The sequence below is a fragment of the Candidatus Sphingomonas phytovorans genome, assembly GCA_029202385.1.
GTDB classification, from domain to species: domain Bacteria; phylum Pseudomonadota; class Alphaproteobacteria; order Sphingomonadales; family Sphingomonadaceae; genus Sphingomonas; species Sphingomonas phytovorans.
In genome coordinates this window covers 2577249-2634919 of sequence record CP119314.1, presented here as the reverse complement: position 1 = coordinate 2634919, position 57671 = coordinate 2577249, and the positions used below count along the sequence as shown (strand labels likewise).

Here is a 57671-nt window from a genome sequence, read left to right as displayed (position 1 = left end):
GCCCGTGGCGGCGGCCAGGCCGGCCGCGGTTCCGGCTGCCGCCCGGCACTATGACTGCTCCAAGGCGGGCAATGCCACCAAGGCGGCCTGCCGCGGCGCAACCCCCGTCGCCCCCGTCGTAGCGGCCCGTCCGGCACCGGCCGCTGCGCCGCGCCCGATGCCGGTCTCCCATCCGCAGCCTGTCGCGCGGCCCGCTGCACCCGCGCAGCCGACTGGCCGGATCGTCGCCTGGACGACCAAGACTGGCAAGGTCGTCCATTACGACTGCTCGAAGGCCGGGAATCTCAACAAACAGGCGTGCAAGCAATAACAAGGGAGCCCGGGCCCGTTATCGGGTCCGGGCTTCAGCTTCTACGCATGCCCTGCAAAGGGATAGACAAGCGCTTTCAGCCCGTTCCGCTCGAATGGCCGCCAGTCGTTCTCGGCCTGGGCAAGCCGATCGGCGATTGCGTAGAGTACCGCCGGGTTTACCCCGAGCCCGCAATGGCTGCCATGTACCTCGATATTGTCGGTCTCGGGCCCGCGCGGCTCGATGCAGTTCTGCCACGCGACCACCCCGTCTTCGCGCGAATAGATCGCGGTTGAGGGCACCGGCGGCGGCGCCGCACTTTCGCGGAGCTGGCTGCGCACGTCCGGATCGTCGATCTTCTGCCCGGTCAGCACCTCATAGGCGCGCCAGACATTGGTCGCGCGCGGGGTGCCGGTGAAGGGCGATCCGAGCGAGATGACCTGCCGCACCGCCTCGGGCGCCCGGCGTGAAAGCTGGCGCGCCATCACGCCGCCCAGGCTCCAGCCAACCAGGCTCACCTTCTGGCCGGTCGCCTCGTGGATATCGCACAGCCGCTCGACCAGCTTCTCTCCCTCATAGCCGATCGCCTTGGGGCCAAGGTTGCGGCCGAGGCCCCATTCATGCGCATCATAGCCGAGTGAACCCAGGAAGCGCCGCAGCACCGTGGTCGACCGGTCGCTGGTGACGAAACCCGGCAGGACCATCACCGGATGCCCGTCGCCGCGCGGCGCGGTGGCAAGGATCGGCGCCGCCAGGCCAAGCGAGCCGAATTCGGCAAGCGCGCGCGGCAGCTCGGTAAAGGCGAGAAGCGCTGACGGCGGCCGTATCTCTTCGGCGCTGGGTGCTGTCATTCGGTCATCCTTCCTGTACATGCAGTCTGAACGTGCTGCATTGCGATATGGTTCATTCGTCGATCCCGAACGCCCGGTGCTGCGCTGTAACCCGCGCGACGTCATGGGCCAGGATCGCCAGGTCGTGCGGCCTGCCGTCGCGGTCGCGGACATGGTCCTTCAGCAACGCCTCCGCGCGGAAACCCAGGCTCTCGAACAGCATCACCGATCCGATCTGGTCGGGGGTCATCTGTGCCGTCAGCTTCTCGAGCCCGCGCTCCATCGCGACGGTATAGATCGCCTCGAGCAGGTCGCGGCCGATCCCGCTGCCGCGCTTGCCCGGCGCGACGAGCAGCCGGATCTCGCCGACATGCGCGCTCCAGCCCAGCGGATCGCGTACCAGCGCCGCGGTGCCGACGAATTTTCCTCCATCCTCGGCGACCAGACTGTCGATCCAGCCCTCCTCGATCGCCGACTGCCACGCCTCGACGACGCGGGGATGCTTCAGGTCGCGGCCCAGAAACAGCAGGTCATGCTCGGGCAGGGTGTTGGCGAAGGCGAGCATCGCGTCGCGGTCGCCCGGCGCGAACCGCCTGATGTGATGGCTCATGTCGACCTTTCCCCCAACCACTCGACCAGCCTCGGCCATAGCCGCTTGATCGCGTTGCCCCCGGCGACGAGGCTGACATGGCCGCCCTTCAATGTCACCTGTTCCTTGTCGGCCGATCCGATCTTCTCGATCAGCGGCGCGGACGCAGCGGACGGTACGATGTGATCGTGCTCGGCGGTGACGTGAAGGAAGGGCGCGGTGATCCCGCCCAGGTCGACCGGCCGTCCGCCGACTTCCATCGTGCCGTCGTTAAGCTGATTGTCCCACATCAGCTTCTTGGTCGTCTCGCGGAAATATTCGCCCGCCAGCGGCAGCGTGTCACTCGCCCAGCGATCGAACATGCGGAAGGATTTGACGTACTCGTCGTTCCAGAGATTATCGATCAGCCTGATATTCCCCGCAATCCGCGCGCCGGGGCGCAGCATGTCGAACGCGGTGTAGAGATAATCCGCCGGGCAATTGCCGAACGTATCGACCAGCCGGTCGACATCGAAGAAACGCTTGTCGGCCCAGGCCTGGAACATCTCCATCTTCGAGAAATCGACCGGCGTGGTGAAGGTGACGAGGTTCTTCATCGGCGCGCCCGGGTGCAGCGCCGCCCAGAGCAGGGAGAGCACCCCGCCGAAACAATATCCGACGACGGTGAACTCCTCCTCGCCGGTCTCCCGCTGTACCCGTTCGATCGCCGAGGGGATGAAATCCAGCACATAGTCGTCGAGCTTCAGGCCCTTCTCGTCGGCGCGGGGCGGGCTCCAGTCGAGCATGAACACGTCGAACCCGGCCTTGAGCAGATATTCGACCAGGCTCTGCCCCGGCACCATGTCGAAGATATAGCCGCGATTGGTCGTCGCCATCACCAGCAGCAACGGCACCCGGTAAACCTCGTCGGTCATCGGGCGATAATGGTACAGGTTCATCGTGCCGCGCTGGATCAGCAGATCCTTGGGGCTGGCGCCGAGCACCGGCGCCGGCGAGGCGAAATAATCGAGCCCCTTGAAATTGCGCTGCAACGCGCGGTCGAACGCCGTGCTGGCCTGGGTGAACAGGTCGGGGGCGTTCCGGTCGGCCATGGTCAGCGCCGCGACTCGCTCAAGCCGGCTTCTCCGGCGGCTTGCGGGTGCGCTTCGGCCTTGGCCGCTCCGACGGCGCGATGCCTTGCGTAACGCCTGGGGCTTGGGCCATCAGCAGCGCCTCGATCCGACCGACCGACTCCTCGATCCGCCTGACGCGGGCCGACAGGTCCTCGACCTCGCTGCGGCTCGGCATGTTGGCGGCGGCCAGCGCCTTGTCCATCATCTGGTGCGCGGCTGCCTGGGCGGTCATCGTCGCGCTGCTGGCGCCCTGCATCACGCGGGAGAATTCGCCCGACTTCATCACCTGGCCGCCGAACTGGTTGGCCATCTGCTCCCACTGGCCGAGCATTTCGCGGAAGAACGCGCCGGGGTCGGGTGGGGTCGTCATGCAACCGCCATCCTTTACCGGCTTTAAGCATCCGTCAAGCGAGCCTGCTGCGGAACAGGCCGCAGCATCGCCGCAGCAATCAGTCGGTGGCGCCGCCGCCTGCCGGCTCCGGCCCGGCCGCCGTAGCGTCCAGCGTGGAATCCCCGCCCAGCGCGCGATAGAGCGTGACGAGATTGGTCGCCGCGATGAGCTGGGTCGAGACAAGCTGCCGCCGCGCGGAATAGAGCGATCGCTGCGAATCCAGATTCTGCAGGAAGGTGTCGATGCCGCCACGATACCGCGCATCGGACAAGCGGTAATTGTCGGCCGCGGCGCTGGCCAGCGCCTCGGTCGCGCGCATCTGCTCGGTGATCGTGCCGCGCCGTGCCAGCGCATCGGATACTTCGCGGAACGCGGTCTGGATCGCCTTTTCATAGCCGGCGAGCGCTGCATCGCGCTGCGCCTCGGTCTGGCGCACATTCGCCCGGCCCGCGCCGGCGTTGAAGATCGTGTAGCTGGCATTGGCGCCGGCCGAATAGTTGAACGATCCCCCCTCGAAGAGATTGCCGAGCGAACCGCTCGCCAGCCCGAGTACCGTCGTCAGCGAGATGCGGGGGAACAATGCCGCCCGTGCCGCGCCGATCTGCGCATTGGCGCCGCGAAGCTGATATTCGGCCTGCACCACGTCGGGACGGCGCAGCAATATGCCTGAATCGATCCCCGCCGGCAGCTCGGCGACTGTCTTGCCGGCTTCCTCGATCGATCCGGGCAGCAGGCCGGGATCGATCGGCGCGCCGACCAGCAATTGCAGCGCGTTGATATCCTGCGCGACCCTTGTCGTCTGCTGCGCGAGGTCGGATTGCGCGGTGGCCAGCACCGTTTCCGCCTGGCGCAGGTCGGTGCGCGGCGCGATACCGCCTTCCAGCCGGGCCCGGGTCAGCGTGACGCTCTTCTCGGCACTCGCGGCGGTGTCCTGCGCGATCGCCTGCAGGCTCCTGTCCGTGCCATAGGTCAGCCAGGCGGTGGCGATATCGCCGACCAATGTCAGGCGCGTCGCCCGCGCCGCCGCTTCGGTCGCGAAATAGCTGTTCTGCGCCGCGGTGCTGAGCGACCGGATACGGCCGAACAGGTCGAGCTCGAACGCGGTGATGCCGCCATCGACCGAGAAATTGCTGCGCTCGCCATTGCCGTTCCCAGTGTCGGCATGGGTCGCTCCCGCCGATACGCCGAGTGCCGGGAACAGTGCCGAGCGCTGGATGCGATATTGCGCCCGTGCGGCGGCGATGTTTGCCGCGGCGACGCGCAGGTCGCGATTGTTGGTCAGCGCCTGCTCGATGAGCGCCTGCAGCCGCGTGTCGCGGAAGATGTCGCGATAGGTGACGGCGGGCAGCGCCGCCTCGCTTTGCTTCAGATAGGCATCGCCGGCCGGCCAGGACGTCGGCACCGGCACGTCGGGGCGGACATATTTGGGCGCCATCGAACAGGCGCCGAGCGATGTCGCTGCGAGCAATAGGGTCAGGTGGCGCATCACGCGATCCCCTCTTCGGCCTGCACCGGCTGGGCAGGGGGCGAGGGATGCTCGTGGTGCAAATGCGCCAGCACGTTGCGGGTGCCCCGGCGAACCAGCACGAAGAACAGCGGGATGTAGAAGATCGCGAGGATCGTCGCGGTCAGCATCCCGCCGATCACCGCCGTACCGATCGCGACTCGGCTGTTCGCGCCCGCGCCGGTCGACACGGCGAGCGGCAGCACGCCGAAGATGAAGGCGAAGCTGGTCATCAGGATCGGGCGGAGACGGATTCGGGCCGCCTCCAGCGCCGCCTCGATCACGCGCTTGCCCTGCTTCTCGGCCTGTTCGGCGAACTCGATCATCAGGATCGCGTTCTTCGCGGCCAGCCCCATCGTCGTCAGCAGGCCGATCTGGAGGTACACGTCGTTCTCCAGCCCGCGTAACGTCACCGCGAAGATCGCGCCGACCAGCCCGAGCGGGATGACGAGCAGCACCGCGATCGGGATCGACCAGCTCTCGTACAGCGCGGCGAGGCACAGGAACACGACGAGCAGCGACAGCGCATAGAGATACGGGGCCTGGCCCGAGGAGAGGCGCTCCTGGAAGGACAGGCCGGCCCAGGCGACGCTGGTGCCGGGATATTGCGCGGCGAGCTGCTCCATCCGGTTCATCGCCTCGCCCGAGCTGACGCCCGGCGCGGCCTGGCCCTGCAGCTCATAGGCCGAGAAGCCGCCGAACCGGCTGAGCGACGAGGGCGCCGTGCCCCAGGAAACGTTGGCGAAGGACGAGAAAGGCGCCATGTCGCCGGTCGATCCGCGGACGAACCAGGAGCCGATATCGTCCGGCGCTGCGCGGAACGGCGCATCGCCCTGGACATAGACACGCTTCACGCGGCCGCGATCGTTGAAGTCGTTGACGTACCGGCCGCCCCAGGCGGTCGACAGCGTCGCATTCACGTCGGCCTGGTTCAGGCCGAGCGTGCTAAGCTTCTGCGCATCGACATCGACCTTAAGCGTCGGCTGGTCCTGCAGGTCGGTCGGGCGCACCGCCTGGAGTGTCGGGTCGGCACGCGCCGCGGCGAGCAGCTTGTCACGCGCTACCTTGAACTCCTCGCGGCTCAGCCCGCCGGTATTCTGGAATTCCATCTGGAAGCCGGCGGACTGGCCGAGCCCGCGCACGGCCGACGGCACGGTCGAATAGAATTCGACGTCGCGCAGGCCGCCCAGCGCGGCGGTCGCCCGCCGCGCGATCGCGTCGGCGCCGTTCTTCTCGCCCTTGCGTTCCGACCAGTCCTTCAGCGCGACGAAGCCGCGGCCGGTATTCTGGCCGCCGCCGCCGCCGCCCGCGACCGTCATGATCGCGTCGGTATCCTTGCCCTCGGTCTTGAGGAAATATTTCTCGATCTCGCGCTGCGCCTGCTGGGTCTTGCCGATCGTCGCGCCGGGGGCGAGGTTGAACTGGATGCTGGTCGTGCCCTGGTCCTCGGTCGGCAGGAAGCCGGTCGGCAGCCTGACGAACAGGATCACCAGGATCGCGACGGTGATGGCATAGATGATCAGGAACAGGGCCTTGCGATCGACCACCTTGGAGACGGTGTTGGTATAGCGCTCGACCATGCGTTCGAAGCTGGTGTTGAACCAGGTCTTGGCCCCTTCCATCCGGTGCTGGATCCACCGGATCGATTCATGCCTGCTCTCGCTTTCCTCTTCCTTGCGCCTGAGCATGGTCGCGGTCAGCGCCGGTGTAAGCACCAGCGCGACCACCACCGACAGCACCATCGCCGAGACGATCGTGATGGAGAATTGCCGGTAGATCACGCCGGTAGATCCGCCGAAGAACGCCATCGGCAGGAACACCGCCGACAACACCAGGGCGATGGCGATCAGCGCGACGGTGATCTCGTTCATCGACTCGATCGTCGCGTCGCGCGGGCTCATGCCCGGATTCTCTTCCATCAGGCGCTCGACATTCTCGACGACGACGATGGCGTCGTCGACGAGCAGGCCGATCGCCAGCACCAGGCCGAACATGGTCAGCGTGTTGATGGTGAAGCCGGCCACCGCGAAGATGGCGAAGGTGCCGAGCAGCACGACAGGCACCGCGATCGTGGGGATCAGGGTCGCCCGCCAGTTCTGCAGGAAGATGAACATGACGATGACGACCAGGATGATCGCCTCGATCAGCGTCCACACCACTTCCTCGACCGACAGCTTGATGAAGCCGGTCACGTCCTGCGGATAGTCGTAGGCGAAGCCCTTGGGGAATTTCTTCGCCTGTGCCTCGATCTCGGCCTTGACCAGCTCGGCGGTCTTCAGCGCGTCGGCATTGGGCGCCAGGCTGATGGCGATGCCCGCGCCGGGATGGCCGTTGATCCGGCTGACGACGCCGTAATTCTCCGCGCCCAGCTCGACCCGCGCGACATCGGAGAGATGGACGGTCGATCCGTCGCGCTGGGTCTTCACCACGATGTTGGCGAATTGCGCCGGCGTCGACAACCGGCTCTGCGCCGTCACCGTCGCGTTCAGCGCCTGGTCTGGGCTGTTGGGCACGCCGCCCACTTCGCCCGCCGCGACTTCGGCGTTCTGCGCCTGGATCGCGGTGATGATGTCGCTCGGCATCAGGCTGAAGCTCGCCAGCCGGTCGGGGTTGAGCCACACGCGCATCGCATATTGCGATCCGAACACGTTGACGTCGCCCACGCCCTCCAGGCGGCCGATCGGCTCCTGCAGGGTGGAGACCATATAGTCCGACACGTCCTGGTTGGTGCGCGTGTCGGTCGTGTCGTAGATCGCCGCGACCATCAGGAAGTCCGGGTTGGACTTGGTGACGGTCAGGCCCTGCTGCTGTACCTGGGCGGGCAGGCGGGGCAGCGCCTGCTGCACCCGGTTCTGCACCTGCACCTGCGCGATGTCGGGGTCGATGCCCTTGGCGAAGGTCGCGCTGATGTTCACGCCGCCGCGCGAGTTGGAATTGGAACTGAAATAGAGCAGCCCGTCGATTCCGGTAAGCTGCTGTTCGATCACCTGGGTCACGCTGTTTTCCAGCGTTTCCGACGACGCGCCGGGATAATTGGCGCGGATGTTGACGTTCGGCGGCGCCACGTCGGGAAACTGCTCGATCGGCAGTGTCAGGATCGCGCCGGCGCCGGCCAGCATGATGATGATGGCGACGACCCAGGCAAAGATCGGCCGGTCGATGAAGATGCGCGAAATCACCGGCCGGTCAACCGGGCTTCTTGCCGGTCGGGGTGCCCTGGCCCGTGCCCCGACTCTCACCCTTGCCCTGCGGCGCGCCGATATGCTCGGGCTGGCCCGCCGGCACCGGCCGCACGACCTGGTTCGGGATCGTCTTGCCCACGCCCTGGACGATCACCTTGTCCCCGGCGTTCAGGCCGGCGGTGACGACCCAGTTCGTGCCGATCGCCTGTGTCGCGGTCACCTTGCGCTGGATCGCCTTGTTGTCGGGGCCGACGACGAACACGGTCGCATTGCCCTTCGGGTCGCGCGACACGGCTGGCTGCGGGATCAGGAAGGCATTGTTGCTGATCGACTGGGCGAAGCTTGCCCGCACGAACATGCCCGGCAGCAACAGCCCCTGCGGATTGGGGAAGCGCGCCCGGATCGTGACGGTGCCGGTCGTCTGGCTTGCGACGACCTCGGAGAATTCGACCGTGCCGGTATAGCCATAGTCGCTGCCGTCCTCGAGCTTCAGGCGCACATCGGCATTGGCCGGGGTCTGGCCCCCCGTGGCGAGCTCGCGGCGCAGCGCAAGCAACTCGGCGGTCGATCGCTGGATGTCGACATATATCGGGTCGAGCCGCTGGATCGTCGCCAATGGATCGACCTGATTGATCGTGACCAGCGCGCCAACGGTATAGAGCGAACGGCCGATCCGGCCGGTGATCGGCGCGGGGACGGTGGTGAAGCGCAGGTTGATCCGGGCGGTATCGAGCGCGGCGCGGTTCTGCGCGACGGCGGCCTGGGTCTGGCGTGCCTGCGCCGCCGCGTCGGTATAGTCCTGCTTGGCGACTGCCTCGATATCGGCGAGCGGCTTGTAGCGTTCGGCCCTGATACGGCTGGCTTCGGCCGTGGCCACGGCGCTGGCCAGATTGGCCTGCGCCTGGTTGGCGGCGGCCCGATAGAGGCTTGGATCGATCTGGTAGAGCGGCTGGCCCTGCTTCACGAGCGAACCTTCAGTGAAGAAACGGCGATGGATCACGCCGGAAACCTGCGGGCGCACCTCGGAGCTTTCGAAGGCGGTGGTCCGACCCGCCAGTTCGGTGGTGATCGGCACGCTGGTCGGCTTGATCACGATATAGCCCACCTGCGGCGGGCCCTGCGGCCCACGGCGGCCGCCGCCCTGCTTGGTCGTATCGGATTTGCCGCAGCCGGACAGCAGCGCCAGCGCCGTCAACAGGGCGAGCGTCGTCGACATGCGCGCAGGGTCAGGCGATCGTACGGTCATTCTTGCTCCCGTTGCTTCAGGCCGTGCCAGCATGTCGCGACGGGAAGCTCCCGTGCGGAGTGCGCCAAACACCGTCCCTCAACCCTTGGTTCCTGTCTCGCCCGGGGCGGAACAGGCAAATGCTTTGTTAGTCGTATATCCTATATCCTATCTAAGTTTCGCGATAGAGAGGCCATCGGCCTTCGCGCGATCCTTAGTGGATTCCTCGCTGCGCTTCAGCGCCTTGGCTATCGCCTTGAGCGCCATGCCTTTTTTCGCGAGAGTATGGAGCTTCTGGATCTCGTCGCTTGTCCATGGCTGCCGATGACGCTCGAATTTATCCTGGCTCATGACGGCTGGACCTTGCGCTTGAGCGACACCAGCGCCTGGTCGAGTGCCGAGAGGAAACGGGACCGGTCGGTCTTCGAAAATGGCGCGGGTCCGCCGATCGCATCCCCGCCTGCGCGCAGGTCGGCCATGATCGCGCGGGTCGCGATCGCCGCCCCGATCGAGCTGGTGGTGAAGGGCTTGCCCGTCGGGGCGATCACGGTGGCCCCGGCCTTGAGGCATCGGTCGGCCAGCAGGATATCGCTAGTCACGACGACGGCTGACGGGTCGGCCCGTTCGGCGATCCAGTCGTCGGCGGCATCGAACGAATCGTTCACGATCACCCGCTCGACGAGCGGATGAACCGGGATTCGCATGATGGAATTGCTGACGATGGCCACAGACACCTCGTGGCGAAAGGCCACTTTATAGACCTCGTCCTTTACGGGGCATGCATCCGCATCGACAAGGATTCGGATTGTCGCAAAATATGTCAGGCGGGTTACTCCCGTTCATCTTGTTCGTTGCTCGCCCGGCTGATCGTCACGATCTCGATCGCATCGGGCGTGCCGTTATAGTCGAGATGCTCGCCGGCCTCGGCGCCCATCATCGCCTTGGGCAGCGGGGCGGTGAAGGCGATTCGACCGGCGGCCGGATCGGCTTCGTCGCTGCCGACGATCCGGATAGTGCGAAGCGCGCCGTTGAGGCGGAAGGTAACGCTGGTGCCGAAGGCGACCTCCGCGCCATCGGGCTCGGGCGCCAGGATCGCGGTGGTCTGGCGCGTGTTCCAGTAGCGCAGCTCACGCTTCAGCACTTCGCGCGCTGCGTCGTCGGCCTCGGCGGCGATCTCGCCCTCCAGCGCGGCCACCCGCGCATCGATCAGCGCTCGGCCGCGCGCCGTGACCAGATTGGGCCCTGGCGGCAGCGGCAGTTCGAACTTCGGTTCCTTGTGCTCTTCATCGCTCTCGCGGCGGAATGCGACGCTCATATCCTTCTCCCGGGCGCAAAGGCCGCCGGGCGCAGACTGCCCGTCGCGGCTTCCTTCAACCATTCGAGCACCGCCTCGATCCGCGCCAGCCGCCGCATGTCGCTGTGTGTCACCAGCCAGAAGCTGCGCACGATATCGACCTGGTCGGGGAACAACATGGTAAGGCCTGGATCCTGGTCGGCGATGAAGCTGGGCAGCACGCCGATGCCGGTGCCGTTGGCGATGGCGCTATACTGCACGTTGATGCTGGTCGAGCGGAGATTGGCGTCGAGCCCCGGCGCGACCTCGCCGAGATAGTCCAGTTCGGGCGAATAGAGGAATTCGGGGACGTACCCGATCAGCGTATGCTCGCTCAGTTCCTCGATCGACCCGATCGGGCCATGCGCGTCGAGATAGCGCGTCGCCGCGTAGAGCCTCAGCCGGTAGTCGGCGAGCTTCGCCGCGATCAGCCGGCCGTGGCGGGGGCGGGCCATCATGACCGCGATATCCGCCTCGCGCTTCGAGGGATTGAGGAAGCCCGATGCGGTGACGAGATCGAGCCGGATATCGGGATGGCGCCGGCGGAATTCCGGCAGGCACGGCGCCAGCACCCAGGTGGCGACTCCTTCGGCGACGCTCAGCCGGACATGTCCGGTCGCCTGGTTGGACCCGCCACCCACTTCGCCCAGCGCATGCAACGCGGTGCTCTCGATCGTCTCGGCATGCGCGAACAGCGCCTGCCCCTGCTCGGTCAGCCGCCGCTCGCTCGCCTCGACCTCGAACAATTCGGACTGAAGCGCGGATGCGAGCCGCCGCAACCGCCGCCCCACGGTGGTCGCATCCATCCCCAGCGACCGCGCCGCGGAGGCAAGATGCCGCGACCGTGCCACCGCCAGGAATATCCGCAGGTCATCCCAATCGAACATAACGCCGTAACCCGCTCCCCTTGTGCCGCCGGATCATCCCGCCCTAACCGTCCGTCACCGTCACCCCGGACTTGTTCCGGGGCCCATCGGGCCGCACATCAAACGGTCCGAGGCACCGGCGGCACGCTTGATGCCGGAAGCAGCGCGAAAAGGGACATTGGTCGCGAACGACACGCATGCTGCATAATTGCAGGCCCTACATGCACGTCAGGCGGCTTGCCTGCAAATTCCCCGGGTCGCCAGGTGGTCCAAGCGAGTGAGGGGAGGTTTGACAGGCGGCTTGCCATCACGTCGCCGGCTTCAGCGGGGGAGGTTCAGGGTGAATGGCCGATATGTTCATTCGCACCGCGCTCGCAGAGTTGACGCGCTGACCCACTCCACTCTCGAATCGTTCGTTCAGCGGTTCCGGCGTGGTGCAACGACGCTATGTCTATGACCCCGATTCCGGGTTATTAAAACGAAACGTCGCCAACCTCGATAATATTGCGATTGCCGTTGCAGCTTGAAACATAAAGATTGACCGTTTTCTTCAACGAAGCGGCGGTGTACATGAGCGACGTCAGTTCATGAAAATTGACTGCGGTCCGCTGGATATGGAAAAGCGAGCCGCCACAGGGGCCGGTGCCATCGAGCTGCAGGACCACGTCGGATGGGTCGGCATAGATACGATTGATAACCGGCTTTGTAGGCAGGAAGGCTCTGTGCGTCAGCCGCGCTCAACGAGAAGGCTCCGTAGAGAAGAAGCAATCCAATGACGGGTATAAATTTCAATTTTACCTCCTCTGCATCAATCGCAAAACAGCACCCGCCTGTCATCGACCCGCTTCATGCCACGCGTACCCGTCGGCAACAGCGGCTCGATCCGCGCCCACTGCGCATCCGAAACCAGAAGAAATCTGCCATCTCAAACGCCTCCTCGCACAGCCCGTTGAATCATAATCAAGACCAGCACGGAATCCTCTTTATGGGTCGGACCCTAGTTTGGCTGTGTCATCGCTCTCGCGTGCTCAAGTAAAATTTGACCACCTGTGCCGCGGATATCACTAATCCAATTAGAGTCATGGAAATCGTAAATGTGAAATATTCCGTAATGTGTTGCTGGTAGTTGTAAACAAAGAATCTTGCGATATCGATGATCAATCCTAGTGCGCCCATAACGGTAATCGTCAAAAGGCTGAGCAGAAGGTTAAATTTTACATTACCTATCATTAGCTTTTTCCTGTTCTTTGACACGCGGCGTCAGCGAGCGGCCCGGCATTCGCCTTGGCGTTTCCGACGGCATTTGCTGTTCCGCGAACAGCGGCATCCGTATGCGAGTTTGGTGCCGGAGTGGTCACCGTACCGCGCGGTGACACGATGGAAACACCCGTTTTCTCTGCAAGGGCGCGAGCTCCTTCCTTAATAGTATCCGCCGCCACGGAGCCTGCGGCTCCCACGATGCCGCCAATAACAGCTGCTTTGGCCAACTCTCTTCTGGTGGGCGCCCGACCCGAGATTCCGGTGTTAACTCCGGCGCCAGCCACTCCTACAACGACCCCCGCGCCGCCGTTCGCCGTGGAATTACGGTGGCAGAATTACGGTGACACGTGCAACAGTCCCTTTACTTTGCGGGGTTGGTTGCCAGCCTGACCATATGGCCCGGCTTCCCCGCATCATGCTTCCGGGCCTTCCGCACCATGTGACGCAGCGGGGCAACCGGCGCGAACGCGTGTTCTTCGAGGAAAGTGACTATGCGCTGTATCTCGACCTTCTGGCCGAGGCGGCAGCGATCTGGGGGTATTGCCTCATGCCCAATCATGTCCACATCATTGCCGTGCCGGCTGACGGGGACGGGTTGCGTCGCACCTTTCGCTCGGTCCACCGCCACTATATCGGCTATATCAATGCGCGGATGCGGGTGACCGGTCATCTGTGGCAGGGCCGTTTCAGTTCGGTCGCGATGGACGAGGCGCATCTGGTTGGTGCGTTGCGCTATGTTGCGCTCAATCCGGTCCGGGCGCGGCTCGTCGAGCGGCCCGAGGACTGGCGATGGTCGAGTGCGGCGGCGCATATCGCTGGCGAGGGTGACCGTTTTGTCGACATGGCGCCGGGGCTGGGGCGCGTGGGTGATTTCGCCGCTTTCCTAGATTCCGGTGACGGTGCATTTATCTCGGCTTGGAGTTGGGCTTGCCGGCTTGAGGGATCGGCCTGCTTCATTTCTGAGCCGATCGAGAAAGGTGGCATCGCTGATCGGCCGGCCGATCTGTTCCGCCTTGCGCAATCGTATCAGCCGCTCCTCATCCTCTCCAGCCGCGAGGGGGCGGCGAAATCCAGATAACGCGCGATGACGGGTTCGCGCGCCGTGATGCCATCGTCGAAGCAGCCGAGATGGGCGTGAACGCTCGACCATGGCCAGTCCGCCGCTCGTGGCGCCAGGCTGGCGCCGGGTTCGGCATCAGCACCCAGGACCAGCTTTCGACCCCGGCTGCCGCGCAGTGCGCGCTGAGCAGATCGCGATTGAGCGCATAATCCTCGTCGCCGAAAAAGGTTTGTGCACGACCGTTGCCACGCTGCGTCACATGGTGGGGATGCCCTGGGAAGGTCGCGCGTGCCAGTCGTGCCATGGGCTTGGGGTGCTATAAGCGCCGGATGGGGGCAATTAAAGGCACTGTCATCGGAACCAAAAACGCCGGAACTCAATTCCTCTGCAGTATTCCTTCATTGTGAAGCCGTCGAATTGTATCACTCCGCCCGTTATAGTCCCACCTTTATTTACAGCATCCCAAAAGAAGTATATACCGTTAAACGGTTTTTCGCTCGCTACTTTAGCTTGAAATAGTCTGTGGTATTTGAGGCCTTCGGAAGAATCAATAAGTCCAAGGGGGAAAGCAATAATGTGCGGCCCTTTCAGTGATTTATTTTTGTAGATGCGGGCTGTTGTTTTATCCAGAACAACATTTCTGAATCCATCCATGGATGATATTTGATAAATATTGCCGTCGATTACTTTAATATCCATGCTAACCGTGCAAGCCGGAGCCTGAGATGCCAATGCCGGCAATGAGGCAGCGGAAAAGTTTGCAGCCATGATAAGATGTTCAATCATATAAAAGCCTCCAAATAACTTTCTTGGCCAAATTGCACTAAAGTTAATATGGTCACTGTGTCCAAGTGTGCTATAGTTTGTAACAAATGTTCCAGCTGTTTAGCACGATGGGTTGGCTCCATTGCTGCTGGGGCATAAATTTGGATTCTCTGGTGGACGCGCGTTTACTGTAACAGTTGTCGTATTAGCCCTAAAAAATTCACTTTCTCCCGACCTCGCTCTGCGGGAGTTCTCTGCGTCGATGGAGCCAGCGTGATTACCGGTTCCGTCATCTCCCGGAAGGCCTCTGATATCATTCCTAACATTGGATAATCCGTGTTCGGCTAAATCGGCTTCTGAATAGGTGTAAATTTTTCCGTCCCACGTTCTGGATTGTACTGTATCTGCGGGATCGTACTTCAATTCGCCGCCGAGCTTTCCGTCACGTGCTTCATAATGAGCACCAGAGACCCTATCATTTTGCCTAGCTTCAGTACTTTAATGCGAATAGCTTTGCTAACAAGCTCTTTCTCAAGGCTTGGTGCCATCGAATATCGATCCTGAAGCCGGCGATCGACCCAGCCCTTGGCGGGCGTAGATGTCCCACACAATCCGTACTCGACCCTGCCGACCAAGGTGCAACTCCCAGTTGGATCGCGTCCCCCAATAGGATCATTTCTCACATACGCGTATAAATTGTTCTGATCCTTGTACCCAATCGGATCGGTCTGCAGAAACCTCCCAAGCCTCGATGAATAAATTCGCGCTTTGTAATAATACATCCCCATCTCGGAGAGATAGATTTGACCGGTATATTGAAACCGTCCGCCAGCAGCCATTCCTTCGAACGTGCGGCAGCTATTCTATCGTCAGCTCACCAAGCTCATCCCAAACGCCGCACGCCCTGCATAATTGCAGTCCCAACATGCACCCCATCCACCTTGCCTGCAAATTCTCCGAGCGTAAGGGGGGATCACAAAAGTTTTGGGAAGGTTGGATATGCGCCTCATCGATCATCACGTCGCTGGCCTCTCCGCTGGCGGTTCGGGCCGCACGGCTGATGTGTTCAACCCCAATACCGGCCAGGTCCAGGCGACCGTCCAGCTTGGCGACCAAGCCGTGCTCGATGCCGCCATCGCCGCCGCGCAAAAGGCGCAACCTGCCTGGGCCGCCACAAACCCGCAGCGACGCGCCCGGGTGATGTTCGCCTTCAAGGCGCTGGTCGAGAAGCACATGGACGAACTGGCCCATCTGCTCTCGTCCGAGCACGGCAAGGTGGTCGCGGATTCGCGCGGCGATATCCAGCGTGGGCTCGAGGTGATCGAATTCTGCTGCGGCATCCCGCATGTGCTGAAGGGCGAATATACCCAGGGCGCAGGCCCCGGCATCGACGTCTATTCGATGCGCCAGCCGCTCGGCATCGGCGCCGGCATCACTCCGTTCAACTTCCCGGCGATGATCCCCCTGTGGATGTCCGGCGTCGCCATCGCGACCGGCAACGCGTTCATCCTCAAGCCGAGCGAGCGCGATCCGTCGGTGCCGGTGCGCCTCGGCGAGTTGTTCCGTGAGGCCGGCCTGCCGGAGGGCATCTTCCAGGTCGTGCACGGCGACAAGGAAATGGTCGACGCGATCCTCGATCATCCCGCCATCTCGGCGGTCAGCTTTGTCGGCTCGTCCGACATCGCGCATTATGTCTATTCGCGCGGCGTCGCCGCCGGAAAGCGCGTCCAGGCGATGGGCGGGGCGAAGAACCACGGCATCGTCATGCCCGACGCCGATCTCGACCAGGTGGTTGCCGACCTCTCCGGCGCCGCCTTCGGTTCGGCGGGTGAGCGCTGCATGGCACTCCCGGTTGTCGTGCCGGTCGGCGAGAAGACCGCCATCGCGCTCCGCGAAAAGCTGATCCCGGCGATCGACGCGCTGCGCGTCGGCGTCTCGACCGACAATGATGCGCATTACGGCCCGGTGGTGAACGCGGCGCACAAGCAGCGTATCGAGAACTGGATCCAGACCGGCGTCGACGAGGGCGCCGAACTGGTCGTCGATGGCCGTGGCTTCGAATTGCAGGGCCATGAAAAGGGCTTCTTCATCGGCCCGTCGCTGTTCGATCATGTCACGCCCGACATGCAGGCATACAAGGAAGAGATTTTCGGCCCCGTGCTGCAGATCGTCCGCGCCGACGATTTCGAGCATGCGTTGCGCCTGCCGAGCGAGCATCAATATGGCAACGGCGTCGCCATCTTCACCCGCAACGGCCATGCCGCGCGCGAATTCGCGGCGCGCGTCAATGTCGGCATGGTCGGCATCAACGTGCCGATCCCGGTGCCGGTCGCCTATCACACCTTTGGCGGCTGGAAGCGCTCCGCGTTCGGCGACACCAACCAGCACGGCATGGAAGGCGTGAAGTTCTGGACCAAGGTCAAGACGATCACGCAGCGCTGGCCGGACGGTGGTGTGGGCGATGCCGCCAATGCCTTCGTCATCCCGACCATGGGGTGAGGCGCTTGGCCGGCTGTCTCGGTCTCGCGTGCCACGGGCCCGTCAGGGTCCGTGGCGACGATGGTCAGGCGGTGGCCGGGCTTGCTTCGAGCGATTTCCGGGCCGCCACGCTCTCGAACCGCGCATGATATTTCGGATGCTCGGTGCCCATCCACCGGTCCCACCAGGTGAAGTAGAGGCCGAAATTGTGCCGTCCTTCGCTGTGGTGCAGGTCGTGGTGCGTGGTGGTGGTGAGCCATCCGGTCCAGGGCGACGTCGTGAAGCCGGGCCATGCCAGTTCATGCCCCGAATGGCCGATCGCGTTGCGGGCGATCTGGTGGCCGAGGAAGATGAAGATGGCGAGCGGATGGATCGGTCCGAACAGCGACAGGAGCAGCAGGGCGATCGGCACGTAGAGCGACTCGAACACCGCTTCGATCGGCGCGAAGGCATAGGCCGCCCAGGACGTCGGCGTGCGCGACTGGTGATGCGCGGCATGCGCCCGGCGGAACATCGCGCGGAGATGCAGCCCGCGGTGCATCCAGTAGAAATAGGCATCATGCGCGATGACCAGCGCGACCACTTGCACCGCGATCATCCACGGATTGAAATCGCGCGCGATGGCGATCACGCCGCCGGCGATCAGCGCGAAGGCGATCAGGTCGACCACGCCGAAAACCGCGATCGTCTGCACCGACAGCGTCAGCTCGCGCCGACGATCGGCTATGGTGGCCGCGCGCTGCTGGATGCGGCGCGGCGCGGTCCAGCGGCGCAGCAGCCAATAAAGAAGCGCGATGCCCGCGGCCCCGATCAGGTAGCGCGTCATCTCGACGGTGAAGCTGTGCAGCCAATGCGCGCTGAGGGTCTGCAGGGTTCCGATCACTGTGCCAATCACGGGGGTGCTCCGGTCAATTTCCTTCGGTGGCCTGCCTATCCCGTTGCGTCTTCCGCTGCTGCGCCGGCCCGAAAAATGCCGATCGATTCCGGAATCGATCGCGTTTTTTCAGTTCCGCACGATGTTGGCGCGGCGATATTCGCTCGGCGACTGGCCGACGGTCTCGCGAAAAGCCCGGTTGAACGGGGCAAGCGAGCCATAGCCCAGGTCCATCGCGATCGTCAGGATGGGCAGGTCGACATGCCGCGGGTCGACCAGCAGTGCCTTGGCCTCGTCGATCCGGTGATGGTTGAGGAAGGCCGAGAAATTGCGATAGCCCAGCCGCTGGTTGATCAGGCTGCGCAGCCGGTGCTCGGGCGTTTCGAGCAGCTCGGCCAACGCCCCGATGCTGAGGCCCGGCTCGCGGTAGATGGTTTCGGCGATGGCCGTTTCCAGCTTGCGATTGAGCACATGCTCGGACGGACTGAAGCTCGGGGCAGGGGCCGGTTCGGGCTGGGCGGGGTCGAACAGCAGTTCGGGGTCGCTCTGCAGCAAGGCGACGCCCATGGCGGTGGTCGCGATCAGGATGGCGGTCGCCTGCGCGATGGCGATGTCGGGTCCTGCGCGGCGGAATCCGAAGAACATTTCGAGCGCGATCACGATGAAGGCCAGCACGCCGACCACGATGACGAATCCGACGCGAAGCTGGCGGCGCTTCTCGATCAGGTCGTCGCCCCGCTCGCGAATCGCGATCAGGATGGCATGGCCGATGAAGACCAGCGAAACGCAGCGTTGAATCAGCGCTATCCAGAATCGCATGCTCGCATCGGCATATTGGGCGAAGAAGAAGCAGGCCCAGCATCCGACGGTCACCGCGATGCCGGCGATCAGCGCCCGCCGGTCGATCGCGCGCTCGAACAGCAGATGCGCGAAGATCCACAGCAGCAGCGGCACCGACTGCGCCATGAGCTGGACGACCGCCCAGAACGGCCCTTCGGTCGGCCGGAAAAGCTGGGTCGCCAGCGTCAGGTAACAGCAGACGCCAAGCAGCAGCATGGCCGTTGCGATGCGGATCGGCCTCGGCGCCCGCCCGCGCCCGATCACCAGCGCGATCAGCAGCAGCTGGCCGATCGCCAGCATCCGCATCACCGTGTCCAGAAGCATCAGCCGCGTCATATCGGTACCGTTATGGCCCGCTCGCGAAACCCCGTCCATCGCGCCTGTGGGAATTCTCCAACAAGCGCGATAGACCCCTTCCGGTGTCCGGAAATGATGAACGGGGATGCTGAGATGATCGCGCTGCGGGCGCTCCTGACCGTCGTTGCGCTCGTCGGCGTGATGCTGCCGATCGGCGGCGCCGTCGACGCGCCCCGCGCTGTCGCCAAGGCCTCCGCGCTGCAAAAGACGATCGCCCTCAGCTTCGACGATATCCCCCGCGCGCCCGGCGCCTTCTATTCGAGGGAGGAGCGCACCGAGCGCCTGATCGCCGCGCTCAGGGCATCGGGCGTCACCCAGACGGCCTTCTTCGTCAATCCAGGCCGCGTCGGCGCGAAGGACGGGTCGCTCGATCTGATCGAGGCCTATGCCGCCGCCGGGCATGTGCTGGCCGATCACAGCTTCTCGCACCGCAGCCTCGCCGCCGTGCCGGCCGCGGCGTTCCTCGCCGATGTCGACCAGGCCGAGGCATGGTTGAAACATCAGCCGGGCTATCGTCCCTGGTTCCGCTTTCCCGGGCTCAACCAGGGTGGCGCGGATCGGGCCAAGCGCCGCGCGGTGCTTGACGGACTTAAGGCGCGGGGGCTTCTGGTGGGTGCGGTGACGATCGACGGATCGGACTGGTATCTCGAACGCCTGACGCTTGAGGCGGCGAGGGCGGGCAAGCCGATCGACGAGGATGCGCTCCACGACCTCTATATCGAGACGATGGTCCAGTCGGCGGAATTCTCCGACAGGCTGATGCGCAAGACCATCGGCCGCTCGCCCGCGCACATGATGCTGCTGCACGAGACCGATCTCGCCGCGCGCTATATCGGCGATCTTGTCGAGGCGCTGCGCAACAACGGGTGGCGGATCGTGACGGCCGACGCGGCCTATCGCGACCCGATCTATCACAGCGAGCCCAATGTCCCGACCTCGAACGGCACCCTGTCCGAGGCGATGGCATGGGCAAAGGGCATCCCCGGCCCACGCTGGTACGGCCGCAACGACGCCCGCATCGCCGGCGCGTTGTTCAACGAACGCGTGATGCACCAGCCGCCCGCGATCGTGGCGCTCACCGATCGGCATCGACAATGCCGCGACCGCAACAGGAGGCCGCATCGCGCCTGTCCCGACGTCACCGCCAAGGCGGCCTAGGCTTTTCTCTCAGGAACACCCGCATGACCCAGCAATTCGACATCACCGACGACCAGCGCGAGATCCAGGATCTCGCGCGCAAGTTCACCGCCGACCGCATCACGCCCTTCGCGGCGGAATGGGACGAGAAGCACATCTTCCCGCGCGAGACGATCAAGGCGGCGGCCGAGCTCGGCTTCGCCTCGATCTACGTCTCGGAAGAAAGTGGCGGCATCAATCTCGGCCGGCTGGAATCGGCGCTGATCATGGAGGCGATGGCCTATGGCTGCGCCTCCACCTCGGCCTTCATCTCGATCCACAACATGGCGTCCTGGATGATCGACCGCTTCGGCAGTCAGGCGGTGAAGGACAAATACCTTCCGCGCCTGGTTACGATGGACGAGATCGCCAGCTATTGCCTGACCGAGCCCGGCTCGGGCTCCGACGCCGCTGCGCTCAAAACGAAGGCGGTCAGGGACGGCGACGACTATATCGTCAGCGGTTCCAAGCAGTTCATCTCGGGAGGCGGCGAGAACGAGATCTACGTCACCATGGTCCGCACTGGCGAGGAGGGGCCGAAAGGCATCTCGTGCCTGGTGATCGAGAAGGGCATGGCGGGCGTCAGCTTCGGCGCGAACGAGCGCAAGCTCGGCTGGCATTCGCAACCGACCGCTCAGGTGATGTTCGACGGCGTCCGCGTGCCGAAGGAGAATCTGGTCGGCGCCGAGGGCGAGGGGTTCCGCATCGCGATGATGGGCCTTGACGGGGGGCGGCTCAACATCGGCGCCTGCTCGCTCGGCGGTGCACAGCGCTGCCTTGACGAGGCGATCAACTACACCAAGGACCGCAAGCAGTTCGGTACTGCCATCGCCGATTTCCAGAACACCCAGTTCATGCTCGCCGACATGGCGACCGAGCTCGAGGCGGCGCGGGCGCTGCTGTACATGGCGGCGGCCAAGGTGACGGCCAACGCGCCCGACAAGACCAAGTTCGCCGCGATGGCCAAGCGCCTCGCCACTGACACCGGATCGTCGGTGGCCGACCGCGCGTTGCAGCTCCATGGCGGCTATGGCTATCTGATGGACTATCCGATCGAACGCTTCTGGCGCGACCTGCGCGTCCATTCGATCCTGGAAGGGACCAACCAGGTGATGCGCATGATCGTCGGCCGGGACCTGACACGGCAATGACCAACGACGTCCTCACCCAGCACGACGGCAAGGCTGCGCGTATCCGGCTCAATCGACCCAAGGCGATCCACGCGCTCAATACCGCGATGTGCGCCGCGATCCTCGATGCGCTGGACGGCTGGCGCACCGATCCCGATGTCGAGGCGGTGCTGATCGACCATGCCGAGGGTCGTGGTTTCTGCGCAGGCGGTGATATCCGCATGCTGGCGGAGAGCGGCGCGAAGGATGGCGTTGAAGCACGCGCCTTCTTCCACACCGAATATCGCATGAACCACCGGCTGTTCACCTATGCCAAGCCGATCGTGGCCTTCATGGACGGCATCACCATGGGGGGTGGCGTCGGCCTGTCGCAGCCGGCGAAATATCGCGTGGCGACGGAGAATACCCGGCTCGCCATGCCGGAGACGGGGATCGGCCTGTTCCCGGATGTCGGCGGTGGCTGGTATCTCTCGCGCTTGCCGGGTCGCATCGGGCAATATCTCGCGCTGACCGGCCATCGTCTCGATGGTGCTGAGTGCCTCGCGCTGGGCCTGGCCAGCCACTACCTGCCGAGCGACCGACTGGACGCGGCCAAGGCCCGGATCGCCGCGGAGCCCCAGCGGATCGCCGTGATTCTCGATGAGCTGTCGACCCCTGCCCCGGATGCTCGCATCCTGGCGCATCGCGACGCGATCGACCGGCTGTTCGCGTCCGACGTGCTGGAGGATATCTTCGCCGCGCTGGAGGCCGATCCCGGCGAATGGGCACAAGCTCAACTCGCCACGTTGCGCACCAAGTCGCCGCAGACGATGAAGGTCTCGCTGCGCTTGCTCCACGAAGGCGCGATGATGCCGACTTTCGAGGACGAGATGCGCCAGGAATATGCCGTCGGCGCGCATGTCGTGCAGCGCCACGATTTCCTCGAAGGCGTCCGCGCGGTGATCGTCGACAAGGACAATGCGCCGCGATGGGATCCGCCGACGCCCGAAGGCGTCACCGATCACGTCATCGACCAGATCTTCGCGCCCTTGCCCGATGGCGAGGCGTGGACCCCCGCATAAGGAACCTTCCATGGCAGAGTATGAAACCCTCCTCGTCGAACAGCGCGGCGCCGTCACGCTGATCACGCTCAACCGGCCCCAGGCGTTGAACGCGCTCAACAGCCAGGTGCTCGCCGACCTGATCGCTGCGGCGGCCGCGTTCGATGCCGATGAAAGCCAGGGCTGTGCCGTCGTCACCGGCAATGAAAAGGCCTTCGCCGCCGGCGCCGACATCAAGGAGATGCAGGCCCAGGGCTTTGCCGAGATGTACGGCCACAATTTCTTCGCCGGCTGGGAGAAGTTCACGGCGACGCGCAAACCGATCATCGCCGCGGTCGCCGGCTTCGCGCTTGGCGGCGGCTGTGAGCTGGCGATGATGTGCGACTTCATCCTTGCCGCCGACACCGCCAAGTTCGGCCAGCCCGAGATCAAGCTCGCCGTCGGCCCCGGCATGGGCGGCTCGCAGCGCCTGACGCGTGCGGTGGGCAAGGCCAAGGCGATGGAGATGTGCCTGACCGGCCGGATGATGGGCGCCGAGGAGGCTGAACGCGCTGGTCTCGTCAGTCGCATCGTCCCGGCTGCCGACCTGGTCGAGGAAGCGGTGAAGACCGCCGCCACGATCGCCTCGATGGCGCCGCTCGCGGTGAAGGCCAACAAGGAGATGGTCAACGCAGCGTTCGAGACGGGGCTCGCCATGGGCGTGCAGTTCGAACGGCGCCTGTTCCACGGCCTGTTCGGTACGGCGGATCAGAAGGAAGGCATGGCGGCGTTCGTGGAGAAGCGCCCCGGTAACTGGACGGGAAAATAATATGGCACGCGTAGGATTCATCGGCCTCGGCAACATGGGCGGCGGCATGGCCGCGAACCTGGCAAAGAAGGGGCATGACGTTCGCGCCTTCGATCTCTCCGCGGAAGCGCTGGAGCGTGCGAAGGCAGCGGGCTGCCTGCCCGTGGCCAGCGCGGAAGAAGCGGCCGATGGTGCGGAGGCGATCATCACTATGCTGCCCGCGGGCAAGCATGTGGAGCAGGTCTATAGCGAGAGCCTGTTCGGCACTGCCCCCGCGTCGGCGATCCTGATCGATTGCTCGACGATCGACGTCGCCACCGCCAAGCGCGTCGGCGAAGCAGCGCTGGCCAGGGGCCTGACGGCGGTCGACGCGCCCGTTTCCGGCGGCATCGGTGCGGCCAATGCGGGCACGCTTACCTTCATGGTCGGCGGCAGCGCGGAGGCGTTCGACCGGGCCGAGCCTTTCCTGTCCGACATGGGCAAGGCGGTGATCCATGCCGGCCCAAGCGGCACCGGCCAGACCGCGAAGATCGCCAACAACATGCTGCTCGGCGCGACCATGGTCGCGACGTGCGAGGCTTTCCTGCTTGCGCAGAAGCTCGGGCTCGATCCGCAGAAATTCTTCGATATCTCCTCGGTCTCGTCGGGCCAGAGCTGGTCGATGACCAGCTACGCTCCGCTACCCGGCGTCGGCCCGGACACGCCGGCCGATCACGATTATCAGGGCGGCTTCGCGACAGCGCTGATGCTCAAGGACCTGCGCCTCGCGATGGAAGCGGCGGCGGGCGCGCACGCCGATACGCCGATGGGCGCGAAGGCTGCCGAACTCTACGAGAAGTTCGCGGACGAAGGGCAGGGCGGGCTGGATTTTTCCGGCATCATCAGGATGCTCGACCGGGGTGCCTGATCTTTCGTCGAGGATTGTTCGGACATCTTGCATGCAATATTGATATCATGCATCCTACCTCCAAGGGCGGGCAACGCCGTTGGAGGGGGAATGCGATGAAGGTCCTGTTCTATCTTGGTGCGGCTGCCGTCGCGGTCACGACTGCCTGCGTGGCAGCCGCGCAATTCGTGCCGCAGACCGAACCAATGCCGGCCGCGCCGAAGATCCCGGAGAACTACTGGTCGGCCAAGCCGACCACGCCGACCCCCTATGTGGCGCCGAACAAGGTTCATTGGAAACTGTCCGAAATCCTCGCCGCGCATCGCGGCAGGACTGACTGGGTTCAGCCGATCATCCGCAACCGGGAACAGGATGCGGACTATATCTCGCTGGGCGCCGGCAAAAAGACCAGGGCGCGCATGTACGCTGACGACCGGGTCGCCTGGATCGTGCAGGACGGATCGATGAAGGTGACGATCGACGGCGTCGAGCCGTTTGTCGCGACCAAGGGCTTCATGGTCAGCGTGCCGTTCCGCCATCTCTATGCGATCGAGACGGTGGGCGATAAGCCGTCGCTGCGCTTCGAGGTGCGCCAGGCCGGCTCGCCGCCGCTCTTCCCGCTATCCGAAACGCCGGAGGCCTATCCGGGCCGCACCTATGTAAAGGTGCGCGGCAATCCGGGACCCGCGACGATCGCCACGGGCGGGACGAGCAACCCGATCTGGGTTGATTTCCAAAAGGATATCGCGGTCGGCGACAAGACGTATAACGGCAAGTTCGTGTGGGACGATCACTTCACCTCGAACATCCTGCGCGGCAAGGCGCAGCCGGTACCGCCGGCGACCAACAAGGGGCATTTCCATGTCGACTGGACCGAGTTCTGGTTCATTATGGAAGGCAGGATCGGCTATCAGATCGAGGGTTTCCCCTATTTCGAGGCTGACCAGGGCGATATCGTCACTGCTGCCAAGGGGCGTTGGCATCGCGCCGGCAACAGCCCGCTGACGCCGATGTCGACGCGTATCCCGTTCAACCCGCGCCCGGTGATCCTGCACAATTTCGAGCCGGAGTGACCTTCGAGACCTTTCGAGGCGCGACCGGGTCGCTGGCGGGGAAAGTATCCTCCAGTGCCTCGTCGAGCCAGCGGTCGAGATCGGCAGGCGGCTTGGGATCGTCCGGCAGCGGTGGGTCGGTTCGCGGAGTGTCGGCCTGTTCCATCAGATCCTCCTGCGCAACGTGCGGATGGCTGTCGCATCCGTCACGCCAGCGATCGCAGTTGAAGATAGGTAGCCGTGCCGGTCGCGGCAACGCGCATGGAGCTAGGATCCATTCCCCCGGCGCGGCTTAGAAACCGATCGGATCAAGGAGATCGATCGGCGCCGGGTGAAGCGCTGGCGTCTGCACCGTGAATTTGTATCCGTCCTGCCCGGCGCGAGAGAAGAATGCCGCGAGGCTGTCCGTGGCGTCGTCCCATTGGGGCGACAAAGGCTTGTGATCCCTTGCCTGTTGATCCCGCGTGGTGGCGCGTTCCTTCGCGCGGAGCACGTCGATATCGGCCACCTCGCCGGTCAGGTGGATGGTATAGCGATCCTCCTTTGGCCGCGCCCCGACCAGCATCTCGAACGTCGCGCGATCCGGATTCTCATATTTGCCGCTTGCCGACGCGACATAGTGATCCGCCGTCACCCGCTCGAAGAATTCCCCCGCCGTATTCCGGTCGCTGCCATGGTGCTGCATCTTGAGGATGTCGACATGCAGCCTGCCCTGATCGAGCAACCCGGCATTCCCCAGCCCGGTCAGGATATAGTCCCCGCGCGCATCTCCGGTGAGGAGTATCGACTTGTCGCGATACGTGGCCAGCAGCACGATACTCGACAGGTTCGGGATTGATGTGTCCGAATAGGCCGCGAGCGACGCAGCCGGTCCCTTGGGTAATTCCTGGGCGAACTTGTCGCGTAGCGCCTTGAGTTGGTCGGACAATGGGCCAACGACATGAAGCCGAAGCTGATCCCCGAACGGAACGGGCTGGCTAGGGTCTGCACCCGGCTGGACCAGGCCGTCAAATCCCTGATTCGTCGGAATATCGAGCAATTTCGCGTCATTGCGCAACTGCGCGCCCTGACCGACGCTCGCCAATATCTTGAACGCCGCGTGCTCGTTTTCATTGTCCGTATCGAGCGCAGCGATGTCGCCGAAATTCTGCGTACCGAAAGAGGCGAGTACCGATGCCCTGACATCATTGGGATTGCCGCCGGCGATCCGTTCGAAGCTGTTGTGCCAGAGTTGGCGTATTGGCCAGTCCCAGGGGCGGTGATCGGTCTTCGCGTCGCGCCAGTCCTCGGTGAAGTCGATGATGCCGCGGATATGGTCGTCGTCGATATGGCTGACGACCAGCAGGTCGATCGCGAAGGCGCCGCCCGGGCGCTTTGCCTTCAGCGTCTTAAGACGGGGCTTGAGCGTCTTGCCATAGACCTGGGAGGGCCCCCCATCGATCAGGATCGTGCCGGGTGCGGCAGCCGGACCGTAGTGCAGCAACAGGCAGTCGCCGTGACGGGCGGCCAGCGGTTCAAGCGTGAAATGCTCCATCGATAGGCTCCTCTAATAGGATTGCAGCGCTCGCAGCGTGTCGAGCAGACCATGCCCTTGGAAAGCGCGCTCGCGGCCGAGGTCGGTCGCGCTCTCGCACAGCAGTTGCTTGATCTGCCGTGGTTGCCCGATCAGTTCGGGAAAGCGGGCCATCAGCATGGCGGCCGCTGCGCTGACGTGCGGTGTCGCCTGGCTGGTTCCATCGAGCGGCCCGTACTCGCCGCCGGGAAGCGTGCTCCTGATGCGCTCGCCCGGTGCGACCAGATCGGGTTTCAGGCGTCCGTCGCCGGTCGGCCCCCGGCTCGAGAAATAGGAGACACCAAAAGTATGGGGCTCGCGTTTGTGCGTGGAACCGACCGTGATGACTGAATCGGCGTTGCCGGGATCAGTGATGCTCAACGTCGCATAGCCGCGATAAAGGCCCTTCGCCGTGGCGAAACCCTGATAGCCGTTATTGCCGGCCGCCGCGACGACGGTCACGCCGGCCCCGACCAGTCGTTCGCATTCGTCGCAGATCGGCGTTCTTCCACAGGCGTAGTTTTCGACTGCATGGGGAATGGAAAGGCTCAGATTGACGCCGTGGACTGCGATATGTTCGTTGCGCCCGTTGAGATAGCGAACGAACTGCAGGGCGCTGATCACCGCGAATTCAGTGTCTTCCTCGGCGGTCTCTCCCTCGTCCGATGCGGGCGCGAGAATACGAAGATCGAGCAGATGGATATCCGGGCAGAGCCCGATGACGATGGGTTCGCCATCTTCGTCGCGCCAATTGGCGCCGATGATGCCCGCGACATGGGTACCATGGCCGTCGGTCGGTAGAGACGGATTCTGCAATCGGATGAGCCGTTCGATCGAGGACCAGTCCATCGTGTCGGTATCGAGGGCGCGGTAGATCGCGGTGAGGAGCTGGACTCCATCGTCGATCGTAACGCCCGCAGCGGCGCAGCATCGGGCCAGTTGGGGGTTGTTCGCCGGATTGGTGCGATAGGCGGCGTTCAACAATGGCCGAAGGCTGGTGAGATCATAGGCGCCTGCAATTCGAGAGGTGCCGCCGTCGTTGAAGGCCGGATGACCGGCGTCGATGCCGGAATCGATGACCGCCCAGCAGATATCAGCGCATTTGACCTCGAAGACGCGGAACGCGGCGTCCGCCTTGACCGTGCTGCGGGCCTGCTCGTCCGAAAGGTCTAGCGGCCGGTTCATCGCCACGCGCCAGATCGCGCCCGTCGCGGGTGTGTCGGAAAGGCGTGCGATCAGCTTTTCGGCGTTGCTGAAGCTTGCGGAGAAAAAATCTCCGTCCCTCGGCTTTGCAGGCCCAGTGCGCAGGGCTTCGCGGTCAGCGAGGATCGCGCCGATCAATACGGCAATTCGACCTATTTCGAAATCCGACATCTCCTTGTCGCGGGGCGATTCAGAAACGGCCAGACGACGACTGCGCTCGAACACGAGGTGCAACCAGCCCTCGCGATAGTCGTTGCGGCGCGCGAGCGCGACGGCGGCCTTGGCCCAATGCGTGCGCGGCAGGATAAGCTGGCAGAATTCATCGAACGTCAGGCGCATCGCGACGAATCCGCGGAGTGCGGCGGGGCATGTCGCGATCAGGTCTGTATCGCCGGGCGCTTCCAGTATTTCCCGCAGCAGGCGATTGGCCGAATCGGTGTTGAGTGGTGTGATCAGCAAATCGTGCCGCTGATCCGGCGTTGCGGCATAGGCATACCAGACTTCGGGAAGGATCGGGGTATCCTGGGTGAAGCGCTGCCGCACGCCCATCGAGAACAATAAGGTATCGACCTCCGCCGGCTGCATTCTTCCCCCTCTTTCCCGTCCCGCAACACAGGATCCTGGATATATTATCAGTTATGGATGACACGACTACGACAAGTTCAGGCAATCAGCCTTTTGGCGCCAAATTGAAGTTGAATGCTTTTGCCTTTTACGAGAGATCATCAGCATGCGACAGGCCATCGGCTGCTGCAAGCGCTCGCTTCGATAACAATGTGGAGCGTCACAATTTTCGGATTGAAGATCTGGGGAGGGTCGCTGGGAAGTGATATCGCCGAGGTACCTGTCCTTGATATTTGCGGCATCAGTAATGAATCACGGTGAAATACGCAGGGCGGCCCTTCTCCCATGGTGGACGAAGCCGGGCCGGTGGAACGGTTGGCCGCCTGGCACCAAGGAACAGACCCGGGTGTGTCGCGAGCACGTCACAATCGGAGACGAGAGACTCAGGGCGGCTCGCCTTTTCACGGTCGCGGATGTGTGGGGTGCCAGTGCTTCGTAAGACTCGTCGGGATATCCTGAAGGCCGGTGCGATCGCCGCGCCTGCTTTGTTGACCTTCTCCGCACGCGCCGGCGTGCTGCTCGGCAGCGATACGCCGTTCACGCTCGGCGTGGCATCGGGCGAGCCGTCGCCCGACGGAATGGTCCTGTGGACGCGTCTCGCGCCGCACCCGCTTGAGGCCGAGGGCGGCATGCCGCCCCGCCGTGTCCCGGTGCGCTGGCAGGTGGCGGAGGATGAAGGATTCGCCCGCGTCGTCCGGTCGGGAACTGCCGCAGCCGATCCGGTGGCCGGCCATTCGGTGCATGTCGAAGTATCGGGCCTGCGTCCGGGGCGTCCCTATTTCTATCGGTTCGTCGCCGATGGCGTGGCGAGTCCGGTTGGCAGGACGCGGACGGCTCCGGCACCGGGAGCGACCGTCGACCACCTCCGTTTCTGCTTCGGCTCGTGCCAGAAATACGAAGCGGGCCATTACGCCGCCTGGCGCCACGTCGTCGCCGACGACCCCGAGCTGATCCTGTTCCTCGGCGACTATATCTATGAGAACGCCCCGGGCAATGGCGGCGTCCGTCGCCACCTCAATCCCGAACCCTTCGATGTATCGGGCTACCGGATACGCTACGCGACCTACAAGATGGACCCGCTGCTCCAGGCGGCTCATGCGGCCGCGCCGTGGATTGTCACCTGGGACGATCATGAGGTCGCGAACGATTATGCCGGTGCGCTGGACGAGCATAATGGCGATCCCGTCGCGTTTCTCGCGCGGCGCGCGGCAGCCTATCAGGCCTATTGGGAGCACTTGCCGCTACGAGCGGCTGCCCGTCCCTCGGGCCCCGATGCATGTCTCTACCGGACGCTGGACTGGGGAACGCTCGCCCAGTTCCAGGTGATCGACGACCGGCAGTTCCGGGGTGCCCGTGCCTGCCAGCCGCCCGAACTGCTCGCTGAGCATCGCGATTATCTGGTCGGGGTGCTCGATTGCCCGCAGCGCCATGATACATCCCGTACGATGCTCGGCGACGTCCAGGAACGCTGGCTGCTCGACGCGTTGGGGAAGACGCGCGCGCAGTGGAATTTCCTCGCGCAGCAGACCCTGATGACGCCGTTCGCGATGATCGATCCCCGTCATCCGGAACAGGGCGCGGTCGTCCATCCGGCCGATCGCTGGGAAGGCTATCCGGCCGCGCGCGACCGGATCTTCCGCCGCTGGGCGGACGCGAAGACGCCCAACCCTGTCGTGCTGAGTGGCGATATCCACGCCTTCACCGCCACCGATATCCACCATCCCGATCGTCCCGATGCCGCGCCCGTCGCCGCGGAGTTCGTCGGCGGATCGATCACCTCGCTCAACAACCATCCCGGATGGCGTGAGGAGGCTAAGGCCAACCCCGGGGTTCGCTTCGCCGAAAATGAGGTGCGCGGCTATGCCAGGGTGGACTTGAGCGGGAAGGGCAGCGAAGTCCTGTTTCGCGGCCTGGCCGATGCCCGCAATCCCGACTCCGCCGTATCGACGATTGCGCGCTTCGAGGTGGAATCCGGGCGGGCGGGCATTGCTGGCGCAAGCTGACGGGGACGGTCAGGTCGACAGGACAATCCGGTCCCGCCGCACCTCGGCGCGAATACCGAAATTGAGGCGAAGGGCCTTCAGGAATTCGCTCGGATCGTTGGTGAGGAAACGGCCCCCCAGCCGAACCTGGCCCATCTCGGCGCGTGCCAGTTCGATTGGTGCGGGCAGGTAGCGGTTATATTCGGCGATCGCCTCCGTCAGGGGCTGGCCGTCGAACAGGATCTCGCCCTCCTGCCAGGCCGAAAGCGTCTGGATATCACCGTCCGACAGGGGCCTTGCCTCCTGTTTCGCATCGGTAACGACCAGCTTGCGGCGTTCTGCCACAAGCGCGGTCCCGGCACGGCCATGGAGCGGCAGCATCCAGGCCTTGCCGGCGATGGTCGCAAGGTCGACGATCTCTCCGGCGTGCAAGCGCACGTTGAACCGGCCGGGCCCCAGGCGAAACCGCGCCGCACCGACATGAAGCGTGCAGGGTTGGGTGCCTTGCGGAAGGTCCAGGGCGAGTTCGCCCCGTTCAAGCTCGACTTCCAGCTGGCCTTCGGCCAACCACCAGCGCAACCGGCCTCCGGTATTGAGGTCGAGGCAGGTATGATCCGCCACGTAGAAGCGCCTGCGCTCGCCGATCGCCGTTTCCACGGTATGAGCCGCCGCCTGGCTTGCGATGAAGACGGCGCCACCCGCCGCCAGCGCCCCGGCCATGCCGAAGGCTGCCTTGATCGCGGTGCGCCGCGGCAGTGCCATGCGGGGAGCAGCCATGATTGGCGGGGCTGCCGCAGCGGCCGGTTCATGTGCGGAATGGCCACTGCGCAAGCGATCGAGGTCGCGCCACACGGCGTTCATCCGGATGAAGGCGAGGGCATGCGTAGGGTCGGACGCGCGCCAGGCCTCGAAGGCAGCCACATCGGCGCATCCGGCGTCGAGTGCGGCGAGCCAATCGGCCGCTTCGGCCTCGATTCGCTCCTGGCGCTCGATCGATAGGGTCAAAATGCTTTTCTCATGTCCGTGGGGATGCCGATCACCTCCCGATGATTAGCGGAAGCGAAACCGCCATGCCAACGACGCGATTTTCTTCATGCTAGCCGGCGTGCGGCGCCGTTCGTTTCACCCAAACCGGCTGGGTCGGCCGGAATGGGAAGGTCGCGCAGGGCACGCGAGAGCAGCAATATCCCCCGCGACAGATGCTTCTCCACTGTCGACAGACTGAGCCCGAGCCGTTCGGCGATCGCCCGGGGCGGTAATTCCTCGAACTTGCGCAGCAGGACGACGCGGCGGCACGAAAGAGGCAGGGCATCGATCGCCGTCATCATGCGCCGCAGTTCGTCGCGGCCCGCCGCGATGGCGAAACTGTCGGGCGCCGGGTCGGGGTGCTCGGCCTCTTCGAGCGCGGCGAACTGGCGCATGGGCACGATCCGCGCTCGGCGCATCCGCTGGAGCGCCGTGTTGCGCATGATGCGGACGGCATAGGCTGCGGGGTTGGCGATCTGGTCCCAGCGGTCGAGTTGGAGAAGCTGGGCATAGGCCTCGTGCAGCAGGTCGCGGGCCTCGTCGTCGTCAAGGGCCCAGCGCCGCGCCTGGCGGAGCAGCTCGCTCTCATGGGGAAGGACTGACGATGCGAACCATGCATCGATCGGGCGAAGCCAGGACATGGATCGGGGAAATGCTCGATTCTGGATGTTTCCCGATTGCCCTAGGGCCGGATTGATACGGTGCCGTGACAGGATCCGGTCACGCCCGTGATTTTCGGGAAGATGGTGTCCTCCGGGCACTGGTGCCCGGAGGACATGTCGCTCACTTCCTGTCGCCGGGCTTGAAGACGAGCCCGAACCACACCGTCCGGCCCACCGGATAGCGCGTCTGCAGCAACTCGCGATTCTGGCCGAGATGCGCCTCGAACGCCGTGTTCGTCACGTTCTGGACCTGGCCGATCACCTGCAGCCAGGGCGTCACATTATAGCTGGCGTGCAGATCGAGCTGGTCGCGCGAATCCGCCCAGATATCACGCCAGCTGAATTGCGAATCGACCGATACGGGCGACGCGCCGATCCGGTTGAATGCAGCCCGCAGGCTGAACGGGCCGTCCACATAGAAGAGCGTTGCGTTGTAGATATGGTTCGGCTGGTTGAAGAGCGCGCCGATCCGGCGGGTGGCGCCGTTGGTCGACACGAAGTCGAAATGGCCGTCGAGCCAGGTGGCGTTGAGTGACACGCCGAGATTGGCGAGCGGGCCCGGCAGGAAATCGAGCCGGTCCTTGACGATCTGTATCTCGGCCCCCTTCACGGCGGCGCGCGAGGCGTTGACCGGCTGGGTGATCGTCGCGCCATAGGTTGCGCCATCGGTATAGACGCCGGTTCCGACCGTGGACTTGGTGAAGATCTCGTCGTGGATGTCCTTGTAGAACAGGGCCGCCGAAAGGAGCCCGCCAGCGCCGAGATACCATTCGCCCGAAAGGTCGTAGTTCCAGGAACGGCGTGGCTTCAGATCGGGGTTACCCTGGTTGATCGTCAGCGGGGTGAGCGTCGACGAAAGGTCGAGCGACATGGTCGTGGTCGCGCCATATTGGCCGTAATCGGGGCGGCCGATCGTCTCGCTGATGCCGCCGCGCAGCTTGACCGCGCTTGTGACGTTCCATGTCGCCACCGCCGACGGCAGGGCATAGGCATAGCTGCGCTGCCGCGACACCAGCGCGCTGCCGCCGTTGAGGTGAGTCGTCACGCCGACCGAGGTGCTGTCGTACCGAAGCCCGGCCTGCAGGTTCAGGGCATCGCCCTGCCAGCGGAGCTGGCCATAGCCCGCCGTGATGGATTCGCGCAGTTCGTAAAAGGCGTTGTTGCCGTCGGCGACGCGCGCCGTCGACTGGCGGAACCATTCGGGATGGTCGAGCAGCACTGCCTTCGCCTTGGCCGCGTCGATCAGGTAGAAGTTGACGCCCGGCGCGGAAAGCGGCGTCAGCACGGTCGATTGCGAATATTGGTCGAGATTGCCGATCAGTGCCGCCGATGCGGCGTCCTTCGCAAACCATTCGCGATAGTTGAGCAGGCTTTCGACATGAGTCAGCGTCTGGTTGACGCCAGCCTGAATGCCGAGGCCGCGATCGTTGGCGCCGAAATTCCACGACAGCTCGCCGTGCAGGCCGCGCACCCGGTTGTCGATGTCATAGACGATGTCGCGCCAGTAGCGCGGCCCGTAACTGGCGGCCTTCGCCGCCGCCAAAGGATCGTTCAGCGCGATCGTCGGCTGGCCGTTGGCGTTCTGGTAGCTATAGCCATAGGCGGGAAGATTGGAGGTGGCGGCCGAGGTTGGGGTGATGACCATCCCCGTGTTCCATTTATACATCCAGCGATCTTCATTGTAGTGCGCCTGGGAATTCGACGCGCCGGCGGTCAGCTTGAGCTTGTCGCTGAAGTCGTAATGCGCGTTGCCATTGACCAGCCAGGTACGGCGCTTTTCCGGCTGGGCGACGAGGCCGAGCTGGTAGTTGCCGGTGTTCAGCCTGCCTGTTTCGGCCGACGCGCCCGGCGTGTAGCTGCTGGAGGGAAGGGCGAGCGCCTCGTAGCGGTCCTCGTCCGAAAGCTCGTGATAATAGCCGCCGAAGACCGACACGCCGAAGCGGTCGTTCGGACGATATTCGAGCTTGGCGTTGACGCTGTAGCGTTCGCGTTTCTCGTCAAAGGCATAATCCTGCACGCGCACGGGCACGGCGCGTCCGGTCGAATTGGCGATGTCTCCGGTCGCTGCGCCCGCGGCGGTGTAATAGGTCCAGCCGGCACCTGCGGTGTCCCCCGGCAGGTTCGCCAGCGCCGAGGCATGGAGCTGCTGATATTCGCCCGACACGACCAGACCGAATTCATGGTTCGCGCCGAACAGGATCGCGCCGGTCGCGTCAGCCCGGATATTGGCGTTCCTGTCGGGGACGACCTTGCCGGTCTGTGAGGTCCAGCCGCCCATTGCCTGTGCCGTGAGCGAGGTGCCGGTGTCGAACGCGCTCTTGGTCACGAGGTTGAGTTGGCCGCCAAGCGCGTGCGGATCATATTGGGCCGTCACTGTCTTGATCGCCTGGATCTCGCTGACCAGCGAGGCAGGCAGCATCGCGAGCTGTGCGCCGCGATAGCTGCTGTCGGCGCTGGCGATCTGCGCGCCGTCGACGGTGACGAGATTGTAGCGACTGTCGAGTCCGCGGATCGTGACATATTGATAATTGTCGTGTCCGCGGCTCGAATCCCGGTCGGTCATCACTGAAATGCCGGGAATGCGTCGCGCGGCTTCGACGATGTTGACGTCAGGAAGCTGGCTTACCTCGTCCTGGCTGATCGCGTCGATGATCTGGCCGCTCTTGCGCTTGGTATCGAGCGCGCGGCGGGTAGCGAGGCGGAAGCCGGTGACGACGATGTCGCCTTCGGTCGTTGGCTCATCGTTGGTCGATGTCGCTGCATTGGTCCGCTGCTCCCCGGCGGTCAGCAGGATATGGCCTTCGCCCGCCTCCCTCACGGTGAGCGCGGTGCCGACGATGAGCCGGCGCACGGCATCGAGCGGCGTCATCCGGCCCTTCAGCGGCGCCACATGGTGGCCGGAAGCGTGATCGAACGGAAAGGATATCTGGATTCCCGCCTGGCGCCCGACTTCGTTCAGGGCAGCGCCCAGGTCCGATGCCGGAATATCGAGCGCGATTGTGCGGGACGCAGCCGCTGCCGGAGCAGCGAGGCAAGCGGATGCCGGCGCAAGCGCGATGCCTGACAGCAGCAAGGTGATAGCCGAACGACGACGCATGACGAGAAACCCCCTGCGGCGGAATGCCGCGTCGCAGGCTCGATGCTTTGGGTGCGTCAAACCGCTATGGCGAAAATGCCGGCGTGAAAATTCGAACGTCGCGGCGGCGGGCGCTGTTCAGGCACAGGATCGTGGACGGCCTCGATATCGCGCCGAATGCCGTGCCTCGCGGCTAATGGGCAGTGAGGCTTCTGAATTGAGGGGAGTGGGGAATCGCCGCCCGCTTGTTCAATCCGCTTTGCGCCAGGGTTCGTCACCGCCGGGAGCCGGCCACGCGCGCAGAGCCGCCGCGGTCTGTTTCGCGGTATCGACAATATAGTCGCGGACGGTGGCGACCGCAGCTGACTCACCTCCGACCCTTTCATAGAGCGACAAGTGTCGCATGATGTCGGGATCGGTCAGTGGACGCTGCACAAGACCGAAGGATCGGGCGAGCGGGGCGACATAGTCCGGGGAGAAGGTGGCGCCGAGGCCAGCCGCCGCCATTCCCAGCGATGTCGAGATGTGGTCGACGACCTGCACTCGCCTGGGCACGCACGCAGGATCGAGCTCGACAAGCTGCGGCCAGATTCTCTCCTCATGATCGCGTCCGGCGGCGAACAGCTCGATATCGGCCAGTTCGCGCCATGTGAGAGAGGCCGATTTGGCCAGGGCGTGGTCAGGCCTGCACCAAAATACCCATGGCGTCGGAAACAGCCGTGTTTGGACAATATTGGCCGGCACGTCCCGGTCGGGTCCGATCGCCAGGTCGGCTTCGCCGATTGCGACCCGGTCGGCCAGCCAGACGACCGGTGTATCGATCACTCTGATGGTGAAACGCGAATCCGCCGATAGCGCGGCGATCAGCCGGGGAAGGAGCGTCGAGGCGACGACGAGGGGCGCGGCCACGCGAACGACGTCCTCTCTATTGTCGCGAATGTCATCGGCGGCCGCCGCAGCCCGTCCGATCTGGCGCTGGACGGCGAGCGCGGCGGGAAGAAAACTGCGCCCCGCCGGCGTCAGCGCAATCTTTCGCGTGGTCCTGTCGAACAGGGCGAACCCTACCGCACCTTCAAGTTCCGCGATGAGGTTGCTGATAGCGGAAGGGGTAAGGTGGATGCGTCCGGCTGCCTGCCTGAAGCTGTGAAGCTCCGCAGCGGCGATGAACGCCTCGAGCTGGCGGGGGGTGAAACGTGGGGTCATCGCATCATTGTGCAATTTTGATTGATAATAGGCCAGAAGGTTTCGCTAATTTGAATTGAAGGGCTTTGCTAGGGTTGACCCAAGAAGAGGGCAGTCATGCAAGACATCATCATCGGCAGTGGGGTGGTTTCCCCTTTGCACTATATCGACGGCCGGCGAGTCTCGTCGACCGAGCAGTTCGACCTGTTCTCGCCGATCGACCAGCGTCGACTGGGCAGGGTCGCGCAAGGTCTGGCTGAGCATGTCGACGCCGCGGTGACAGCTGCCGCGCACGCCTTTCCCAATTGGGCAGCGCTCGGCGCAGAGGGACGCCTGCCGTATCTGCGCCGCTTTGCCGAGGAGATCGGCAAGCGCGCCGACCTGCTGTGCGAGGCCGAAGCGAACGACGCGGGGGTTCTCCTGTCGCGGATGCGCCACGGCATCGTGCCGCGGGCGATGCTCAACATCACCTTCTTCGCAGAGGCGGCCCTGACTCTGCAGGACCGGACGATCGAGACGGCGCAGGCGCTCCATCACGTGCGGCACGATCCGGCCGGCGTGTGCGCGATCATCACGCCGTGGAACGCGCCGCTGATGCTGAGCACCTGGAAAGCGGGGCCTGCGCTTGCGGCGGGCAACACCATTGTCATCAAGCCGCCCGAATGGGCACCGCTCACCTGCTCGATCCTGGCTGATGCTGCCGATGCGGCGGGCTTGCCGGCAGGCGTGTTCAACGTGGTGCAGGGCGACGGCGCGGTGACCGGCGATCTGCTGGTGCGTGACCCACGCGTCGCACGGATCTCCTTTACGGGTTCGGTCGCGACGGCGCGGAAGATCGCCCAGGTCGCCGGCGCGAATCTGGTGCCGTGCAGTCTGGAACTGGGCGGGAAATCGCCCTTCATCGTCCTTGAGGATGCTGACTTGGACGCGGCTGCGGCGACTGGCGCGCTCATGTATCGCAATGCCACCCAGGTGTGCCTCGCCGGGACGCGGTTTCTGGTTCATGAGCGCGTTCGCGACCGGTTCGTCGCCGCGATGCGCGCCATCGTCGAGCAACTGGTCGTGGGCGACCCGCGCGAGGAACTGACCGAGGTGGGCCCGATCATCCACCCGCGCCAGGTCGATCGGATCATCGGCTATGTCGAACGGGCGAGGCGGGCCGGCGCGACAGTCTTGTGGGGCGGAGAGCCGGATCCTGCCGGTGCGCTCTACTACAAGCCGACGATGCTCACTGACGTCGCGCAGGATTCGGAGATCGTCCAGCAGGAAGTGTTCGGGCCGGTGCTGGTTCTTCAGACCTTCGCCGACGATGCAGAGGCGGTGCGCCTCGCCAACGACACCGTCTATGGGCTTGGCGGGGTCTGCTATGGTGAGGAAGCGCATGCGAAGGCGGTCGCCGAGCAGGTGCAGACCGGCTTTATCTGGATCAACAGCTTCGGCATCCGCGATCTCGCCGCACCCTTTGGCGGCTGCCGGAACAGCGGCATCGGCCGTGAGGGTGGCGACTGGAGCTTCGAGTTCTTCAGCAACATCAAGGACGTGGTCGTGCCGAAGCAGCCGTTCAAGCCAAGCTTCAGCCATCGCTGACCGACAGGAGGATCGAGATGGGCAAGATCGTGGGCGCGGCACTCGTGTCGCATCATCCGGGACTGATGCAGGATGACGACTTCCGGGTGAAAATGGGTGCCGGCGCGGATTCGGATCTGATCGCCGGCGCGGCGCGGCTGCGCGAGAGGATCGACGCGGTCAGCCCGGACGTTCTGGTGATCTTCGACACCCACTGGTTCACCACCGGCTATCACCTCTACGATGCCGGCGAGCAGTATGCCGGCAGCTATATCTCGGACGAAATGCCCTGGTATCTGCACGGCCAGAAATATGACTATCGCGGCGCACCGGAACTGGCGCGGCTGTGCGAGCAGGTCGCCGAGGAGAGGGGCGTCATGGGGCGTGCCATCGCCGAGCCGACCCTGCCGCGTCACTATGCCACGATCAACGTCGTCAACCTGCTCCGCGCGCGGGAACGGATCATGACCGTCAGCAACTGCCAGAATTGCGAGAGCGAGAACTTCCTTGAATCGGGCGAGGTGGTCGGGGAGGCGATCCGGCGCAGCGATCTGCGTGTCGTCCTGCTCGCTTCGGGCGCGCTGAGCCACAAGTTCAACGGCATCAACTGGCAGCAGAAGAATCCACGCATCTACCATCCGGAGAATGTGTCGAGCGCGGCAAATGTCGAAAGCGACCTTGAGGCTGTCGCCTTGCTGCGCGAGGGGCGCCATGACGTGATCGTCGAGCGCTTTCCGTCGCTATACGCCAAAATCCCGTGGGAGGGATTGGGCGGCCATTATCTTCAGATGGTCGGGGCCATGGGCGGTGCGGCGTGCCGTGCCAGGGGAGAGCCAGTGTCGGACTATGAGAATGCACGCGGCACCGGCAATATCGACATCTGGTTCGATTGCGGCACCGGTGCCGGGGAGACAGCGCAATGAGCGTGCTGGACGGTCCGCGCATCGAACGGCGACGGGTCGTCGTCGACGGATCGGCTTGCTGGGGCACGATGGTCGATCCGATCACGCTTCGGCTGGATGACGGGCGTTCGGTGGATCCGGCCGCGCTTGTCCATCTGCCACCTTGCGCGGTTCCGCCGAGCAAGATCATCGCGGTCCATCTGAGCTATGCGTCGCGCGGGGTCGAGACGCGGAACAACCCCAGCCCGACCGAAACGCCGACCTATTTCACCAAGCCCGTCACCGCGCTCAACGGCCATAACGGCCAGCTCATCAAGCCTGACGGTATTCGCTATCTCAACTACGAGGGCGAGTTCGCGGCGATCATCGGCAAGCTCGCGCGCAATATCACCCCCGATGAGGCCTGGGATCATATCGCCGGCTTCGCGCCGGTGCTCGACATGGGCGCGCAGGATTTCCGCGACACCGACCAGGGATCGATGTTGCGGGTCAAGGGAATGGACGGCTTCTGCCCGATCGGGCCGGGCGTGGTATCGGGCGTTGATCCACGCAACGAAATGCTGCGCACCTATCGCAACGGGCTGCTGGTGCAGGAAGCGGCGATCGGTGACGAGATGGTGTGGGGACCGGACTATATGATCGCCGACATCGCCCGCTACATCACGCTGCTGCCAGGCGACATCATCTGCACCGGCACCCCGGCCCATTCGCGGTCGCTCGATCCCGGCGACACGATCGAGGTCGAGATCACCAATATCGGGCGATTGCGCAACACCGTCGTCGCCGGTCCCCGGCCCCGCGCGGACGCGATCGGCCATCCGCCGATGGATACGCCCGAGGTGCGCCGTGTCGCGCTCGGCTTCGACGAGCGGGTGCGCGATGATCTCAAGGCCAATTATCGCGCCGCGTCGGGAGAATGAGCACGGCGTCGCCGATCGGGGAACTTGCCGGCCGCTTTTCCGGACGGTTGCTGACCGACCCGGAGGACATGGCACCCTTCCTTGTCGACTGGCGCAAGCTGTGGCGCGGTGCGGCGAGTGCGGTGGTCCAGCCGGACAGCACTGAGGATGTCGCCGCGATCGTGCGCTGGTGCGGCGAACACCACGTCGCGATCGTGCCGCAAGGGGGCAATACCGGCATGTCCGGCGGCGCGACGCCCGAGGTGGAGGGCGATGTGATCGTCCTCTCGCTCGCGCGGATGAACCGGATCCGCGCCGTCGATCCGCTGGACAATGTCATCATTGTCGATGCCGGCTGCATTCTTCAGGCGGTGCAGGAGGCGGCCGATGAGGTCGGTCGCCTGTTCCCACTCAGCCTGGGGGCGGAGGGATCCTGCACGATTGGCGGCAATCTCGCGACGAATGCCGGCGGAACCGGGGTATTGCGCTACGGAAATGCCCGCGACCTGTGCCTGGGGATCGAGGCCGTCACTGCGCAGGGCGAGGTGTGGGACGGGCTCAGGCGGTTGCGCAAGGACAATAGTGGCTATGATCTGCGCGATCTCTTTATTGGCTCGGAAGGCACGCTGGGGATCATCACCGGTGCGGTGATGCGGCTTTTTCCGAGACCGGCGGCACGCGTCGCGGCCTTTGTCGCCCTGTCGTCGGTCGCATCGGCGCTGGCTCTGTTCGATCGTGCCCGCGCGACGCTCGACACGGCCCTGACCGCTTGCGAGTTCCTGTCGGAGGAATGCCTCGCCCTGCTGCTCGATCATCGGCCCGACCTGCGCCGACCGTTGGCGGAGGCGGCGCCCTGGTATGTCCTGATCGAGCTGAGCGGCCTGGAGGAGGAAGCAAAACTTCGTGCGGCACTGGAGGATCTGCTCGCCGGAGCGTTCGAGCGAGGGGATGTGATCGACGCAGCGATTGCCGGATCGGTGGCGCAGACCCGTGCCTTCTGGGCGTTGCGCGAGGGTATTTCCGAGGCGCAGGGGGCGATCGGCAAGACGATCAAGCACGACGTCGCGGTGCCGCTGTCCCGCATCCCCGCCTTTCTGGCGGAGGCCGATGCAGCGATCGCCTCGCGCTGGCCGGAGATTCGCTTCGTCACCTTCGGTCACCTCGGGGACGGCAATATCCACTATAATTTCTCGCCCCCGCGCGGCGGCGATCAGCAGGCGTTCCTGGCGGATCAGGATGCGATCAATCGCGTGACTCACGATATCGTCGTTCGGCATGGCGGCACGGTCTCCGCCGAACATGGTCTTGGCCAGCTGCGTCACCATGAGGCGGCACGCTACAGGCCGTCTGTCGAGACCGCCCTGATGCGGGTCGTCAAACAGGCGCTCGATCCCCTGGGGTTGATGAACCCTGGGAAGGTCCTGCCATGAATGCAAAATCCGGTTTGATTGCGGGCGAAATCATGACGATCGATAGCGAGGCTGCCCTCGCGGCGCTGGGCGCGTGCCGGCTGCCGGGAATGGGTATTGAGAAGGTCTGATATGAAGATAGCGATTGTCGGGGCGGGTGCGATAGGCGGCTGGATGGGCGTGCGTCTCGCCGCCTCGGGTCATGATGTCAGCGTCCTCGCTCGGGGCGAGACGCTCGCCGCGCTACGGGAGGCGCCATGGCGGCTGGAACTGGGAGGACAGGCGCTGGAGGCGCAGGTCGGGGCCAGCGATGATGCGGCTGTCCTGGGCGTCCAGGACCTCGTCGTCGTCGCGCTCAAGGGGCCGGCGCTGCCCGTGCTTGCGTCGTCGCTCCGACCGCTGATCGGGCCGGATACGATCGTCATACCGGCGATGAACGGCGTGCCCTGGTGGTTCCTGCTGGGCGGCGGGGGCGAGCTGGCGTCAACCGCGTTGCTCTCCATCGATCCGGGCGGGGCGATCGCACAGGCGATCCCGTTCGAAACGGTGCTCGGATGTGTGGTTCACGCGTCGGCCTTCGTTCGCGGGCCGGGTGATGTCGCGCATAAGGCGGGCAACCGGCTGATCCTCGGCGAACCGGACGGATCGCTTTCCCCAAGGCTCGACCTGGTGGCCGGAATATTCGCCGGCGCGGGGTTCGATGTCGAACGGAGCCCGGCCATCCGCCGCGATATCTGGTACAAGCTCTGGGGCAACATGACGATGAATCCCATCTCCGCGATGACCGGTGCTACCTGCGATCGCGTGCTCGACGATCCGCTGGTCAGCGCCTTCGTCCTGCGGGCAATGGCTGAAGCTCAAGCGATCGGCGCGCGCATCGGCTGCGACATTGCCGAGCGCGGCGAGGATCGCAACGCCGTTACGCGGCAACTGGGCGCCTTCAAGACCTCGATGCTGCAGGATGCCGAGGCGGGCAAGCCACTGGAAATCGATCAACTGTTGTCGGCACCGATCGAGATCGGGGAATCACTGAACCTGCGGGTGGAAAATCTGCAGACGCTGCTTGGTCTCAGCCGCCTTTTTGCGCGGGTCAACGGCCTCTATCCGCCCGAAGCGATGATGCCGCGTTCAGTGGGCGGGTCGAAGGTCCCGCACATGTGATGCTTTCCCCTGCGAGCGGGCGATTGCGCCCGGCGGGCGCAACGACACGCGTGCGCTGATGCCGACATTCTCCTTGATATAGCTCGACAGGGTGGTCGCGTGGGCCTGGCAGGTCGACATGTCGATGCCGATGCGCGGCTCCACTTCGATGATCACTTCATCCATGCGATCGGGCCGGGTGACCTCGATCACGAAATGCGGCGCGAGCTCGGCGCATTTGAGAAGCTGCTCCTCGATCTGCGTCGGGAAGACGTTGACGCCCCGGACGATCAGCATGTCGTCCGATCGGCCGACGATCTTCGCCATCCTGCGATAGGGAAGCCCGTCACCGGGCAGGAGGCGGGTCAGGTCCCTCGTGCGATACCGGATGATCGGGAGCGCCTGCTTGGAGAGCGAGGTGAAGATGAGCTCGCCTTCCTCGCCATCGGGAAGGGGCTCGCCCGTTTCAGGATCGACGATCTCCGGCAGGAAATGGTCTTCCCAGATCGTCGGGCCCGATGTCCCCTGGAACTCTTGGGCGACACCGGGGCCCATGACTTCCGACAGGCCGTAGATATCGGTTGCGGCGAGATCGAATGCGCCTTCGATTTCGCGGCGCATCGCCTCGGTCCAGGGCTCGGCTCCGAATATCCCGATGCGCAGGGACGAACTTCTCGGGTCGATGCCCTGGCGCCGGAATTCGTCGAGGATCGAGAGCATGTAACTCGGCGTCACCATGATGACTTCCGGTTTGAAGTCCTGGATCAATTTGACCTGCTTTTCGGTCTGGCCGCCCGACATGGGAATGACGGCGCATCCAAGCGCCTCGGCGCCATAGTGCGCACCGAGCCCGCCGGTGAACAGCCCATAGCCATAAGCGATATGCACCTTCATGCCTGCGCGCCCACCCGCGGCATGGATGCTTCGGGCGACCAGCGACGACCATGTCCGGATATCGTCGGCGGTGTAGCCCACGACGGTCGGCAGCCCGGTCGTGCCCGAGGACGCGTGGATACGTGCAACCTTGTCTTCCGGTACAGCGAACATGCCGAACGGATAGGCTGCCCGCAGATCGGCCTTGGTCGTGAAGGGCAGGCGCGCAATGTCCGGCAAGGAACGGATGTCGTCGGGACTGACATCCTTCGCATCGCACGCCGCGCGGAAGGAGCCGACATTGCGATAGGCGTGCCCGACGGACCATCGCAGCCGTTCAAGCTGGACGCGCTGCAATGCCTCTTTCGTGGTGGGGCCGTAGTCCATTTCTCTGGCCGATCCTCTCAGAGGGCGTTCATCGTGAGCAGGTCATAGGTCGCGACCATAGCGTCGCTGCTGTCGGTCACCACGACCGCCCAGCGAACCTCGCCATATTGCTCGTTGCGCTGTGTCTTGCTCTTCACCGTCAGCGCCACCCTGATGGTCTCGCCCGGCGACACGGGTTTCAGAAACCTCAGGCCCTCGAGCCCGTAATTGGCGAGAACGGGCCCCGGTGCCGGATCGACGAACAGCCCCGCCGCGAATGACAGGATCAGATAGCCATGCGCCACGCGGCCCGGGAAGAAGGGATTAGCCGCGGCCGCTTCCTCGTCCATATGAGCGTAGAAGGTATCGCCCGTGAAATGCGCAAAATGCTCGATATCCTCCAGTGTGATCGCTCTGGCGCCGGTTCGCAGCGTATAGCCGATCTCCAGTTCGCCGAAGCGGAGCCGGAACGGATGGGTGGTCGCTTCGGCTTGCGCCGAGCCCGGAAGCCAGCGTCGCGTGATGGCGCCGATTATGCGCGGATGGCCCTGCACGGCGCTGCGCTGCATATAGTGTTTGACGCCCCGGATGCCGCCCATTTCCTCGCCGCCGCCGGCACGTCCGGGGCCGCCATGGATCAGCATCGGCAGAGGGGAGCCATGACCGGTGGATTCTTTCGCGCTGTCTCGATCGAGGATGACGATCCGCCCGTGGAAGGAGCCCGTGCCGAGCAGGAATTGCCGCGCGACCTGTGGATCATAAGTGAAGAATGAAAGGGCGAGAGACCCTTTGCCACGATTGGCGAGCGCGATCGCGTCGTCGAGACCGTCATAAGGCATCAGCGTCGCGACGGGCCCGAATGCCTCGATATCGTGAACCTTCTGCGCGGCCCAGGGATCGTCCATGCGGAACAGGAGGGGCGATATGTACGCGCCTGATGCGGGCTCGCCACCCTTGATGTCGACATGGTCGATATCGCCGAACACGAGTTGGGCCTCGGTCGACAGTTCCCGCGCCTTTTCGCGGACATCCGCAAGCTGGGACCGTCCGGCAAGTGCGCCCATGGTGACGCCCTCCATGGCGGGGTCGCCGATGACGATCTTGCCGAGCCGTGCCTTCAATGCCTCTTCGGCGGCATCCAGCCATTGGCGCGGTACGAAGGCACGCCGGATCGCGGTGCATTTCTGCCCCGCCTTGACGGTCATCTCCCGTGCCACCTCCTTGATGAAGAGATCGAATTCCGGTGTGTCAGGACCGGCATCCGGCCCGAGGATCGCAGCATTGAGCGAATCCCGCTCCGCCACGAAGCGCACCGATTCACGCGCGATCACGGGATGTGCCTGCAATTTCATCGCGGTCCCTGCCGATCCCGTGAAGGATACCACGTCCTGGCAGGTCAGGTGATCGAGGAGGTCGCCGACGCTTCCGACGATGAGTTGAACGGCGCCCGGCGGCAGAACGCCGGCTTCGACCATGATGCGGAATGCGTGCTCCGCCACCTGGGATGATGTCGTGCCGGGCTTCACGATCGCCGGTACTCCCGCGAGCAGGGCCGGGCCGAGCTTCTCCAGCATGCCCCAGACGGGAAAGTTGAAGGCGTTGATATGGATCGCCGCGCCCTGGAGCGACGTATAGACATGCTGGCCGATGAAGCTGCCCAGCTTGCCGATCGGTTCGAAGTCGCCATCAGTCAGGATGACGTCGTCGGGCAGTTCCTTTCGGCCCTTTGACGACAGGGCGAACAGCGTTCCCGCGCCGCCTTCGATATCGATCCAGCTGTCGTTTCGTGTCGCGCCCGTCGCCGTCGACAGCGCGTAGAGTTCTTCCTTGCGAGTGATGATCGCCTGGGCGAGCGCCTTGAGCATGCGCGCGCGATCATGGAAGCTCATCGCGCGAAGCGCCGGGCCGCCGACCTGGCGGGCATGCGACAGCATGGCCGCGAAATCGAGCCCCGTGCTGCCGGCCTGAGCGACGGGGTCGCCGCTGATCGCCGACAGCACGGGCACCGGTTCAGTGCTTCTGACCCAGCGGTCGGCCGAATAGTTCTCCAGGATCTTCGTCATAAAAGCCTCTGCCAGAGCCTATCGGCCGGTAAAATGGGGAGGGCGCTTGGCCATGAAGGCGGCCACACCCTCCTGATAATCGTCGCTTCGTCCGAGCTCGCGCATCAGGTCGCGCTCGATCAGCAACTCATTCTCGAACGAGTTCAGCGCCGCATTCCGGATGGCGCGCTTCGTTGCGGCAAGGCCGCGCGTTGGGCCGGTCGCGAAACGCCGCAGCAGCGTGTCGGCTTCCTGCCCAAGCTGCTCGTCATCGACGCACTTCCAGATGAGCCCCCAGTTCTCGGCTTTCTCCGCCGACAACGGCTCGCCCGTCATCGCCAGTCCAAGCGCACGCGCTTGCCCGACAAGGCGCGGGAGAACCCATGTCCCGCCGGAATCGGGGATGAGACCGATATTCGCGAAGGACTGGATGAAGCGTGCGCTCCTGGCCGCGATGACGATGTCGCAGGCAAGGGCTATATTCGCGCCCGCGCCGGCCGCGACGCCGTTGACCGCGCAGATGACCGGTTTCTCCATCGATGCCAGCCTGAGGACGAGCGGCGCATAATAGGTCTCGACCGAATGGCCCAGGTCGACGGGCTCGGCACCCGGCGCAACCGATCGATCCGAAAGATCCTGGCCCGCGCAGAATCCGCGGCCCGCGCCGGTGAGCAGCAGCACCCGGACGTTCTCGTCGCGTTCGACGAGGTCGAGTGCTGCGGCAACTTCCTCGTGCATCTGCACGGTGAAGCTGTTCAGCCGCTCCGGTCTGTTCAGGGTCAGCCTCGCGGCACCGTCCCCGATTTCCAGAAGGATCGTGCTGTAGCTCATCCTGGCTCCTCTACGTTTCTTTTTATAGACTGACCGATCGGACAATTATTGGCAAGCGCAATTTTCGGCTCTAGGAGGCGAGGCATGTCGATCGATTCAGAAGAGGTCGCCAGCGCTTTTGGTGCCGGCGCCATGGGGAGAAGATATTGGTTGAGGCGTTCATCTGCGATGCCGTGCGGACTCCCGTCGCGCGATATGGCGGTGCCCTGGCGACGATCCGGCCGGACGATCTGGCCGCGGTGCCGCTCGCGGCGCTTGTCGAGCGCAATCCGCGCCTCGTCGGCAATGTCGAAGACGTCATCCTTGGATGTGCCAACCAGGCAGGTGAGGACAACCGGAACGTCGCGCGCATGGCGGCGCTCCTGTCGGGTCTCGGAGAAGACGCGCCAGGCACGACGATCAATCGCTTGTGCGGATCGGGCATGGATGCGGTTGCCTTTGCCGCGCGCGCCATCAAGGCGGGCGAGGCCGACCTCATGATCGCGGGCGGCGTGGAGAGCATGACCCGCGCGCCGTTCGTCATGCCGAAGGCAGCCCAGCCATTCGCCCGGGACAACGCGGTCTATGACACCACGATCGGATGGCGCTTCGTGAATGCCCGGCTGAAGGCGCAGTTTGGGATCGATTCGATGCCCGAGACGGCCGAGAACGTCGCGCGGGAATTCGGCGTGAGCCGCTCCGACCAGGATAAATTCGCGGCTGAAAGTCAACGCCGCGCGGCTGCGGCCCAGGCGAGCGGCCGCCTGTCGCAGGAGATCGTACCTGTCAGCGTCCCGAACCGGAAAGGCGATCCGCTTGTGGTCGAGCGGGACGAACACCCTCGCGAGACGACGCTGGAGGCACTTGGCGCGCTTCGTCCGATAGTGCGCCCGGACGGCACGGTCACCGCCGGCAATGCAAGCGGTGTGAATGATGGCGCCGCCGCCATCATCGTTGCAAGTGCGCGCGCGATCGATCGATATGGACTCAGTCCGCGAGCGCGCGTCCTTGGCACGAGCGTCGCGGGCGTTTCTCCCCATATCATGGGAATCGGGCCTGCGCCCGCCAGTAGGAAGCTGCTGGATCGGCTTGGACTGGCGGTGGACGATATGGATGTCGTCGAATTGAACGAGGCATTTGCAAGCCAGGGGCTGGTCGTTCTCCGGCAGCTCGGCATCGCCGACGATGCCCCGCACGTGAACCCCAACGGCGGCGCGATCGCCCTCGGCCACCCGCTGGGCATGTCCGGCGCCCGGCTGATCCTGACGGCGACGGAGGAGCTCGGATTGCGCGGTGCCAGATATGCGCTGTGCACCATGTGCATCGGTGTCGGACAGGGGATCGCGATGGTCATCGAGCGCGTGTGAAAGAATCCGTTCGCTCAATGCAGATAATTCATTGACCGTATGGTCGGTTAATTATATGGCCTGAAGCGCAGGAGATTCAGGATGTATACGACAGAGCTGGATAGGGTTGCGGCAGTCGCTCCGGCCGACGTGGAGGATTCCGCGATGCTTGCCGCGTTCGAGGCGCGGGTCGCGGCGGACGAATTCATCGAACCGAAGGACTGGATGCCTGAAGCTTATCGGCGCACGCTGACGCGCCAGATATCCCAGCACGCGCACAGCGAGATCGTCGGGATGCTGCCCGAGGGCAATTGGCTGACGCGGGCGCCAAGCCTCAAGCGCAAGGCGATCCTCCTGGCCAAGATCCAGGATGAAGGGGGGCACGGTCTCTACCTTTATTGCGCGGCGGAAACCCTGGGAACCAGCCGGGAACAGATGATCGACGCCCTGCATGCGGGCAAGGCGAAATATTCGACAATCTTCAACTATCCCACGCTGAGCTGGGCGGACATCGGCGCGATCGGCTGGTTGGTGGACGGTGCCGCGATCATGAATCAGGTCCCGCTCCAGCGGACATCCTACGGCCCCTATGCCCGAGCGATGGTACGCGTTTGCAAGGAGGAGAGCTTCCACCAGCGCCAGGGTTTCGACCTGCTCCTTTCGCTCGCGAACGGCACCACCGCCCAAAAGGCGATGGCGCAGGATTCGCTCGATCGCTGGTGGTGGCCAGCGCTGATGATGCTCGGCCCGCCCGACGACAATTCGCCCAACAGCGCCCAGTCGATCCGCTGGCGCATCAAGCGCGAGACGAACGACGAGCTGCGCCAGAAATTCGTCGATGCGACGGTTCCCCAGGCGGAACTGCTGGGGCTCACCATTCCCGATCCGGACCTGCGCTGGAACGAGGAGCGCGGGCATTATGATTTCGGCGCGATCGACTGGGAGGAATTCTACGCGGTCGTCCAGGGGCATGGCCCGGTGGCGAAGGAACGGATCAACGCGCGCCGCGCCGCGTGGGAAGCGGGGGCATGGGTTCGCGCGGCGGCCGATGCCTATCAGGCGAAGCACGCGCACGCCGTGGCGGCACTGGCAGGAGGGGTGCGGGAATGAGCAGGGATTGGCCCCTTTGGGAAGTGTTCGTGCGGGCGCGCGGGGGGATCGAGCATCGCCATGTCGGCTCGGTGCATGCGCCCGACGGTGATCTCGCCGTCCGGCACGCGCGCGATACCTACACTCGGCGGATGGAGGGGGTGAGCATCTGGGTCATCCGGTCGAGCGACATCGTGGCTTCCGATCCGGGGAAATCAGCCGCGCTGTTCGAGCCCGCCGAAGACAAGATCTACCGGCACCCGACCTTCTACGACCTTCCCGACGCCGTGAAGCACATGTGAGACAGGCATGAACGACCCGCTTTTCCTTGCTCTTCTCGAGCTTGCCGACGATTCACTCATTCTTGGCCAGCGGCTTTGCGAATGGAGCGGGCATGCGCCGAGCATCGAGGTCGATCTCGGCCTGTCGAACCTCGCGCTCGACCTGATCGGCCAGGCCACGCTGTTTCTCGATTATGCCGGCGAGGTGGAAGGGAAGGGGCGCAGCGCCGATCGGCTGGCCTTCCACCGCGATGCGGGCGAATTCCGGAACTGCCTGCTGGTCGAACAGCCCAATGGCGACTTCGGCCAGACCATCGCCCGGCAGTTCCTCTTCTCGACCTATCAACTGGCGTTGTTCGGCAAGCTTCAGGGCTCAGCCGACGCCAGGATCGCGGCCATCAGCGCGAAGGCGATCAAGGAGGTCGCCTATCATGCCGAGCTGGCGTCGGACTGGGTCGTCCGGCTCGGCGACGGCACCGATGAAAGCAGGCTACGCATGACGGAGGGCTTCGACTGGTTCTGGCGCTTCGTCGACGACATGTTTGCCCGCAGCGAGGAACAGGCCGGTCTCCAGCCCGAAGGCGTGTTGTTCGATCGTACGGCACTGCGGGCGGGGTTCGACAGCCGCGTCGCCGAACTGCTGTCCATCGCGACGCTGCCTGCACAGCCCGGGCGAGTCTGGCAGATATCGGGCGGTCGCGACGGGCGCCACACCGAGCATCTGTCACCGCTTCTCGCGGTCATGCAGGTCGTGCCCCGAGCGCACCCCGAAGCCGCCTGGTGACGGCCATGGGCGCATCGGTGCCGTCCGATTCTGGCCTGGCCGATCGTCTCGCCGAAGTGCTGGCGACCGTGCCTGATCCCGAAATCCCCGTGGTTTCGGTGATTGACCTCGGCATCGTCCGGTCGATCGAGACCGCCGGCACGCCAAGGGTCACGCTGACGCCAACCTATACGGGCTGCCCGGCCACGCTCGTCATCGAGGCTTCCGTACGGGCCGGGCTCGACGATGCCGGCTTCTCGAATGTCGAGATCCGGACCGAACTCTATCCACCATGGACGACGGACATGATCACCGATGCCGGGCGGGAGAAACTGCTGGCCTACGGCATTGCGCCGCCGGCCAGGAATGCGGCCCTGCATTCGTTGCGCGCTCGTGAGACCGTCCATTGCCCCCGATGCAACTCGGCCGGGACGCGTGAGATCAGCCGCTTCGGGTCGACCCCGTGCAAAGCGCTTTGGCAATGTGACGATTGCCTGGAGCCGTTCGACAAATTCAAATGCCATTAGGAGCGACGATGTCCACCGGGTTCCATGCCCTCGAAATCGCCGAGATACGTCGCGAGACCAACGATGCCGTGTCGCTTCGCCTCTCCGTGCCCGCGTCGCTTCGGGAGGCATTTCGCCATTCGCCCGGCCAGCATCTGACCCTGCGCGCCGAGCTTGACGGGGAAGAGGTGCGGCGGAACTATTCGCTCTGCACTGCGCCGGATGAAAGCGAGCTGCGGGTCGCCATCAAGCGCGTCGAGGGCGGGCTTTTCTCGACCTGGGCGAACAAGATGCTGACGGTCGGCGGCACGCTCGACGCGATGCCGCCGCATGGCAGCTTCACCTGGCGCTTCGATCCGGCACGCAGCGCCACCTATGCGGCCTTCGCCGCTGGTTCGGGCATTACGCCGATCCTGTCCCTGCTGAAGACGGGCCTCGCGACCGAACCGCATAGCCGGTTCGTGCTTTTCTATGGCAACCGGACCTCGTCCAGCATCATGTTCCTGGAGGAGATATCCGCCCTGAAGAACCGGTTTCTAGATCGGGTCCAGATCTTCCATTTCCTCACCGAGGAAGAAGACGGTATTCCGATGTTCAACGGCCGGCTTGATACGGGCAAGCTCGGCGAGATATTCGAGCGGCTGCTCGATCCGTCGGACATCGACGCGGCCTTCATCTGCGGGCCGGGCAGCATGATGGATGCGGTTGAAGGCGCGCTGCTCGCCGGGGGCGTCCCTGCCGCGTCGATCCTTTCGGAACGGTTCAATGTCGGTCCGATCAGCGAGGCGGACCGCAACGCGGCGGAAGAACGCGCCCGCAAGGCGGAAGGCAGGAAGGTACGATTGACGCTCGATGGCCGCCGACGCGCGCTGACTTTCGACGCGCAGAAGGGCTCCATTCTCGAGAATGCGCGCGCCGCCGGGCTGCCGGCCCCGTTCGCCTGCAAGGCGGGCGTGTGCGCTACCTGTCGTGCGAAGGTCGTCACCGGTGAGGTGGCCATGCACCAGAATTTCGGCCTCTCCAGGGAGGAGGTGGCGCGCGGTTATGTTCTCACCTGCCAGGCCGTGCCGCTTTCGGACGATGTCGAACTCGACTTCGATGCCTGAAAATTCGCTGATCCAGCGAGTGTCGGCATCGTCGCTCCAATCCGGAACGCCGCGCCCTTCCGGTTCAGAAAACTAACCGACAGCGAGGTTGAATGCCATGTCGGCGATGCTCTCCGGATCAAGCGGACCGGCCGGATCATACCAGTTCCCGGTCCAGTTGATCATGCCGAACAACAACATGGTCTTGGCGCGCGCCTTGCCTTTTTGATCGGCCAGTGTCGGGTCGAGCTCAACGAGCAGGGCCTGCACCGTATCGAGGATCCTGCGCTGTTTCGCGACGATGGAGTGGCGCTTTTCATCGGGCAGGTGCCTCAGATCGTTGAGGAGGACCTTTTGCGGCGCGGCGGCCCCGACATAGTCTTTCATGAAGAGACGAAGCAGGGTCTTCAGTCGCTGCTCCGGCTTGCCCTGGACGGCCATGGCCTGATCCACATCAGCGACGAGGCGGTCGATGTGGGAAGCCATGACGGCGTAGAGGACGTCCTCTTTCGAGGGATAATAATGATATAGAAGCGACTTGGACGTCTGGCAGGCGTTTGCCAGCTCGAGCACCGACGCGCCGAGAAAGCCATTTTCCGCGAAAAGCTGTGCCGCCTTCGCGACAATGGCCTCGCGTCTTTCTTCGTAATCAGCTGCCTGTGTTCGCGCCATTCTAGTATCACCACCGATCCAGTCACCTTCAGGACCTAGCAGGCGCGGACCCAGCGTCAACCGACGCCCCGGACCGACGAGGTTCGAGCCGGTGCGCCCTCCTTCCCGCTTTCATGTTTGCCGCCGACCAGTTGAAATCCCGGTCCTTGTCTCCGCACACGATTTTCCGTTCCTGCCGCGGGGTTACTCCGGCTAGATGGTGCCATGAACATTCGCGACCTCTCCCTGCGCGGTGCGGGCGCGAGACGTGTTGACAAGCGGCGGTGGAAGGCATCTTTATTGACGAAGTGTCATAATGAATGTCTGTTCAAAATTTATCCTGTGGCGGAACGATGAATAACGAAGAGAATTTCAGGACGAGGAACGCCCGCATCAAGCGGGCAAAGACGCGCACCCGAATCCTGGCCGCTGCCTTCGCCCTGTTCGAGGAACGCGGCATCGACGGCACCACCATCGACGACGTCCGCTATGCAGCGCACCTCTCGCGCGGTTCGATCTACAATTATTTTCCGACCTTTGACGCAATGCTGCGGGAGATGGCGCAGCACATGGTCATCCAGCTTAACAAGGAACAGTCAGCGAGTTTCGACGGATTGACCAGCCCGATCGAACGGATCTGCTGCAACATCCGTTATTCCATCAGGCGCATTTCCTCCGATCGTGTCGGCGCGGAAATCCTGTTGCGCGTACTGCCGCTGATCGGACCACCAACGCCGGACATGCGGCAGCACGCGCTCCGCAACATCACTGCGGCCCAGGCGGAGGGGCTGGTGAATGTCCCGTCGCTGCAGATTGCGCTTGAAATGGGCTATGGTCTTGTAACGGCACTCGTGCAGCGGGGTATGACAAGCGGTATCACGCCGAAGGAAATCGATGCCGGCGCGCAGATGCTCCTGCGATCCTTCGGTGTCGCCGACGAGAATGCCCAACGCATCGCGACCCTGCGCTTGCCCGGTCTCCCGGTCGAGCAACTGCGCCATGCAGTCCTTGACGATCTCAGCGGGGATGATCCGGAACGCGCTCTTGCCTGAGGCCAGGTGATCGCAGGCCAGCGAGCACCAATCCTCCGATAAGCGAGAGATGTTCGATCGCGATCCGCAATTCTTCGGTTCGCCGGGGCTCGTCGAACCGCCAGAAGGCGTGGCCGAAGGGGATCGTAAGAGCGGTAAAACCCGCAAGGGCGAATGCCGCGATCCGTCCATATCCCCTGACGTTGAAGATCAGGACGAGTGGACCGACGATGTTCAGGATGGTCGATGCCGCAGCGCTGAAGGCGGGAAACGGAACACCCATCTGGCCCAGCCCGGCGGCGAAACCCGTAGGCGAAAGCAGGCCGGCAACGCCGGTCGAAAGGAAGATTGCCGATAGAAGGAAACGGCAGGCAAGCGTTAGCCTGCCTGCCGCCAGACGCTCGTCGGCAACCGTCACCTGACTGCCGTGGTCGCCTCCCCCTTTGCCGTCACTTCGGATCATGCAGGAAGTGGACGATGATATTCATGGTTTCCTTCGACGACCAGGGAAGGCCGGCCATTGGATCACCGACGAAGGCGAGATCGCCATGGCCGGCCCCATCCAGGATATAGCGCGTGCTCGGGACGCCGGCGGCGCGTAAAGCATTGTGCAGCCTCAGTGTCTGGCTCGGCGACACAATCCGGTCCTGGTTGCCATGGAAGATCAGAAACGGCGGATCAGACCGGTCGATATAGGTGAGGGGATTGGAAGCGGGGGGAAAGGCCGTACCACCCTCGGCAAGATAGCGTGCGATCGGCGATCCGGGCGCAACGAAGCCTGCCATCTCGGGATTGAAATCCTCCGCCACATGCACCGTGTCCGACGTGCCGAACTTGTCGACAACGGCCTGGACGGCGCTGCTCTGGTCGAGATTGTCGCCACGATCGAAGTCCTTCACCCCGTTCGTCACGCCGACCATGGCGGCGAGATAGCCACCCGCCGATTCACCCCAGACCGCCACGCGCGAAGGATCGATGCCATAGTCGGCGGCGTGGGCGCGCAGGAATCTGATCGCTGACTTTACGTCGGCGACCGCCGTCGCGGAAGGTCGCGCCGTCCATGGCCGTCCGATACTGAATGCTGGCGACCACGAAGCCATTCTCGGCCACGAAGGTGCGCAGGTTCAGCCCGTTCTCCTTGGGGGCGATGACGAAGCCGCCGCCAGTAACGTAGATGACCAGCGGATATTTGCCGGGTGCGGAAGGGGAGAGAATATCCAGGGCGAGATCGCGCGCCTGGCCGCCCGGACCGGGGATGTGGGCGAAGGCGACGTTGGATACCGTCTTCAACGCGATGTGGCCGCACTCGATCTGATCGGCCGGGTCGGGCTTGATCACGGTACTGGTGCTCACATCGCTTGGCTTGACGCTTGTCGCCATCGGAATGGGCGGCATACTCGGCATGCCTGGCGGAGGCGGTGTCGCCGGGCACTGGGTGCCGGACGGGCCACCCGCGGGCTGGGCTTCCTTCGCATCCGCCACGGTTGCACTCCCCATCGCAAAAGCGGCCAGGCTGCCTGCCACGATCAACCTCTTTCTGTATCGGTTCATGAAAATCTCCAATGTTCGCTCGGCGGGGTTCGATCTGATCGCCAGGGTGTCGCGGGTATCGGTCGTGCCGATCATGAAAGCCTCAACTGGTCAGAAGTCGGCGCTCAGCGTGATCCCGTAGGTGCGCGGCGCGTCGTACTGGACGATGGCTGACGTGTCGGACTGGCCGAGTGCGGTGGTGACCGGTTTGTTGGTCAGGTTCTTGCCCCAGACCCTGATGCCGTACCGCTTGTCCGGCATTTTCCAGCCGATCGATCCGTCGAGCAGCGCATAGGCTTTCTGCTCGAGCACATTGTCGGGCTGGCCGAAGAAGCCGCTGTTATAGTAGCCGCCCAGATCGAAGGACCAGATGCCCGCCTTCGTCTCGCGCACATAATGGACGTTGAGGTTGACTGTCGCGTCCGGCGTGATCGGAAGCCGGTTGCCCTCGGCCGATACCGTCGACCGGATCGATCCGCCCAACGGATTGGGGGTGTAGCGATCGGCGTTCGGGAAGCTGGTGAAGCGATCGTGGAGGACGCTGACGCCACCGTCGATGGTCAGCCCCTTGGCCGGACGCAACTGGAGATCGAGGTCGACGCCGTAGATTTCCGCGCCGGCGCCATTGTAGATGAAGATGTTGTTGAGCTCGAACCGGCTCACCTGGATGTTGCGGTATTTGTAGTAGAATGCCGCGGCATTCACCCGGAGCAGGCGGTCGAACAGGTCGGACTTGATGCCCACTTCATAGGCATCGAGCTGTTCCTGCGCGAACGCCGGTGCTGCGGCGTTCCGGGCATTGTAGCCGCCGCTCTTGAAGCCGCGATTGTATGACGCGTAGATCATATTGTTGTCGTCGAGCTTGTGGTCGAGCGACACCCGCCATGTCGGCGCGGAGAAGGTCACATGCTGTGACGTGTTGGGCCCGAACGGGTTGATGACGACGCCGTTGATCAGCGTTGCCGCCGTCGTCGAGAAGATCGACCGGCGTTCGGTGCTGTAGCGGAAGCCGCCGGTCAGCTTGGTCCTGTCGCCAAGCGGCACGGTCACCTGTCCATAGCCCGCCCAGGCGCGGGTGGTGAGCTTGGCATAGTTGGAAATCCCGGTGATCGGCGGTGCCGGGGGAGGCGGGATCGCCGGGCCGCCAAGTCTCAGGACGTTCGGGTCGAGCTCGGCATCGGCGTTGAAGTAGAAGGCGCCCACGACCCACTGGATTTTCGATCCGGCCTCTGACTGGAGCTTCAGTTCCTGGCTGATCTGTCGGTCCTTGAGGACCGAGATCGTCAGCGTCTGGGCCGGGGTCGGCGTCAGGTCGGTATCGAACCCGATCGTGTATTCGGACTTGCGATAGGCAGTGATCGACTGAAGCTGGACTCCGCCCAGATCCTGCTGGATGTCGAGGCTCGCGCCACCGCCGTTCAGGCGCTGATAGGGGTCATAGTCGGCGTTGATGTCCCAGGTGCGGATATTGTACGCGGGGCCGAACACCGGGACCAGTCCGGGCGCTTCCTTCGAACTGATCGAGGTGTTGCCGATCCGGCGCTCGTAATCGAGCGAAAGCTTGATCGTCGTCGCGTCGGTCGGCGTGAACACCCATTTCGAGCGGAGCGCGAGGTCGAGCTTGGTGCGATAGACATCGTTGCCGGTCGCGACGTTGATGCCGTAGCCCTTGCCCTGGGTCGTCACCTGCCCGGCAATATCCGCAGCCAGATTCGGCGCGATGCCGCCGGCGACATAGGCGCTGCCCGTGAAGGTATCGTAATTGCCGTAGCCGGCGGTCATCTTCGCGGTGAAATCCTGGGTTGGATCCTGCGTGACGATCTGGATGAGGCCGCCCGTCGCGTTGCGCCCGAACAGGGTTCCCTGCGGGCCCTTCAGCACTTCGATCCGGGCAACGTTGTTGAGGGAAAGCAGCGAGCCCGGCTGCGACGCCATGTAGACGCCGTCGATATACACGGCGACGGAATTCTCCAGTCCAGCGCCGCCCGCCGAGGTGCCGATGCCGCGAATGTGCGGCGACACGAAGCCGGTCGAAGCCTGGATATAGAGACCCGGCGTGATCGTGTTGAGCTTGGTGACGTCCGACACGCCCGATGCTGCCAACTGCTCGGCCGACAATGCTGTGATCGCGATCGGCACGTCCTGAAGGCGCTCGGCCCGGCGTTGCGCCGTCACGATGATGTCGGGCGCCGCGTCGGTGCTCGGCGCATCCTGTGCGATCGCCTCGCAAGGCACCAGGCATATCCACGCTGTCGATACCGCCAGCCAGGCCTTCTTCATGGTCTCTCTCCCTCTAAGGCCGCCATTGCGGCTCGATTTATATAATGGAGTAATGTCATAATGGATAATCGTCAATATGACATATGTCAAATATCAGATGCCTGCCGTCCCGGGGGGGACGTGTCCGAATCCGGCACTGGAATCGCTTGGTGACCGATCAGCCAGCGGTGTCGGGCACAAGGCCGCCGACACCGCCGCGCATCAGACTTTCGGGTATGAAATGTGGGTAAAGCCTGGAATCTCGACCAGGTCGGGCCTGTTGCCGTTGGCGCACAACTGGTCGATCATGAACTGCGATCCCGCCATCGCGATCTGCTGCGCTGGGTCCTCCATGACATAGCGCAGCCGGGTCACGATCGCGCGCCGGTCATTGACCGATCTGACCATCGGGATTTCGGAAACGATCCGCGTCTCGGGGTCAACGACCGGGGGCGCCTCGACCGGTTTTTTGTACGCTGGATAATCCGGCCACATCAGGCGGCTCATCTCGACGGAGGAGCGGGAACTGTACCAGATCTGCCGGTAATCGGCCTCGATCCGCGCGCACGCTTCCGGACCGGTGAGCTCGCTCAGGGCAAGGCTTGGGGCGTGCGGCGCGATCAGCAGCCGCTCGGGATCGAGTTTTCGTGCCGACGTCTGATAGAGCAGGTGGCACATGCTGTTCGTCTGCCAGGTGACCCCGGCGGTGGGCCGGCCGGCACGCCCGCTGATCATCACCATGAGGCGGTCCCAGCGAATATCCTGCGCGTGCAGCCAATTTATGATCCGG

Annotated in this window: 53 protein-coding genes and 1 pseudogene (2 of these 54 cut by a window edge); 23 read left to right on the top strand and 31 right to left on the bottom strand. The window is 64.1% G+C overall.

Features of this window, described 5'->3' with window-relative positions:
- Positions 1-310, top strand: partial view of a hypothetical protein gene (locus P0Y59_12025; GenBank protein ID WEK02370.1) — the 3' portion only. The gene continues 188 nt to the left of window position 1, outside the view; only the last 310 of its 498 coding nucleotides appear in the window; its start codon lies beyond the left edge, outside the window; it ends in the stop codon at positions 308-310.
- Between the two features lie 41 nt (positions 311-351).
- Here the strand turns inward: P0Y59_12025 and P0Y59_12020 are convergent, their stop codons facing one another.
- From P0Y59_12020 to P0Y59_11960, 13 genes and pseudogenes are all read right to left on the bottom strand, one after another.
- Positions 352-1140: an alpha/beta hydrolase gene (locus tag P0Y59_12020; protein WEK02369.1), complete on the bottom strand. Its 789-nt coding sequence runs from the start codon at positions 1138-1140 to the stop codon at positions 352-354.
- Positions 1141-1192: 52 nt separating this feature from the next.
- On the bottom strand, positions 1193-1729 hold the full coding sequence (locus P0Y59_12015; protein ID WEK02368.1) for a GNAT family N-acetyltransferase: 537 nt from the start codon (positions 1727-1729) through the stop codon (positions 1193-1195).
- Positions 1726-2799, bottom strand: coding sequence for an alpha/beta fold hydrolase (locus P0Y59_12010; GenBank protein WEK02367.1), 1074 nt, complete (start codon positions 2797-2799; stop codon positions 1726-1728). The genes P0Y59_12015 and P0Y59_12010 overlap by 4 nt, the downstream gene beginning before the upstream one ends.
- A 19-nt stretch (positions 2800-2818) precedes the next feature.
- Complete coding sequence (locus P0Y59_12005; GenBank protein WEK02366.1) at positions 2819-3190, bottom strand: poly(R)-hydroxyalkanoic acid synthase subunit PhaE; 372 nt, start codon at positions 3188-3190, stop codon at positions 2819-2821.
- Between the two features lie 79 nt (positions 3191-3269).
- Complete coding sequence (locus tag P0Y59_12000; protein ID WEK02365.1) at positions 3270-4697, bottom strand: efflux transporter outer membrane subunit; 1428 nt, start codon at positions 4695-4697, stop codon at positions 3270-3272.
- Positions 4697-7894, bottom strand: a complete 3198-nt coding sequence (locus tag P0Y59_11995) for an efflux RND transporter permease subunit (GenBank protein WEK02364.1) — start codon at positions 7892-7894, stop codon at positions 4697-4699. Before P0Y59_11995 ends, P0Y59_12000 begins: the two co-directional genes overlap by 1 nt.
- A gap of 7 nt (positions 7895-7901) precedes the next feature.
- Positions 7902-9113 (bottom strand): efflux RND transporter periplasmic adaptor subunit, encoded by a 1212-nt coding sequence (locus P0Y59_11990; protein WEK02557.1) that lies wholly within the window; start codon positions 9111-9113, stop codon positions 7902-7904.
- A 177-nt stretch (positions 9114-9290) separates the two neighbouring features.
- On the bottom strand, positions 9291-9473 hold the full coding sequence (locus P0Y59_11985; GenBank protein WEK02363.1) for a hypothetical protein: 183 nt from the start codon (positions 9471-9473) through the stop codon (positions 9291-9293).
- Positions 9470-9928 (bottom strand): YaiI/YqxD family protein, encoded by a 459-nt coding sequence (locus P0Y59_11980; GenBank protein WEK02556.1) that lies wholly within the window; start codon positions 9926-9928, stop codon positions 9470-9472. The genes P0Y59_11985 and P0Y59_11980 overlap by 4 nt, the downstream gene beginning before the upstream one ends.
- A gap of 23 nt (positions 9929-9951) precedes the next feature.
- Positions 9952-10437, bottom strand: coding sequence for a GreA/GreB family elongation factor (locus P0Y59_11975; GenBank protein ID WEK02362.1), 486 nt, complete (start codon positions 10435-10437; stop codon positions 9952-9954).
- Positions 10434-11342 (bottom strand): LysR family transcriptional regulator, encoded by a 909-nt coding sequence (locus P0Y59_11970; GenBank protein WEK02361.1) that lies wholly within the window; start codon positions 11340-11342, stop codon positions 10434-10436. Before P0Y59_11970 ends, P0Y59_11975 begins: the two co-directional genes overlap by 4 nt.
- Positions 11343-11794: 452 nt before the next feature.
- On the bottom strand, positions 11795-11986 hold the full coding sequence (locus tag P0Y59_11965; protein ID WEK02360.1) for a hypothetical protein: 192 nt from the start codon (positions 11984-11986) through the stop codon (positions 11795-11797).
- A gap of 155 nt (positions 11987-12141) precedes the next feature.
- Positions 12142-12231, bottom strand: a pseudogene (locus tag P0Y59_11960) (IS5/IS1182 family transposase).
- A 744-nt stretch (positions 12232-12975) separates the two neighbouring features.
- Between P0Y59_11960 and P0Y59_11955 the strand changes: the two are divergent.
- Positions 12976-13659: a transposase gene (locus tag P0Y59_11955; protein WEK02359.1), complete on the top strand. Its 684-nt coding sequence runs from the start codon at positions 12976-12978 to the stop codon at positions 13657-13659.
- Positions 13660-13992: 333 nt separating this feature from the next.
- Here the strand turns inward: P0Y59_11955 and P0Y59_11950 are convergent, their stop codons facing one another.
- The gene (locus P0Y59_11950) at positions 13993-14427 is read right to left on the bottom strand and encodes a hypothetical protein (protein WEK02358.1); all 435 of its coding nucleotides are present in this window, start codon (positions 14425-14427) and stop codon (positions 13993-13995) included.
- A gap of 398 nt (positions 14428-14825) precedes the next feature.
- Positions 14826-15245, bottom strand: coding sequence for an RHS repeat-associated core domain-containing protein (locus tag P0Y59_11945; GenBank protein ID WEK02357.1), 420 nt, complete (start codon positions 15243-15245; stop codon positions 14826-14828).
- Between the two features lie 160 nt (positions 15246-15405).
- On the opposite strand from P0Y59_11945, the gene P0Y59_11940 reads away from it, so the two are divergent.
- A complete protein-coding gene (locus P0Y59_11940) occupies positions 15406-16905 on the top strand; it encodes a CoA-acylating methylmalonate-semialdehyde dehydrogenase (protein ID WEK02356.1) in 1500 nt (499 codons plus the stop codon).
- A gap of 64 nt (positions 16906-16969) precedes the next feature.
- Here P0Y59_11940 and P0Y59_11935 read toward each other — a convergent pair whose 3' ends face one another.
- A complete protein-coding gene (locus P0Y59_11935) occupies positions 16970-17767 on the bottom strand; it encodes a sterol desaturase family protein (GenBank protein WEK02355.1) in 798 nt (265 codons plus the stop codon).
- Between the two features lie 120 nt (positions 17768-17887).
- On the bottom strand, positions 17888-18922 hold the full coding sequence (locus P0Y59_11930) for a helix-turn-helix domain-containing protein (GenBank protein WEK02354.1): 1035 nt from the start codon (positions 18920-18922) through the stop codon (positions 17888-17890).
- 108 nt (positions 18923-19030) lie between these two features.
- Between P0Y59_11930 and P0Y59_11925 the strand changes: the two genes are divergently transcribed.
- From P0Y59_11925 to P0Y59_11900, 6 genes are all read left to right on the top strand, one after another.
- Positions 19031-20113: a polysaccharide deacetylase family protein gene (locus P0Y59_11925; GenBank protein ID WEK02353.1), complete on the top strand. Its 1083-nt coding sequence runs from the start codon at positions 19031-19033 to the stop codon at positions 20111-20113.
- Positions 20114-20136: 23 nt separating this feature from the next.
- Positions 20137-21282 carry an acyl-CoA dehydrogenase family protein gene (locus P0Y59_11920; protein ID WEK02352.1) on the top strand — a complete coding sequence of 382 codons (1146 nt, stop codon included), beginning with the start codon at positions 20137-20139 and terminating at the stop codon, positions 21280-21282.
- Positions 21279-22322 (top strand): enoyl-CoA hydratase/isomerase family protein, encoded by a 1044-nt coding sequence (locus P0Y59_11915; protein ID WEK02351.1) that lies wholly within the window; start codon positions 21279-21281, stop codon positions 22320-22322. Before P0Y59_11920 ends, P0Y59_11915 begins: the two co-directional genes overlap by 4 nt.
- Before the next feature lie 10 nt (positions 22323-22332).
- Positions 22333-23109 (top strand): enoyl-CoA hydratase, encoded by a 777-nt coding sequence (locus tag P0Y59_11910; protein WEK02350.1) that lies wholly within the window; start codon positions 22333-22335, stop codon positions 23107-23109.
- Positions 23048-23995 (top strand): 3-hydroxyisobutyrate dehydrogenase, encoded by a 948-nt coding sequence (gene mmsB / locus P0Y59_11905; GenBank protein ID WEK02555.1) that lies wholly within the window; start codon positions 23048-23050, stop codon positions 23993-23995. The genes P0Y59_11910 and mmsB overlap by 62 nt, the downstream gene beginning before the upstream one ends.
- A gap of 95 nt (positions 23996-24090) precedes the next feature.
- Positions 24091-25047: a hypothetical protein gene (locus tag P0Y59_11900; GenBank protein ID WEK02349.1), complete on the top strand. Its 957-nt coding sequence runs from the start codon at positions 24091-24093 to the stop codon at positions 25045-25047.
- Between the two features lie 271 nt (positions 25048-25318).
- Here P0Y59_11900 and P0Y59_11895 read toward each other — a convergent pair whose 3' ends face one another.
- Positions 25319-26560 carry a hypothetical protein gene (locus P0Y59_11895; GenBank protein WEK02348.1) on the bottom strand — a complete coding sequence of 414 codons (1242 nt, stop codon included), beginning with the start codon at positions 26558-26560 and terminating at the stop codon, positions 25319-25321.
- A gap of 12 nt (positions 26561-26572) precedes the next feature.
- Positions 26573-28366, bottom strand: a complete 1794-nt coding sequence (locus P0Y59_11890; protein ID WEK02347.1) for a S8 family peptidase — start codon at positions 28364-28366, stop codon at positions 26573-26575.
- A gap of 467 nt (positions 28367-28833) precedes the next feature.
- Here P0Y59_11890 and P0Y59_11885 point away from each other — a divergent pair, with 467 nt between their 5' ends.
- Positions 28834-30408, top strand: coding sequence for an alkaline phosphatase D family protein (locus P0Y59_11885; GenBank protein WEK02346.1), 1575 nt, complete (start codon positions 28834-28836; stop codon positions 30406-30408).
- A gap of 9 nt (positions 30409-30417) precedes the next feature.
- On the opposite strand, the gene P0Y59_11880 is transcribed toward P0Y59_11885, so the two are convergent.
- The 4 genes from P0Y59_11880 to P0Y59_11865 form a co-directional block, all read right to left on the bottom strand.
- Positions 30418-31392 carry a DUF4880 domain-containing protein gene (locus P0Y59_11880; GenBank protein WEK02345.1) on the bottom strand — a complete coding sequence of 325 codons (975 nt, stop codon included), beginning with the start codon at positions 31390-31392 and terminating at the stop codon, positions 30418-30420.
- A gap of 86 nt (positions 31393-31478) precedes the next feature.
- Positions 31479-32054: a sigma-70 family RNA polymerase sigma factor gene (locus P0Y59_11875; GenBank protein WEK02344.1), complete on the bottom strand. Its 576-nt coding sequence runs from the start codon at positions 32052-32054 to the stop codon at positions 31479-31481.
- Between the two features lie 142 nt (positions 32055-32196).
- Positions 32197-35172 (bottom strand): TonB-dependent receptor, encoded by a 2976-nt coding sequence (locus P0Y59_11870; protein WEK02343.1) that lies wholly within the window; start codon positions 35170-35172, stop codon positions 32197-32199.
- A 228-nt stretch (positions 35173-35400) separates the two neighbouring features.
- The gene (locus P0Y59_11865; GenBank protein ID WEK02342.1) at positions 35401-36354 is read right to left on the bottom strand and encodes a LysR family transcriptional regulator; all 954 of its coding nucleotides are present in this window, start codon (positions 36352-36354) and stop codon (positions 35401-35403) included.
- Positions 36355-36450: 96 nt separating this feature from the next.
- Between P0Y59_11865 and P0Y59_11860 the strand changes: the two genes are divergently transcribed.
- The 5 genes from P0Y59_11860 (at position 36451) to P0Y59_11840 (ending at position 42270) form a co-directional block, all read left to right on the top strand.
- Positions 36451-37920 (top strand): aldehyde dehydrogenase family protein, encoded by a 1470-nt coding sequence (locus P0Y59_11860; protein ID WEK02341.1) that lies wholly within the window; start codon positions 36451-36453, stop codon positions 37918-37920.
- Between the two features lie 17 nt (positions 37921-37937).
- Positions 37938-38822 (top strand): hypothetical protein, encoded by an 885-nt coding sequence (locus P0Y59_11855; protein WEK02340.1) that lies wholly within the window; start codon positions 37938-37940, stop codon positions 38820-38822.
- A complete protein-coding gene (locus P0Y59_11850; protein WEK02339.1) occupies positions 38819-39721 on the top strand; it encodes a fumarylacetoacetate hydrolase family protein in 903 nt (300 codons plus the stop codon). Before P0Y59_11855 ends, P0Y59_11850 begins: the two co-directional genes overlap by 4 nt.
- Positions 39718-41130: an FAD-binding oxidoreductase gene (locus P0Y59_11845; protein ID WEK02338.1), complete on the top strand. Its 1413-nt coding sequence runs from the start codon at positions 39718-39720 to the stop codon at positions 41128-41130. Before P0Y59_11850 ends, P0Y59_11845 begins: the two co-directional genes overlap by 4 nt.
- 111 nt (positions 41131-41241) lie before the next feature.
- Complete coding sequence (locus P0Y59_11840; protein ID WEK02337.1) at positions 41242-42270, top strand: 2-dehydropantoate 2-reductase; 1029 nt, start codon at positions 41242-41244, stop codon at positions 42268-42270.
- Here the strand turns inward: P0Y59_11840 and P0Y59_11835 are convergent.
- From P0Y59_11835 to paaG, 3 genes are read right to left on the bottom strand one after another with little or no spacing between them, the layout of a single operon-like run.
- A complete protein-coding gene (locus P0Y59_11835) occupies positions 42238-43509 on the bottom strand; it encodes an AMP-binding protein (protein WEK02336.1) in 1272 nt (423 codons plus the stop codon). The two genes, P0Y59_11840 and P0Y59_11835, sit on opposite strands and share 33 nt — an antisense overlap.
- A 17-nt stretch (positions 43510-43526) precedes the next feature.
- A complete protein-coding gene (gene paaZ, locus P0Y59_11830; GenBank protein ID WEK02335.1) occupies positions 43527-45551 on the bottom strand; it encodes a phenylacetic acid degradation bifunctional protein PaaZ in 2025 nt (674 codons plus the stop codon).
- A gap of 18 nt (positions 45552-45569) precedes the next feature.
- On the bottom strand, positions 45570-46361 hold the full coding sequence (paaG, locus tag P0Y59_11825) for a 2-(1,2-epoxy-1,2-dihydrophenyl)acetyl-CoA isomerase PaaG (protein ID WEK02334.1): 792 nt from the start codon (positions 46359-46361) through the stop codon (positions 45570-45572).
- A gap of 146 nt (positions 46362-46507) precedes the next feature.
- Between paaG and pcaF the strand changes: the two genes are divergently transcribed.
- From pcaF to paaK, 6 genes are all read left to right on the top strand, one after another.
- Positions 46508-47707: a 3-oxoadipyl-CoA thiolase gene (gene pcaF / locus P0Y59_11820; GenBank protein WEK02333.1), complete on the top strand. Its 1200-nt coding sequence runs from the start codon at positions 46508-46510 to the stop codon at positions 47705-47707.
- Between the two features lie 81 nt (positions 47708-47788).
- Positions 47789-48796 (top strand): 1,2-phenylacetyl-CoA epoxidase subunit A, encoded by a 1008-nt coding sequence (paaA, locus tag P0Y59_11815; GenBank protein ID WEK02332.1) that lies wholly within the window; start codon positions 47789-47791, stop codon positions 48794-48796.
- Positions 48793-49077 (top strand): 1,2-phenylacetyl-CoA epoxidase subunit B, encoded by a 285-nt coding sequence (gene paaB, locus P0Y59_11810; GenBank protein WEK02331.1) that lies wholly within the window; start codon positions 48793-48795, stop codon positions 49075-49077. Before paaA ends, paaB begins: the two co-directional genes overlap by 4 nt.
- A gap of 7 nt (positions 49078-49084) precedes the next feature.
- Complete coding sequence (gene paaC, locus P0Y59_11805) at positions 49085-49840, top strand: phenylacetate-CoA oxygenase subunit PaaC (protein WEK02330.1); 756 nt, start codon at positions 49085-49087, stop codon at positions 49838-49840.
- Between the two features lie 5 nt (positions 49841-49845).
- Positions 49846-50346, top strand: a complete 501-nt coding sequence (gene paaJ, locus P0Y59_11800) for a phenylacetate-CoA oxygenase subunit PaaJ (GenBank protein ID WEK02554.1) — start codon at positions 49846-49848, stop codon at positions 50344-50346.
- 8 nt (positions 50347-50354) lie between these two features.
- Complete coding sequence (gene paaK / locus P0Y59_11795; protein ID WEK02329.1) at positions 50355-51431, top strand: phenylacetate-CoA oxygenase/reductase subunit PaaK; 1077 nt, start codon at positions 50355-50357, stop codon at positions 51429-51431.
- Positions 51432-51503: 72 nt separating this feature from the next.
- Here paaK and P0Y59_11790 read toward each other — a convergent pair whose 3' ends face one another.
- The gene (locus P0Y59_11790) at positions 51504-52142 is read right to left on the bottom strand and encodes a TetR/AcrR family transcriptional regulator (protein ID WEK02328.1); all 639 of its coding nucleotides are present in this window, start codon (positions 52140-52142) and stop codon (positions 51504-51506) included.
- Between the two features lie 272 nt (positions 52143-52414).
- On the opposite strand from P0Y59_11790, the gene P0Y59_11785 reads away from it, so the two are divergent.
- Positions 52415-53113 (top strand): TetR/AcrR family transcriptional regulator, encoded by a 699-nt coding sequence (locus tag P0Y59_11785; GenBank protein ID WEK02327.1) that lies wholly within the window; start codon positions 52415-52417, stop codon positions 53111-53113.
- Between the two features lie 49 nt (positions 53114-53162).
- Positions 53163-53450, top strand: a complete 288-nt coding sequence (locus P0Y59_11780; protein WEK02326.1) for a hypothetical protein — start codon at positions 53163-53165, stop codon at positions 53448-53450.
- Positions 53451-53541: 91 nt separating this feature from the next.
- Here P0Y59_11780 and P0Y59_11775 read toward each other — a convergent pair whose 3' ends face one another.
- The 4 genes from P0Y59_11775 to P0Y59_11760 form a co-directional block, all read right to left on the bottom strand.
- Complete coding sequence (locus tag P0Y59_11775; GenBank protein ID WEK02553.1) at positions 53542-54096, bottom strand: alpha/beta hydrolase; 555 nt, start codon at positions 54094-54096, stop codon at positions 53542-53544.
- The gene (locus P0Y59_11770) at positions 54038-54718 is read right to left on the bottom strand and encodes a carboxylesterase family protein (GenBank protein WEK02325.1); all 681 of its coding nucleotides are present in this window, start codon (positions 54716-54718) and stop codon (positions 54038-54040) included. Before P0Y59_11770 ends, P0Y59_11775 begins: the two co-directional genes overlap by 59 nt.
- Before the next feature lie 15 nt (positions 54719-54733).
- Positions 54734-56902 carry a TonB-dependent receptor gene (locus tag P0Y59_11765; protein WEK02324.1) on the bottom strand — a complete coding sequence of 723 codons (2169 nt, stop codon included), beginning with the start codon at positions 56900-56902 and terminating at the stop codon, positions 54734-54736.
- A 201-nt stretch (positions 56903-57103) separates the two neighbouring features.
- Positions 57104-57671, bottom strand: the 3' portion of a protein-coding gene (locus P0Y59_11760) for a DUF5624 domain-containing protein (protein ID WEK02323.1). The gene runs 599 nt beyond the window's last position; the window shows 568 of its 1167 coding nt (coding positions 600-1167); its start codon lies off the right edge, out of view — the gene reads right to left on this strand; its stop codon occupies positions 57104-57106.

Coding starts and splice junctions, on each gene's coding strand:
- P0Y59_12020 (WEK02369.1), bottom strand. CDS start 1,140: ATGACAGCACCCAGCGCCGAAGAGATACGGCCGCCGTCAGCGCTTCTC.
- P0Y59_12015 (WEK02368.1), bottom strand. CDS start 1,729: ATGAGCCATCACATCAGGCGGTTCGCGCCGGGCGACCGCGACGCGATG.
- P0Y59_12010 (WEK02367.1), bottom strand. CDS start 2,799: ATGGCCGACCGGAACGCCCCCGACCTGTTCACCCAGGCCAGCACGGCG.
- P0Y59_12005 (WEK02366.1), bottom strand. CDS start 3,190: ATGACGACCCCACCCGACCCCGGCGCGTTCTTCCGCGAAATGCTCGGC.
- P0Y59_12000 (WEK02365.1), bottom strand. CDS start 4,697: ATGCGCCACCTGACCCTATTGCTCGCAGCGACATCGCTCGGCGCCTGT.
- P0Y59_11990 (WEK02557.1), bottom strand. CDS start 9,113: ATGTCGACGACGCTCGCCCTGTTGACGGCGCTGGCGCTGCTGTCCGGC.
- P0Y59_11985 (WEK02363.1), bottom strand. CDS start 9,473: ATGAGCCAGGATAAATTCGAGCGTCATCGGCAGCCATGGACAAGCGAC.
- P0Y59_11975 (WEK02362.1), bottom strand. CDS start 10,437: ATGAGCGTCGCATTCCGCCGCGAGAGCGATGAAGAGCACAAGGAACCG.
- P0Y59_11970 (WEK02361.1), bottom strand. CDS start 11,342: ATGTTCGATTGGGATGACCTGCGGATATTCCTGGCGGTGGCACGGTCG.
- P0Y59_11955 (WEK02359.1), top strand. CDS start 12,976: ATGGCCCGGCTTCCCCGCATCATGCTTCCGGGCCTTCCGCACCATGTG.
- P0Y59_11950 (WEK02358.1), bottom strand. CDS start 14,427: ATGATTGAACATCTTATCATGGCTGCAAACTTTTCCGCTGCCTCATTG.
- P0Y59_11945 (WEK02357.1), bottom strand. CDS start 15,245: ATGGCTGCTGGCGGACGGTTTCAATATACCGGTCAAATCTATCTCTCC.
- P0Y59_11940 (WEK02356.1), top strand. CDS start 15,406: ATGCGCCTCATCGATCATCACGTCGCTGGCCTCTCCGCTGGCGGTTCG.
- P0Y59_11930 (WEK02354.1), bottom strand. CDS start 18,922: ATGCTTCTGGACACGGTGATGCGGATGCTGGCGATCGGCCAGCTGCTG.
- P0Y59_11925 (WEK02353.1), top strand. CDS start 19,031: ATGAACGGGGATGCTGAGATGATCGCGCTGCGGGCGCTCCTGACCGTC.
- P0Y59_11920 (WEK02352.1), top strand. CDS start 20,137: ATGACCCAGCAATTCGACATCACCGACGACCAGCGCGAGATCCAGGAT.
- P0Y59_11915 (WEK02351.1), top strand. CDS start 21,279: ATGACCAACGACGTCCTCACCCAGCACGACGGCAAGGCTGCGCGTATC.
- P0Y59_11910 (WEK02350.1), top strand. CDS start 22,333: ATGGCAGAGTATGAAACCCTCCTCGTCGAACAGCGCGGCGCCGTCACG.
- P0Y59_11900 (WEK02349.1), top strand. CDS start 24,091: ATGAAGGTCCTGTTCTATCTTGGTGCGGCTGCCGTCGCGGTCACGACT.
- P0Y59_11895 (WEK02348.1), bottom strand. CDS start 26,560: ATGGAGCATTTCACGCTTGAACCGCTGGCCGCCCGTCACGGCGACTGC.
- P0Y59_11890 (WEK02347.1), bottom strand. CDS start 28,366: ATGCAGCCGGCGGAGGTCGATACCTTATTGTTCTCGATGGGCGTGCGG.
- P0Y59_11875 (WEK02344.1), bottom strand. CDS start 32,054: ATGTCCTGGCTTCGCCCGATCGATGCATGGTTCGCATCGTCAGTCCTT.
- P0Y59_11870 (WEK02343.1), bottom strand. CDS start 35,172: ATGCGTCGTCGTTCGGCTATCACCTTGCTGCTGTCAGGCATCGCGCTT.
- P0Y59_11865 (WEK02342.1), bottom strand. CDS start 36,354: ATGACCCCACGTTTCACCCCCCGCCAGCTCGAGGCGTTCATCGCCGCT.
- P0Y59_11860 (WEK02341.1), top strand. CDS start 36,451: ATGCAAGACATCATCATCGGCAGTGGGGTGGTTTCCCCTTTGCACTAT.
- P0Y59_11855 (WEK02340.1), top strand. CDS start 37,938: ATGGGCAAGATCGTGGGCGCGGCACTCGTGTCGCATCATCCGGGACTG.
- P0Y59_11850 (WEK02339.1), top strand. CDS start 38,819: ATGAGCGTGCTGGACGGTCCGCGCATCGAACGGCGACGGGTCGTCGTC.
- P0Y59_11845 (WEK02338.1), top strand. CDS start 39,718: ATGAGCACGGCGTCGCCGATCGGGGAACTTGCCGGCCGCTTTTCCGGA.
- P0Y59_11840 (WEK02337.1), top strand. CDS start 41,242: ATGAAGATAGCGATTGTCGGGGCGGGTGCGATAGGCGGCTGGATGGGC.
- P0Y59_11835 (WEK02336.1), bottom strand. CDS start 43,509: ATGGACTACGGCCCCACCACGAAAGAGGCATTGCAGCGCGTCCAGCTT.
- paaZ (WEK02335.1), bottom strand. CDS start 45,551: ATGACGAAGATCCTGGAGAACTATTCGGCCGACCGCTGGGTCAGAAGC.
- paaG (WEK02334.1), bottom strand. CDS start 46,361: ATGAGCTACAGCACGATCCTTCTGGAAATCGGGGACGGTGCCGCGAGG.
- paaA (WEK02332.1), top strand. CDS start 47,789: ATGTATACGACAGAGCTGGATAGGGTTGCGGCAGTCGCTCCGGCCGAC.
- paaB (WEK02331.1), top strand. CDS start 48,793: ATGAGCAGGGATTGGCCCCTTTGGGAAGTGTTCGTGCGGGCGCGCGGG.
- paaC (WEK02330.1), top strand. CDS start 49,085: ATGAACGACCCGCTTTTCCTTGCTCTTCTCGAGCTTGCCGACGATTCA.
- paaJ (WEK02554.1), top strand. CDS start 49,846: ATGGGCGCATCGGTGCCGTCCGATTCTGGCCTGGCCGATCGTCTCGCC.
- paaK (WEK02329.1), top strand. CDS start 50,355: ATGTCCACCGGGTTCCATGCCCTCGAAATCGCCGAGATACGTCGCGAG.
- P0Y59_11785 (WEK02327.1), top strand. CDS start 52,415: ATGAATAACGAAGAGAATTTCAGGACGAGGAACGCCCGCATCAAGCGG.
- P0Y59_11780 (WEK02326.1), top strand. CDS start 53,163: ATGTTCGATCGCGATCCGCAATTCTTCGGTTCGCCGGGGCTCGTCGAA.
- P0Y59_11770 (WEK02325.1), bottom strand. CDS start 54,718: ATGATCGGCACGACCGATACCCGCGACACCCTGGCGATCAGATCGAAC.
- P0Y59_11765 (WEK02324.1), bottom strand. CDS start 56,902: ATGAAGAAGGCCTGGCTGGCGGTATCGACAGCGTGGATATGCCTGGTG.